The organism is Streptomyces hyderabadensis, from assembly GCF_020404845.1.
Classification (GTDB): Bacteria; Actinomycetota; Actinomycetes; order Streptomycetales; family Streptomycetaceae; genus Streptomyces; species Streptomyces hyderabadensis.
In genome coordinates this window covers 1-56,731 of the sequence record NZ_JAIOJZ010000035.1, presented here as the reverse complement: position 1 = coordinate 56,731, position 56,731 = coordinate 1, and the positions used below count along the sequence as shown (strand labels likewise).

The window sequence follows — 56,731 nt, the reverse complement described above, 5'->3', positions numbered from 1 at the left end:
CGGGGGCGTCCTCGTCCTCGTAGCCGTTCTCGTCGAGGCCGGGTCCGGTGCCCAGGAGCTTCTCGCGGCCGCGGCCGACGGAGCCGAGGGTCTTGGTGAGCACGACCTCGAAGTTGGCGAGCTTGGAGTCGACGTAGTCGTCGGCCTCGGCGCGGACCTCCTCGGCCTCCTGGCGGGCCTCGGCGAGGATCCGGTCGGCCTCGGCCTGGGAGCGGCGGGCGACCTCGGTGTCGGCGATCAGGGAGCCGCGTTCGGCGTGCGCGCTCTCGATGATCCGGTCGGCCTCCTGGCGGGCCTGCGCCACCATCTGCTCCCGGTCGCCGATCAGCTCCTGCGCCTGGGCGAGGGAACCGGGCAGCTCGGCGCGCAGCTCTTCCAGCATCGCGAGCAGTTCGGCGCGGTTGACCACGCACGAGGCCGACATGGGCATGGCGCGGGCGCCGGAGACCATCGCGGTGATCTCGTCGAGCTTGTTCTGCACGTCCACCGTGTGCTCGCCACTCTCTACAGCTGTGATGGAGACGGACGGGACGACTGTACGGCCCTGGGGCGTCCGGGGGACACCGGGTGACGGATTGTCAGGCTCCGGGGGTGCGGCACCGGCTGGACGACGGGGCGGTCAGCGGTTGCGCAGGCGTTCCGTGAGGGCTTCCAGGACCAGCGGCGGCACCAGGTGGGAGACGTCGCCGCCCCAGGTCGCGACCTCCTTGACCAGGGAGGACGACAGGAAGCTGTAGGTGGGGTTGGTGGGGATGAAGAGGGTCTCCACGCCGGAGAGGCCGTTGTTCATCTGGGCCATCTGCAGCTCGTAGTCGAAGTCGCTGACCGCGCGCAGGCCCTTGACGATGGCGGGGATCTCGCGCTGCTTGCAGAAGTCGACGAGCAGGCCGTGGAAGGACTCGACGCGGACGTTCCCGTACTCGGCGGTGACCTGGCGGATGAGGTCGATCCGCTCCTCGATCTCGAACAGGCCCTTCTTGGCCTGGTTGATCATCACCGCGACGTAGACCTCGTCGTAGAGGCTGGAGGCACGGGCGATGATGTCGAGATGTCCGTTGGTGATCGGGTCGAACGACCCGGGACAGACGGCGCGGCGCACTTGAGTTCCCTCGCTCTCCGGTCCGGTCATCGTGCGTCTTCGCACGTAGAGGCGGCGCGACCGTACCAAAACGTTCCCTCGCCGTAGCGACGGGCCCGGATCGCTTCGAAGCCGTGCGGCCAGCGGAATTCGCCGCCCCTGGTGCTGCGCTCCACGGTGACGAGCGCTTCCGTCCCGAGCCACCCCTCCGTGCGGAGTGTGAGCAGGATCTCCCGAAGATCGTCGTCCGAGACGGCGTACGGCGGGTCCAGGAAGACCACGTCGTACGGGTCCCCGGGGGCGGGGGTGCGGATGATCTGCTCCGCTTTGCCCGCCCTGACCTCGGCGCCGGGCAGGCCGAGGGACTTGACGTTCTCCCGGACCGTGCGGGCGGCCCGGGCGTCGGCCTCGACGAGCAGCACGTGCCCCGCGCCGCGCGAGAGCGCCTCCAGGCCGACGGCGCCGGAACCGGCGTACAGGTCGAGCACCCGCTCGCCGTCCAGCGGGCCGCCGAGCAGGGACTGCCAGGTGGAGAACAGGCCCTCGCGCGCGCGGTCGGACGTGGGGCGGGTACCGGTCCCCGGCGGGACGGCCAGGCGACGTCCGCCGGCCTTGCCGGCGATCACGCGGGTCATTTCTGGGTCCTTGTCGGTGCTCGGGTGGACGGACGGTGTCCGCTGCCAGTCTCTCAGCCCTTCTCCAGGTACTGCTCCCGCTCCTCGTCCAGCAGTGCCTCCAGGGCGGTGCGCAGCCCCGGCAGGCCGGTCAGCTCCGGGTCGGCGGCGACGACGGCCGCCGCCTCCTGTCTCGCCTCGGCGATGATCTCCTCGTCCTCGATGACGGCGAGGACCCGCAGCGAGGTGCGGGCGCCGGACTGGGCCTGGCCGAGGACGTCGCCCTCGCGGCGCTGTTCGAGGTCGATGCGGGAGAGCTCGAAGCCGTCGCGGGTGCTCGCGACGGCGTTCAGCCGCTGCCGGGCCGCACTGGCCTCGGGCATCTCGCTGACCAGCAGGCACAGGCCGGGGGCGGAGCCACGGCCGACCCGGCCGCGCAGCTGGTGGAGCTGGGAGACGCCGAAGCGGTCGGCGTCCATGATCACCATCGCGGTGGCGTTGGGGACGTTCACGCCGACCTCGATGACGGTGGTGGCGACCAGGACGTCGGTCTCCCCGGCGGCGAAGCGGCGCATGACCGCGTCCTTGTCGTCGGGCTGCATACGGCCGTGCAGCACCTCCACCTTGAGGCCCTGCAACGGGCCCTTGGCCAGCTGCTCGGCGACGTCGAGGACCGCGAGCGGGGGCCGCTTCTCGGCGTCGTCCTCGGGCGAGGTGCGCTGCGCGGCCTTCTTCTTCGGGTCGTCGTCCTCGTCGCCGATGCGCGGGCACACGACGTACGCCTGGTGGCCGTTCGAGACCTCCTCGCGAACCCGCTCCCAGGCCCGGGCGAGGAAGTGCGGCTTGTCCGCGGCCGGGACGACGTGGCTGGCGATCGGGGAACGGCCGGCCGGGAGCTGGTCCAGGACGGAGGTCTCCAGGTCGCCGAAGACGGTCATGGCGACGGTGCGCGGGATGGGTGTGGCGGTCATGACGAGCAGGTGCGGGGGCTGCTTGCCCTTGCCGCGCAGGGCGTCGCGCTGCTCCACGCCGAAGCGGTGCTGCTCGTCGACGACGACCAGGCCAAGGTCGTGGAACTGGACCTTGTCCTCGATCAGGGCGTGGGTGCCGATGACGATGCCGGCCTCGCCGGTGGCCAGGTCGAGCAGGGCCTGCCGGCGGGCGGCGGCGCCCATGGAGCCGGTGAGCAGCACCACCTTGGTGGCGTGCTCGGCGCCGCCCAGCATGCCTCCCTCGGCCAGCTCGCCCATCATCTCGACGACCGACCGGTGGTGCTGCTGGGCGAGCACCTCGGTGGGCGCCAGCATCACGGCCTGCCCGCCGGAGTCGACGACGGCGAGCATGGCGCGCAGCGCGACCAGGGTCTTGCCGCTGCCCACCTCACCCTGGAGCAGCCGGTGCATCGGGTGGTCGGTGGCGAGGTCGTCGAAGATCTCGCGGGAGACCGTCTGCTGGCCGTCGGTGAGGGTGAAGGGGAGGCGGTCGTCGAAGGCGGTGAGCAGGCCGTCCGGGCCGGGCTTCCTGGGCACGGCGGGGAGTTGGGTCTCGGCGTGGCGGCGGCGGGCGAGGGCGACCTGGAGGACGAAGGCCTCGTCCCACTTCAGCCGGGCGCGGGCGTCCTCGATGTCGGCCTTGGTGTGCGGGCGGTGGATCTTGAGGAGGGCTTCGGGCAGGGAGACCAGGCCCCGGCCCTCGCGCAGGGAGCCGGGGAGCGGGTCGACGGCCTCCTGGGCGCTGGGCAGCACCGTCTGGATCGCCTTGGCGAGCTTCCAGGACTCCAGCTTGGCGGTGGCCGGGTAGAGGGGGATGAGGGCGCCCGCCCAGGACTCGACGGTTTCCCCGCCCTCGGTGTCGCCGCGCAGCAACTCGTATGCCGGATGGGCCAGTTGAAGACGGCGGTTGAAGACGGAGACCTTGCCGGCGAACATCGCGCGGGTGCCCGGCAGGAGTTCCTTGTGGGGTTTGTGGACGCCGTTGCCGAAGAAGACCAGTTGGAGGCGGCCGCTGCCGTCCGTGATGGTCACTTCGAGGCGCTGTCCCTTGCCGCGCGGGGCCTTGGAGGAGGCGAAGGTGTGCAGCCGGGCGTCGGCGACCTGGGCGACCACGGTGACGTGCTCGTCCATGGGCAGGTCGGCGAGGTGGGTGAGCTGACCGCGCTCCTCGTATCTCCTGGGGTAGTGGTGGAGGAGGTCGCCGACGGTGTGCAGGCCGAGGTGCTCGGCCATCACCTTCGCGGTGGCGGGGCCGAGCACCTTCTTCAGGGGTTCTTGCAGTGCGGGCACGAGATCCATTCCACACCACGCCACTGACAACGGCCCGGGGGAACGCCGTACCGGCCCCGCGCTGCTCCCCCTACTCCACGCCGACCAGCAGCAGGGCGCCCTGCCGGCCGCCCCGGTAGACGACCGTGTCGACGGCGAGGTAGGCCTCCCGGACGCGGGCCCGGAGGTGGTCGGCGACGCTCTCGGGCGCCTCGTCGCCGAGGACCAGGGTGACCAGCTCGCCGCCGGCCGACAGCATGCGGTCCAGGACGGTCGCGGCGACCTGTGCGACGTCGGTGCCGATCACGGCCACGTCGCCGTCGATGAGGCCGAGCACGTCACCGGCCTGGCAGATGCCGGCCGTAGTCCAGGACTGGCGTTCGGCGACGGTGACCTCCGCGTGCCGGGTGGCGCCGGCCGCCGAGGTCATCGCCACCACGTCCTCGTCGAAGCGGCGCTCGGACTCGTGCACGGCGAGCGCGGCGATGCCCTGGACCGCGGAGCGGGTCGGGATGAGGGCGACCCGGATGCCCTCGGTGCGGGCCTGCTCGGCCGCCGCGGCGGCGGTGTGGCGCAGCTCGGCGTCGTTGGGCAGCAGCACCACCTCGCGCGCGTGCGCCCGCCGGACGGCCTGGACCAGCTCGCCGCTCGCGGGCGGCTCCCCGGGGCGCGCGAGCAGGGTGGTCGCGCCGGCCTCGGCGTACAGCGCCGCCAGCCCCTCCCCCGGTACGACGGCCACCACGGCGCGCTGGGTGCGCTCCCGGGGCGGGCGCTCGGCCTTGGTGGTGTGCGCGTCGCCGTGCCCGAAGTGGGTGATGCGGATCCGGTGCGGCCGTCCGGCCTCGACACCGGCCTCCACGGCGGCGCCCGCGTCGTCGACGTGCACGTGGACGTTCCACAGTCCGTCGCCGCCGACCACGACGAGCGAGTCCCCGAGGGCGTCGAGCCGCTGCCGCAGCCGGGCCACGGCCGCGTCCTCGGCCTCCAGGAGGTAGATCACCTCGAAGGCGGGACCGTTCTCGTCGGCCTCCGTCTCCGTGGCGCACCCCCCGGCCGCGGGCACTTCGCCGGGTTCCTCGCCGCCGTGGTGCACGCGCGCGTGCGGCACCGCGACCGGTCCCGGCGCCCGGCCCGTGAACGTCTCCACCAGGGCCGCCAGGACCGTCACCAGCCCGTGCCCGCCCGCGTCGACGACTCCGGCGCGCCCCAGGACGGCCAGCTGGCCCGGGGTCGCGGCGAGCGCCGCGCGGGCGCCCTCGTAGGCGGTGCGTGCCACCTCGGCACAGTCGTCCCCGGCACCGTCGGCCGCGTCCGCGGCGGCCGAGGCGACGGTCAGGACGGTGCCCTCGACCGGGTGGGCCACGGCCTGCCGGGCGGACGCGGCCGCGTGCCGCAGGGCCAGCCGCAGTCCGGTGCCCTCGGTGTGGGCGGAGTCACCCCGTGCGGCGAGCACCTGGGCCATGCCGCGCAGCAGCTGGGCGAGGATGGTGCCGGAGTTGCCCCGCGCGCCGATCAGCGCGCCGTGCGCCATGGCGCCCACGGCGTCGGCCAGCGAGGGCCCGTCGCCGGCGTCCCGGGGTGCCTCGCCCGCGTTCCGGGGCCCCTCGGCCACCTCGTGCGCGGCGAAGACGGCCTCCACGGCGGCGACGGCCGACTCGACCGTCAGGTAGAGGTTCGTACCGGTGTCGCCGTCGGCGACGGGATAGACGTTGATCGCGTCGATCTCCTCGCGTGCCCGGCCCAGCGCGCGCAGCGACAGACCGCACCAGGTGCGCACCGCCAGAGCGTCGAAGAACCTCTGCGGCACCTGCGCCACCTGCGCCTCCCTGTGCTGTGGACGTGGCTGGCAGCGTAGACCTTGGGCACCCGGTCACCGGAAGAGGGCCGGGACGGGCCCCTGAGCTGCCGTGGTAGTTTCGTTGTACGGGAGCAGCCGTTGTATGCTGCTCCGGTTGCCCGATCCCGATCGGGCCATCCCCCTGGCACCGCCACTCAGATCCCGGACCGTTCGCGAGTCCGAGAGCTTGATCCCGGCATGCCGGGATCAACCGTAAGTGCATCTGAAGTCTTTGGAGTGACCCGTGGCTGCCAACTGCGACGTCTGCGGCAAGGGGCCGGGCTTCGGCAACAACATCTCGCACTCGCACCGCCGTACGTCCCGTCGCTGGAACCCGAACATCCAGCGTGTGCGTACCGTGGTCGGCGGGACGCCGAAGCGCGTGAACGCTTGCACCTCGTGCATCAAGGCCGGCAAGGTCTCGCGCTGACGCATCAGCTGAGCGCGCGGCCACTGCCTGGTCCGCTGTACGGAGCCGGTCCACCTCGTGTGGGCCGGCTTTTTGCCGTGCCCGGATCCCCCGCCCCGCGGCCCCTCGCCGCCGTGCCGCAAACTCCCGTCGTGCCAGAATCCCGGGAATGCGCTTCGGGATTCTCGGCCCCCTGGACATCCGCACCGACGACGGCACCCCCGTCGACCCCGGCGGCCCCCGGCCCCGAGCGCTGCTGACCCTCCTGCTGCTCGACGCGGGCCGCACGGTCCCCGCGGCCCGGCTGATCGACGGCCTGTACGGCAGCGAGCCGCCCGCCGGTGCCGCGAACGCCCTCCAGTCGCAGATCTCGCGCCTTCGCGGGCGGCTGGCCCCGCACACGGCCGTCGAGGCGGGCGGTGCCGGGTACCGGCTGGTCGCGCCGCCCGAGTCCGTCGACGCGCACATATTCGAACGTCTGTGCAGAGACGGTCGTGCCGCCCTCGCCGCCGGTGACCACGCGCGCGCGGCGACCGCCTTGCGTGCGGCACTCGCGCTGTGGCGCGGCCCCGCGCTGCCCGACCTGCCGGAGGCGCCCGCCGAGGCGGCCCGGCTCACGGAGCTGCGGCTGACCGCCGTACAGGACCGGATCGAGGCGGAGCTGGCGCTCGGTGCCGGTTCCGAGCTGGTGCCCGAACTGCGGGCACTGCTGTCGGCGCATCCCCTGAGCGAGCGGCTGTACGGACAGCTGATGCGGGCGCTGCACGCGGGCGGGCGGCCCGCCGAGGCGCTGACGGTGTACGAGGAGGCGCGGCGAACGCTGGCCGAGCAGCTGGGCGCCGACCCGTCGCCCGAGCTGTCCGCCCTCCACGGTGAACTGCTCCGGGGACACACCGCCGCCCCGCGCCGACCTCGCCTGCCGGCCCAGCTGACCCGCTGCGTCGGCCGGGAGGCCGAGCTGGACCGCATCACCGCCCTGTTCGCCGAGGCGCGCCTGGTCACGCTCACCGGTCCCGGCGGCACCGGCAAGACCCGGCTCGCGATCGAGGCGGCTAGCCGGTACGAGACGTCGGTCTCCCCCGCGGACGTCTGCTTCGTCGAGCTGGCGCCGCTGACCGACGGCGGGCAGATCCCGTACGCCGTGCTCACCGCGCTCGGGGTGCGCGAGGGCTTCCGCACCGCGGGCGTCGACGCCACCGAGCGGTTGCTGACCGCCCTGGAGGACCGCGAGACGCTGCTCGTGCTGGACAACTGCGAGCACCTGGTCGACGCGGCCGCCGCACTGGCGGCGCTGCTGCTGGGTGCCTGCCGGGGCGTGCGGATCCTCGCCACCGGCCGGGAGAGCCTCCAGATCACCGGCGAGGCCCTGGTGCCGGTCCCGCCGCTGTCGCCGCTCCCGTCGGTCGAGCTGTTCCTGGAACGCGCCCGTGCGGTGCGCCCCGGTTTCGACGGCCACGCGCGCGTGCCGGAGATCTGCGCGGCCCTGGACGGGCTGCCCCTGGCCATCGAGCTTGCCGCGGCCCGGCTGCGCACCCTCGGCCCGGACGAGCTGGCCGACCGCCTGGACGACCGTTTCCGGCTGCTCAACCGGGGGGACCGGGCCAAGGCGCCCCGGCACCGCACACTGCGCGCCGTCGTGGAGTGGAGCTGGGAGCTGCTGGACGAGGAGGAGCGGGAGCTGGCGCGGCGGCTGACGGTCTTCACCGGGGGCGCCACGCTGGAGGCCGTGGCGGCGGTCTGCGGGGTGCCGCACCCGGAGGACGTGCTCGCCTCGCTGGTGGAGAAGTCGTTCCTGGAGCACCTGCCCGAGGGCCGCTACCGGATGCTGGAGACCCTCCGCGCGTTCGCGGCCGAGAGCCTGGCCGGACGGGACGCGCTGCGCGACGCGCACGCGGCCCACTTCCTGGACCTGGCCGAGCGGGCGGAACCGCACCTGCGCACCGGCGGCCAGCTGCCCTGGCTGGCCCGGCTCGCCGCCGAGCTGGGCAATCTGGACGCGGCCCAGCGGCACCTCACGGACACCGCACCGCGCGAGGCCCTGCGGCTCATGGCCGCGCTGACCTGGTTCCGCCGGCTGCGCGGCCTGCACGGCGAGCAGGTGCCCCGGGCCCGCGCGCTGCTGGCGGCCGTAGGCGACGAGCCGCCCGAGGGGCTGACCGAGGAGTACGCGCTGTGCGCGATGAACGCGGTCTCCTGGGACGGGGACGGGGACGGGGACGAGGACAAGGACGGGACCGGGGCCGGGGCCGGGGCCGGAAAGGAGACCGGCAACGGGGACGACGCGTCGGCCGGAACCGGGCGGGTCGCGCGGGTGTCGGCGCTGATGGAGTCGCTGGACCGGCCCCTGCGGCTGCCGTTCGCGGTCGTCCTGCACTCCCTCACCTGCGGGCCGATGCTCGTGGCGGACGCCGTGCCGCGGGTCCAGGTCGGGGAGGGCCCCTGGGGGCTGGCCCTGCTCGACATGGGGCTCGGCTACCAGGAGCTGTTCGCGGGCCGGGCGGCCGCCGCGGAGGCCGCCTTCGCCCGCTCCCTGGAGGGGTTCCGTGCCACCGGTGACCGCTGGGGCATGGCCAACTGCCTCGACCCGCTGGGCGGTTTCGCCAACCGGCGCGGCGACTACGACCGGGCGCTGGAACTGCTCGACGAGGGCCTGAAGCACGTCCGGGAGCTGGGCGCGCCCGAGGAGACCGCCGACCTGCTGCGCTCGCGCGCGCTCGTGCTGCTGCACCGGGGCGAGCCCGTGGAGGCCGCCAGGCACTTCACGCACTCCGCCGCCCTCGCCCGCACGGCCGGGGCCGGTGACAAGGTGGCGAGCGCCCGGCGGGGCCTCGGCGACGTGGCCCGGCTCTCCGGCGACCCGGCACGCGCGCGCGTGGAGTACGAGAACGCGCTGCGCTTGTGCGCCGACAACTGGTTCAGCACCGGCGAGTCGGTGCGCATCCTGGTGGGCCTGGGCCGCACGGCCGCCGCGGAGGGCGACGCGCAGACCGCCGCCGACTGGCTGGAGCAGGCCCAGGCGCTCGCGGTCGGCAGCCCCGACGTGCTCGCTCTGGCGGAGGTCGCCGAGGCCCTGGCCGTCCTCGCCCCGGTCCCGGAGCGCGCTGCCGAACTCCTCGGCGCCGCCACGGGTCTGCGCGGCGCGCCGGCCCCCGGCGACCCGGACGCCGCCCGTGCCGAGCGGGAGGTCCGCGCCCGGCTCACGCCCGAGGCGTACGACCGCGCCTTCGAGCGGGGACGGGGGCTGCGCGCGGCGGCGATGGGCGGCCGGTAGGAACCGGTACACCGGAGCGCGCCGCACACCGCCCGGGCCAGCGGCCCCCGTCACGCCCCCGTCGGCACACCCACGCACACCCACGCACACCCCCGGTCACCACCAAGGGCCCGCGGGGCCCGCGGGCCCCGTAGCCAGCCGCAGTCAGGGCGCCGTAAGCGGGCGGTGCGCGCGCGGTAAGCGGTGCCGCCGAGGCTCGTTGCCATGACGCACACACACCGCCTCGGCCACCTCACCGTCCTCGTCTCCGGCGCCGGGGTCGCCGGGCCCGCCCTCGCCCTCTGCCTCGCCCGGTACGGCGCCCGGGTCACCGTCGTCGAGAAGGCGCCCGCGCTGCGCGGCGACGGGTTCGCCGTCGACTTCCGGGGCCATGTGCACCGGAAGGTGCTCACCGCCATGGGCATCTGGGACGAGGTCCACGCCCGGCAGACCCACACGGGCCGGCAGACCGTCGTCGACGTCGACGGCACCCCGCGCGTGGACCTGCCCGCGGAGATGATGAGCGGCGACGTCGAGATCTTCCGCGGCGAACTGGCGAGGATCCTCCATGAGCGCACCGAGGACACCGTGGAGTACGTCTTCGGGGACTCGGTCGCCACGCTCACCGACACCGGGGACGGTGTGGACGTCACCTTCGAGCGCGGCGCGCCCCGCCGCTTCGACCTCGTCGTCGGCGCGGACGGCCTGCACTCGCGCACCCGCCGCCTGGTCTTCGGCGACGAGTCCCGGTTCCTGCGCTTCCAGGACCACTACGTGGCCGGCTTCGGCGTCCCCAACCACCTGGGCCTGGACCGCACCGGCCGCCTGTACAGCGAGCCCGGCCGTGCGGTCTGCATCGGCAACTACGACGGCGACCCGGAGCGGGCGGGCGCCCTCCTGGTGTTCCGCTCGGAGCGGCTGGCGTACGACCGCGGGGACGTGGCCGGGCAGAAGCGGATCCTGCGGGAGCGGTTCGCGGGGATGGGCTGGGAGGCGCCGAGGGTGCTGAAGGCGCTGGAGGAGGCCGACGACCTGTACTTCGACGCGATCGCGCAGATCCACGTCGACCGGCTCACCAAGGGCCGGGTGGCGCTGCTCGGCGACGCCGGGTACGGCGCCACCATGGGCGGCATGGGAACGGGCGTCGCGATCGTCGGCGCCTACGTCCTGGCCGGGGAACTCGCCCTGTCCGGGGGCGACCACCGCACCGCGTTCGCCGAGTACGAGACGCGGATCCGGGACTTCGCCAAGGGCTGCCAGAAGATCTCCGGCAACGCGGGCCCGTTCTTCGCCCCGCCCACCGAGCGCCGCATCCGCAGCCGGGACCGCATGTACCGGCTGCTCAGTCACCCCCTGATGGCGGGCTTCTTCAAGCGGCTCACGGAGAAGGCGGCCACCGGGATCGAACTCAGGGAGTATCCCGCCTGAGCGCCCAGCCGTGGTCCACCGGTCCGATGCCGCCGCCGAGCGGGAAGCCGGCCGCGATCGCCCCGGTGACGTACTCCTTGGCCGCGCTCACCGCCTCCGGCACCGACTGTCCCTTCGCCAGCCCGCAGGCCACGGCCGAGGCGAGGGTGCAGCCGGTGCCGTGCGTGTGCCGGTTGTCCAGGCGGGGGGCGCGCAGCCAGTGCTCCTCGGCGCCGTCGGTGAGCAGGTCGACGGCGTCACCGGCCAGATGGCCGCCCTTGATCAGCACCCAGCGCGGTCCGTACGCGAGGACGGCGTCCGCGGCCCGGCGCAGATCGGTGTCGGACTCGACGCGTACGCCGGTGAGTTGGGCGACCTCGTCGAGGTTGGGCGTGGCGACGGTGGCGACCGGGAGCAGCCGGGTGCGCACCGCGTCCAGCGCGGAGGCGGCGAGCAGCGCGTCCCCGTGCTTGGAGACGCCGACCGGGTCGACCACGGCGGGGGCGTCGGTGCCGGCGAGCAACTCGGCGACGGTCTCGACCAGTTCCGCCGAGGAGAGCATCCCGGTCTTGACCGCCTGCACGCCGATGTCGTCCACGACGCTGCGGTACTGGGCGCGCACCGCGTCGACGGGCAGTTCCCAGGCGCCCTGCACACCGCGGGAGTTCTGCGCGGTGACCGCGGTCAGGACGCTCATGCCGTGGGTGCCGAGCGCGAGCATCGTCTTCAGGTCGGCCTGGATGCCGGCGCCGCCGCCGGAGTCGGAGCCCGCCACGGTGAGGACCAGGGGCAGTGCCGTCACGACTCCACGTCCCCGCCGAAGTGGTCCCAGCCGCCCTTGCTGGTCCAGGGGGCGCCGTCCACGGTGACCTGGGGCAGCGCGGAGGGGTTGAGGACCTCGCCGATGACCTTCCAGCGGGCGGGCAGCTTCACGTCCGGCGGGAAGGTCGCCACGATCGCGTGGTCCTCGCCGCCGGTGAGCACCCACTGCATGGGGTCGACGCCGACGGCCTGCCCGATGTCGTTCATCTGGGAGGGGATGTCGATCTGCCCGGAGCGCACGTCGATCCTGACCTTGCTGGCCTCGGCGATGTGGCCGAGGTCGGCGATGAGTCCGTCGCTCACGTCGCACATGGCGGTGGCGCCCAGGCCGGCCGCGGCCGGACCCGCGTGGTACGGCGGCTCGGGGCGGCGGTGCGCCTCGACGAAGGCGCGCGGCGAGCGGAAGCCGCGGGACAGGACGGCGAACCCGGCGGCGGACCAGCCCAGCCAGCCGGTCACCGCGACGAGGTCACCGGGCTGGGCGCCGGCCCGGGTGACGGGCTCCTGGTTGCGCAGGTCGCCGAGGGCGGTGATGGACACGGTGATGGTGTCGCCGCGCACCACGTCGCCGCCGACCACGGAGGCGCCCGCGACCTGGCACTCGTCGCGCAGCCCGTCCATCAGCTCGGTCGGCCAGGTCACCGGCAGTTCGGCGGGCACGACCAGGCCGAGCAGCAGCGCGGTCGGCACGGCACCCATGGCGGCGATGTCGGCCAGGTTCTGCGCCGCCGCCTTGCGGCCCACGTCGTACGCGGTGGACCAGTCCCGGCGGAAGTGCCGCCCCTCGACGAGGATGTCGGTGCTGGCCACCACCCTGCGGTCGGGCGCGGCCACCACCGCGGCGTCGTCGCCGGGTCCGACCCGGACCGCGGGGGTGGTGGTGAGACGGGAGGTGAGCTCCCTGATGAGCCCGAACTCCCCCAGCTCACCAACAGTGCCCTTCATCGCCTTGGCTCCCCTTCCGTCCCTGTCCGTGTCCGTGCCCGGTCGCGCGTCATCTCTGTCCTCGTTACGGTCGAAAGGACCGTCGCCACGGTCGGCGTGATCGTCAACTCGTGTCCCTGGGGCACCCCGACGCGCGAGGTCCGCGGCCCGCGGGTCTCCCCTCGGAGAGCGGCTACGCGATACCGTGGCGTTCCTTTTCCCCACATGATCCTCGTGGCCGCTCTGGAGGTTCCGTGGTACAGGCGTACATCCTGATCCAGACGGAGGTCGGCAAGGCGTCGACCGTCGCCGAGACGATCAGCAAGCTCCCTGGGGTGATCCAGGCCGAGGACGTGACAGGACCTTACGACGTCATCGTCCGCGCCCAGTCCGACACCGTCGACGAACTGGGTCGCATGGTGGTCGCCAAGGTCCAGCAAGTGGACGGCATCACCCGCACCCTGACCTGTCCGGTCGTCCATCTCTAGCTCCGGCCCCCTCTGCACCGCTCGGTCCCGTCCTGTTGATCGCCGCCGCGGGCTGTTCCTCAGCAGACGACGGCGAGTCGGTGACGGTTCCCGGACCGGACAGGAAACCCGCTGATCATACTGCGAGAAGGCGACCCCCGAGGGAGTCGCCTTCTGAGCGGTCACGGCGCGGAACGCGTCAGCGCAGTCCCGTGGACCGCCGCAGCGCCGCCTGGACCAGCCGGTCCACCAGCTCCGGGTAGCTCACCCCGCTCGCCTGCCACATCTGCGGGTACATGGAGATCGGCGTGAAGCCGGGCATGGTGTTGATCTCGTTGATCACGAACTCGTCGTCCTCGGTGAGGAAGAAGTCCGCGCGCACCAGCCCCTCGCAGGAGGCCGCGTCGAACGCCGCCACGGCGAGGCGCTGCACCTCGGCGGTCTCCTCGGCCGTGAGCGGGGCGGGCACGATGCCGGGGGTGGAGTCGATGTACTTGGCCTCGAAGTCGTAGTACGCGTGCTCCGAGGGCGGCGGGATCTCGGCCGGGACGGAGGCCCGGGGGCCGTCCTCGAACTCCAGCACCCCGCACTCGATCTCCCGGCCCCGCAGCGCCGCCTCGACCAGGATCTTCGGGTCGTGGCGCCGGGCCTCCTCGATGGCCTCGTCGAGGCCGGAGAGGTCGTCGACCTTGGTGATGCCGATCGAGGAGCCCGCGCGCGCGGGCTTCACGAACAGCGGCCAGCCGTGCTCCCCGGCGAAGTCGACGATCTTCTTGCGGGCGCCGGACCGGTCCCGCTCCCACTCGCGGGGCCGGACCACCACGTACGGGCCGACCTTCAGCCCGTAGGAGGTGAAAACGGCCTTCATGTACTCCTTGTCCTGGCCGACGGCGGAGGCGAGCACGCCCGCGCCGACGTAGGGCACCCCGGACAGCTCCAGCAGACCCTGGAGGGTGCCGTCCTCGCCGTAGGGGCCGTGCAGCACGGGGAAGACGACGTCGACCTCGCCGAGCGCCTTGGGCACCGAGCCCGGTTCGCTGTAGACGACCTCGCGGTTGGCGGGGTCGACGGGCAGCAGCACGCCGCCCTCGGTCGACTCGGCCAGCTCCTCGACGTCGGGCGTACGGCGTTCGGTGATCGCCATGCGTTCCGGTTCGTCGGCGGTGAGGGCCCAGCGGCCGTCCCTGGTGATGCCGATCGGCAGGACGTCGTAGCGCGTCCGGTCGATGGCCGCGAGGACGGCGCCGGCGGTGACCACGGAGATCCCGTGTTCGGAGCTGCGCCCGCCGAACACGACGGCCACCCGCGGCTTGCGGGGCGGCCGCGCCGGGCTCTGCTCAGGGCTCTGGGGGAGGTTCTCGGTGCTCATATCGCGTTGAGAGTACCCGCCCGCGGTGTGGTGAGACAGCGTCGGCGGGGCCGCGTGGCGCGCGGGTTCCGGATCGCTTTGGGAGGGGTCGCTCAGCGTCGTTCGGGCTTCGCGCTGCGCGACATCAGTTCCTTCACGGCGACCACCGGGGACTTGCCCTCGTGCACGATGGCGACGACCGTCTCGGTGATCGGCATGTCGACGCCGTGCCTGCGGGCCAGGTCCAGCACCGACTCGCAGGACTTGACGCCCTCGGCGGTCTGCTTGGTGACCGCGATGGTCTCCTCCAGGGTCATGCCCTTGCCGAGGTTGGTGCCGAAGGTGTGGTTGCGGGACAGCGGCGAGGAGCAGGTCGCCACCAGGTCGCCGAGTCCGGCCAGGCCGGAGAAGGTCAGCGGGTCGGCGCCGAGGGCGACTCCGAGGCGGGTGGTCTCGGCGAGGCCGCGGGTGATGAGGGAGCCCTTGGCGTTGTCGCCGAGCCCCATGCCGTCCGCGATGCCGACGGCCAGCCCGATCACGTTCTTCACGGCGCCGCCCAGTTCGCAGCCGATCACGTCGGTGTTGGTGTAGGGGCGGAAGTACGGCGTGTGGCAGGCGGCCTGGAGGCGCCGGGCGACGGACTCGTCGGGGCAGGCGACCACGGCGGCGGCGGGCATCCGGGCGGCGATCTCCCGGGCCAGGTTGGGCCCGGTGACCACGGCGATGCGCTCGGGGCCGACCTTGGCGACGTCCCCGATCACCTCGCTCATCCGCATCGCGGAGCCCAGTTCGACGCCCTTCATCAGCGAAACCAGCACGGTGCCGGGCGCCAGCAGCGGCGCCCAGTCGGCGAGTCCCGCGCGCAGCGTCTGGGAGGGGACGGCGAGGACGGTGAAGTCGGCGTCCCGTGCGGCCGCGGCGGCGTCGGTGGTGGCCCGCAGGTTCTCGGGGAGTTCCACGCCGGGCAGGTAGTCCGGGTTGGTGCGGGTGGAGTTGACGGCGTCGGCGAGTGCCGCGCGGCGCCCCCACAGAGTGACCTCGCAGCCCGCGTCGGCGAGGACCGTGCCGAAGGCGGTGCCCCAGGATCCGGTGCCGAAGACGGCCGCCTTGACCGGCTTGCTCACGTGCTCTGCCCTTCTGCCTGCGGTCCGGGGGTGCGCGGCGGCGCCGACCGCGACTTCGCCTGCTGGGTACGGCGCCGCTGCTCGATCCGCTCGCGGCGCGGGTCGTAGGGGGTGTCGGGCGCCTTCTCGCCGCGGATGTCCTCCAGCTGGCGGGTGACGGCGGCCATGATGACCTCGGTGGCCTCCTTCAGCACCTCCGCGGTCATCTCCCGGTCGTAGAACCGCGACAGGTCGACCGGCGGACCGGCCAGCACCTGGTGGGTCTTGCGCGGCAGGAGGTTCGGCTTCTTGGCGTACGGCGGCAGCAGTTCGTTGCAGCCCCACTGGGCGACCGGGATCACCGGGCACTTGGTCTGCAGGGCGACGCGCGCGGCACCGGTCTTGGCGGTCATCGGCCAGCCGTCGGGGTCGCGGGTGAGGGTGCCCTCGGGGTAGAACGCGACGCACTCGCCGCGCTCCACGGCGTCGATCGCGGCCCGGAAGGCGCTCAGCGCGTCGGTGCTCTCGCGGTAGACGGGGATCTGTCCGGTCCCCCGCATCGCGGCGCCGACGAGGCCCTTCTTGAAAAGGCCGCTCTTGGCCAGGAATCGCGGGACCCGTCCGGTGTTGTACTGGTAGTGCGCGTACGCGAAGGGGTCGACGTGCGAATTGTGGTTCACGGCGGTGATAAATCCACCCTCGGCCGGAATGTTCTCCATTCCCCGCCAGTCCCGCTTGATCAGAACCACCAGCGGCGGTTTGCAGATCACCGCGGCCAAGCGGTACCAGAAGCCGATTCTGCGGCGGGGCACGCTGACACCTTTCCTCCAGGGCCTGGGGCCGGACAAGTGTCGCCCCGGGCCGCCCGTCTGTCGAGAACACCGTACGCCCCGAAGAGTGAACCGCCAGGTCTCGCAGGTGACAATGACGGCGACGAGAGAAGGGCGGAACGCTCGTGCAGTGGACCCTGGTCGTACCCGTGAAGCCCCTCGCCCGGGCCAAGAGCAGGCTGTCGGACACCGCGGACGAGGGGCTGCGGCCGGGGCTCGCGCTGGCGTTCGCACAGGACACCGTGGCAGCCGCGCTGGCCTGCCCGGCGGTCGCGGATGTGGCAGTCGTCACGGACGACGCGCGGGCCGGACGGGAGCTGGCGGCACTCGGCGCGGACATCGTCCGGGACGAGCCGGGCGGCGGTCTGAACGCCGCGCTGGCGCACGGGGCGGCCGTGGTACGGGCGCGCCGGCCGGAATGCCCGGTGGCCGCGCTCAACGCCGATCTCCCCGCACTGCGGCCGGCCGAATTGGCGCGGGTACTGGCCGCGGCCGCCCGATTTCCCCGCGCTTTTCTCCCGGACGCGGCCGGAATCGGCACCACCATGCTGGCCGCGGCGCCGGGCCGCGAATTGGCCCCGGCATTCGGCACGGATTCCCGGGCCCGCCACCGGGCGTCCGGTGCGGTGGAACTGTCTCTCGGCGCGGTGGATTCCGTACGGCAGGACGTCGACACCGGCGATGATCTGCGCTCCGCGCTGGCGCTCGGGGTGGGGCCCCGTACGGCCGCGGTGGCGGGGCGGCTGCTGATCGCCGGGCAGTAGGCTGCCGGCATGCAGGCGACCGCGTACACCTACGACCCCGAGAGCCGCAGCGGGCAGGTACTGCTCGACGACGGCACGCCCGTGCCCTTCGACGCGGCGGCGTTCGACGCCGGGGGCCTGCGACTGCTGCGGCCCGGGCAGCGGGTGCGGATCGAGACCGAGGACACGGGGACGGGCGCGGGGACCGGCGCGGAGGCGGGCGCGGGCCTGCGGATCACGCTGGTCACACTGCAGACGTTCTGACCGGCGGGCTTGCCTCCGGATCCCGGACACGCCGCGGGCCGGACTCCCGAGGGAGTCCGGCCCGGCGCGTGAGAGCCCTGTGCCCGTTCGCCCGCTGCCGCGGGGTGCCGCCTGCTACTTCTTGCGGGCGGTGGCCTTCTTGGCGGTGGTCTTGCGGGCCGTCGACTTCTTGGCCGGGGCCTTCTTGGCGGTGGCCTTCTTCGCGGGGGCCTTCTTGGCGGCGGTCTTCTTCGCGGCCGCCGTGGTGCTCTTGGCCGCCGACTTCTTGGCGGTGGTCTTCTTCGCCGTCGTCTTCGCCGCTCCGGTGGTCTTCTTCGCGGTCGTCTTCTTCGCCGCCGCGGACGTCTTCTTGGCCGCGCCCGTGGTCTTCTTCGCGGCGCCCGTGGCCTTCTTGGCGGCGGCCTTCTTGCCCGCGGCCTTGGAGATGGTGGGCGGCGGGCCGGACAGGCTGCCCTTGGGGGCCTTCTTGACCGCGATGTCGTTCTTCGGAAGCTTCTTCGAGCCGCTGACCAGGTCCTTGAAGCCCTGGCCCGCGCGGAAGCGCGGCACGGAGGTCTTCTTGACCCGAACCCGCTCGCCCGTCTGGGGGTTGCGGGCGTAACGGGCCGGGCGGTCGACCTTCTCGAAGGAACCGAAGCCGGTGACCGAGACCCGGTCGCCCGCGACGACGGCACGGACGAGGGCGTCCAGGACCGCGTCGACAGCGTCGGCGGCCTGCTGCCGACCGCCCAGCTTGTCGGCAATCGCTTCTACGAGCTGCGCCTTGTTCACGTCTTCCCCTTCGGAGACATCGCCAGAACGAATGTGTTCAAGCTTTTTCGCACGTTAGGCAGATATATACCGCAAATCAAACACGAAACGGGCTAATCACCCTTGTGCCGCAACGGACTCGGGCCGCACCGGCCGGTTCAGCCTTCCTCTTCGGGGAATCGACCCGCGTCGAGGTCGGCGGTGAACCGATCCAGGCGCCTTGCCGCACCGGCGAGATCGTGTTTGGCCGCGGCCGTAATGACCAGCAGCTTCCGGGTCAGCGCCATCCGTACGCCCTCCGGGACTTGCAGTGCGCGCACTCTTGTGTGCGCTTCCTTGAGCCGGACCGCGACCGCCGCATAGAGCTCGAGTTGGCCGTCGTGTTCCATGCACAGATTGTGCCATCTGGGGCGAGTTGTCGCCTGCGCAGGGGGCAACTGCCGCCCCGAACGGCCTTCCTGGCTCACTCGGAAACCGGTCCTCAGGAACCTGCGTACCCCGGCAACCACGCCTCTAACGTGGGAAGTTGTGCGTCACGTCCGTCACGGGCGGGTGCGGACGGAGCCAGAAACGGCCGTACCCCCGATCGGGCTGATCGGGGGTACGGCGGGGATGTCGGGTGGCCGAAACTCGACCTTGCGGAGCCCCGGACCGGCTCCTGCGGACTCCGGGTGATCAGACCTGGAGGGTCTGCGGCTTGAAGGACGGGCGCTCGGCCTCGTACGCGGCGATGTCCGCTTCGTTCTGGAGGGTGATCGAGATGTCGTCCAGCCCGTTCAGCAGCCGCCAGCGGGAGTTCTCGTCCAGCTCGAAGGAGGCGGTGACGCCCTCGGCGCGGACCTCGCGGGCCTCCAGGTCGACGGTGATCTCGGCCTGCGGGTCGTTCTCCGTCAGCTCCCACAGCGCGTCCACGATCTTCTGGTCGAGGACGACGGTGAGCAGGCCGTTCTTCAGCGAGTTGCCGCGGAAGATGTCGGCGAAGCGGGAGGAGATCACGGCCTTGAAGCCGTAGTTCTGCAGGGCCCACACGGCGTGCTCGCGGGAGGAGCCGGTGCCGAAGTCGGGGCCGGCGACCAGGACGGTGGCGCCCTGGCGCTCGGGCCGGTTGAGCACGAACTCCGGGTCCTTGCGCCAGGCCTCGAAGAGCCCGTCCTCGAACCCGTCCCGGGTCACCTTCTTGAGCCAGTGGGCGGGGATGATCTGGTCGGTGTCGACGTTGCTGCGGCGCAGCGGGACGGCCCGGCCGGTGTGCTTGGTGAACGCTTCCATGACTCTCAGACTCCAGCGGGCGTGGGGGCGTCGGCGGCGGACAGGTCGGCCGGGGAGGCCAGGTGGCCCAGGACCGCCGTCGCGGCCGCGACCTGCGGCGACACCAGGTGGGTGCGGCCGCCCTTGCCCTGGCGCCCCTCGAAGTTGCGGTTGGAGGTGGACGCGGAGCGCTCACCGGGGGCCAGCTGGTCCGGGTTCATGCCCAGGCACATCGAGCAGCCCGCGTGCCGCCATTCGGCGCCGGCCTCCTTGAAGACCACGTCCAGGCCCTCGGACACGGCCTGCAGACCGACCCGCGCGGAGCCCGGGACGACCAGCATCCGTACGCCGTCGGCGACTTTGCGGTCCCGGACGATCTCGGCGGCGGCGCGCAGGTCCTCGATGCGGCCGTTGGTGCAGGAACCTACGAAGACGGTGTCCACCTTGATGGAGCGCAGCGGCTGCCCCGCCTCCAAGCCCATGTACTCCAGGGCCTTTTCGGCGGCGAAGCGCTCCGAGGCGTCCTCGTACGAAGCCGGGTCGGGGACGGCGGCGGAAAGCGGCGCGCCCTGGCCGGGGTTGGTGCCCCAGGTGACGAACGGCGCCAGCTCGGCGGCCTCGATGACCACCTCGGCGTCGAACTCGGCGTCGTCGTCCGTGCGCAGCGTCTTCCAGTACTCCACCGCCGCGTCCCAGTCCGCGCCCTCGGGGGCGTGCGGGCGGCCCTGGAGGTAGGCGAAGGTGGTCTCGTCGGGGGCGATCATGCCCGCGCGGGCACCGGCCTCGATCGACATGTTGCAGATGGTCATGCGGGCCTCCATCGAGAGCTTCTCGATGGCCTCGCCGCGGTACTCCAGGATGTAGCCCTGGCCGCCGCCGGTGCCGATCTTCGCGATGATCGCCAGGATCAGGTCCTTGGCCGTGACGCCCTCGGGCAGTTCGCCGTTGACCGTGATCGCCATGGTCTTCGGGCGGGCCATGGGCAGCGTCTGGGTGGCCAGCACGTGCTCGACCTGGGAGGTGCCGATGCCGAACGCCAGCGCGCCGAAGGCGCCGTGCGTCGAGGTGTGCGAGTCGCCGCAGACCACGGTGGTGCCGGGCTGGGTCAGGCCCAGCTGGGGGCCGACCACGTGCACGACGCCCTGCTCGACGTCGCCCAGCGGGTGCAGCCGGACGCCGAACTCCGCGCAGTTCTTGCGCAGCGTCTCCAGCTGGGCCCGGGAGACCGGGTCCGCGATGGGCTTGTCGATGTCGAGCGTGGGGGTGTTGTGGTCCTCGGTGGCGATGGTCAGGTCGAGCCGCCGCACCGGGCGGCCGCTCTTGCGGAGGCCGTCGAAGGCCTGGGGGCTGGTCACCTCGTGCAGCAGGTGCAGATCGATGAAGAGGAGGTCGGGCTCGCCCTCGGCGCGCCGGACGACGTGGTCGTCCCAGACCTTCTCCGCGAGTGTCCTACCCATCGCTTTCCCTTCGGTCGGCGACGGAGCGCCGACCCAACTAGTGATCTTGGGGAAGCGGTGCCCGCACCCCTGTGTTTCCGGGCAACCGCCACCAGGCCCTTTCGTCACGGGCCGGTTGTGACTTCGTGCCATCCAGAGTGGCGGGTTCCACGGAAAATTGAACTTGCGTTTCACAGAGTGAGACGGGAGTATCGTTGCATGGACAACAGTAGCGGCGTCGGCGTTCTGGACAAGGCGGCCCTCGTCCTGAGCGCTCTGGAGTCCGGCCCGGCCACCCTCGCGGGGTTGGTCGGTGCGACCGGACTGGCACGACCCACGGCCCACCGCCTGGCCGTGGCGCTGGAACACCACCGTATGGTGGCGCGCGACATGCAGGGCCGTTTCATCCTCGGCCCGCGCCTGGCCGAACTGGCGGCGGCGGCCGGCGAGGACCGCCTGCTCGCCACGGCGGGCCCGGTCCTCACCCACCTCCGTGACGTCACCGGTGAGAGCGCCCAGCTCTACCGCCGCCAGGGCGACATGCGCATCTGCGTGGCCGCGGCCGAGCGCCTGTCGGGCCTCAGGGACACGGTCCCGGTCGGCTCCACGCTCACCATGAAGGCCGGTTCCTCGGCGCAGATCCTGATGGCCTGGGAGGAGCCGGAGCGCCTGCACCGCGGCCTCCAGGGCGCCCGCTTCACGGCGACGGCGCTGTCCGGTGTGCGCCGCCGGGGCTGGGCCCAGTCCATCGGCGAGCGGGAGCCCGGCGTCGCGTCCGTCTCCGCACCGGTGCGCGGCCCGTCCAACCGCGTGGTGGCCGCCGTCTCCGTCTCCGGGCCCATCGAGCGCCTCACCCGCCACCCCGGCCGGATGCACGCGCAGGCGATCATCGACGCCGCCGGCCGCCTCTCCGAGGCGCTGCGCCGCAACGGCTGACCGCCGTCCCCCGACACCTCTGACCGGTCACGGGCCCGCCTCAACGCCGCGGCGGGCCCCGCGCCGTCCGCAGATCCCGTCCGGGGAGCGGCAACGCCGAAGGGGGCTCCCGCCTCAGCGGAAGCCCCCTTGGGGCCATCGAGTACCCCCGACCGGATTCGAACCGGCGCTACCGCCTTGAGAGGGCGGCGTGCTAGGCCGCTACACAACGGGGGCGTGGATCTTGCGGGCGTTCATCCTGCTCCGCCGCAGATCCGAGCTGGTCTACCAGGACTCGAACCTAGACTAACTGAACCAGAATCAGTCGTGCTGCCAATTACACCATAGACCAATGTGGTTTAGACCAGTTCGTACCCCCGACCGGATTCGAACCGGCGCTACCGCCTTGAGAGGGCGGCGTGCTAGGCCGCTACACAACGGGGGCCCTAGCGATCCTGCATCGAGATCAGTGGGAGCGACCCGAACTGTCCTCGCGGGAAGGATCTGTACCCCCGACCGGATTCGAACCGGCGCTACTGCCTTGAGAGGGCAGCGTGCTAGGCCGCTACACAACGGGGGCTTTGCAGATATAGCTCTGCGAGCTGGCCTACCAGGACTCGAACCTAGACTAACTGAACCAGAATCAGTCGTGCTGCCAATTACACCATAGGCCACTGGAACGCAAGCCCCGGAGGGGTTCTTGTTCTAGCGTTGCGCTTCCGGTTCCCGGCCCTTCGGCCCGCTCTCCGGCGGCGCAGGAAGAACATTACCCGAAGGTGGACGGGGCTCCAAAACGGGTATCGGCGCCGAGGTGCGCCGGAAGTTCGGAGAGCGAGGCGATACGGCGCGGTCCGGACGGCGGGTCGACGGCCGCGTGGACGCCGCCGCGGTCGATCCACACGGAGAGCAGCCCGGCGTCGGCAGCGCCGCGCCCGTCGATCTCCGGGTGGTCGCCGACGTAGGCGACCTCGGCGGGGGCAAGGCCGAGGGCGTCGCAGGCCGCGAGGAAGGCGCCGGCCTCCGGTTTGGAGACGCCCAGCTCGGCGGCGCACAGGATGGCCTCGAAGCGGTCGTGGACGCCGAGGACGCGCAGCTTGCGGTCCTGGACGGTGAGGCTGGAGTTGGAGAGCACGGCGTGCCGGTGGCTGCCGGCCAGGGCGTCGAGCACGGGCAGCACGTCCGGGAAGAGGGACCAGGCGGCCTCGTAGTGGGTGACGTACCGCTGGAACCAGTTGTCGGCCTCGGCGTCCGTCAGCTCGGACCGGCCCAGGAAGACCCGGGTGCGGTCGCGCCGCTGTGTGACGAAGTCCACCTCCCCCGCCGCGAAGCGCGCCCACTGCTGGTCGGTGATCTCCCGCCAGCGCACGAGGGCCTCGTCGGCCGATCCGTACCCGGCGAGCAGTCCCTCGGCGACCAGATGGGCCCGCATGCCCTCGCGGTCGGCGGTGGTGTAGTCGAAGAGAGTGTCGTCGACGTCCCAGACGACGGCCCGAATGCTCATGATCCGACGGTATCGCCGGGACGGGCGGCATGGGCGCTCTTCGGCGGTTCGAGGGGCGGCGGATGCCGTAGCTTGGGAGGACCGACGAGCGAAAGACCGAGCCCGCCATGACCGAATATCGCGTTCAGTTCACCGTTGAGGCCCGCGCGACGTACGAGGCGCTGCCCGTCGAGCGCCGGGCCCATCTGGACCGGGCCGTGCGGATACTGGCCCGCGACCCGTTCCGGAAGAACGCGACCGCCCAGCTCGGCCCGGACGAGCATCTGCGCAAGGCATACGTCGCCCCCGGAGTGATGCTGGAGTACATGGTGGCCGGAGCGGTCATGGTCGTCGTCGTCCTGGAGATCTTCGACGAGAGCGCCTATCTCGTCGACGAGGCCGACGCGCAGTGACCTGGTGACAAGGGGGCGGCACCCGGAGTGTTCCGGATGCCGCCCCTTGCTCGTGCCCGTTGCCCGAACGCGATCCCTGCGCGCGTGGGCGTTACGCCGCGAGCCGGGCCAGCGCCGCGTCGATGCGTGCCAGGGCCTTCTCCTTGCCCAGGACCTCCAGGGACTCGAAGAGGGGCAGGCCGACCGTGCGGCCGGTGACGGCGACGCGGACGGGGGCCTGGGCCTTGCCGAGCTTGAGGCCGTGGGCCTCGCCGGCGGCCAGGACGGCCTCCTTGAGTGCCTCCGGGGAGGTCCAGTCGGCCGCGTCCAGCTTCTCGCGGGCCGTGGCCAGGAGCGCGTCCGAGCCCTCCTTCATGGCCTTGGTCCAGCTGGCCTCGTCGAAGACCGGCTCCGGCAGGAAGAGGAAGTCGACGTTGTCGGTGATCTCGGAGAGGACCTTCAGGCGGGTCTGCGCGTGCGGCGCGATCGCCTGCCACTTGGCCTCGTCGAAGTCCTCCGGCGCCCAGGGCGCGACGGGGGCCTTCAGCCAGGGGCGGCAGCGCTCGGTGAAGTCCTTGACCGCCAGCAGCCGGATGTGGTCGGCGTTGATCGCCTCGCACTTCTTGAGGTCGAAGCGGGCCGGGTTGGGCTGGACGTCGTTGACGTCGAAGGCCGCGACCATCTCCTCGATGGTGAAGATGTCCTGGTCGGCCGAGAGCGACCAGCCGAGGAGCGAGAGGTAGTTGAGCAGGCCCTCGGGGAGGAAGCCGCGCTCGCGGTAGAGGTTGAGGCTCGACTGCGGGTCGCGCTTGGACAGCTTCTTGTTGCCCTCGCCCATGACGTACGGCAGGTGGCCGAAGGCGGGGATCTCCTTGGCGAGGCCCAGCTCGATCAGCGCCTTGTACAGGGCGATCTGGCGCGGGGTGGAGGAGAGCAGGTCCTCGCCGCGCAGGACGTGGGTGATCTCCATCAGGGCGTCGTCGACCGGGTTGACCAGCGTGTACAGGGGCGCGCCGTTGGCGCGGACGATGCCGTAGTCCGGGACGTTCTCCGGGAGGTAGGTGATCTCGCCGCGGACCAGGTCCGTGAAGGTGATCGCCTCGTCGGGCATCCGGAAGCGGACGATGGGCTCGCGGCCCTGGGACACGTACTCCTCGACCTGGGCGGCGCTCAGCTCGCGGCAGTGGCCGTCGTAGCCGGAGGGCTTGCCGGCGGCGCGGGCGGCCTCGCGGCGGGTGTCCAGCTCCTCCTGGGAGCAGTAGCAGCGGTAGGCGTGGCCGGCGTCCAGGAGCTTCTGGGCGACGTCCCGGTAGAGGTCCATGCGCTGCGACTGGCGGTACGGCGCGTGCGGGCCTCCGACCTCGGGGCCCTCGTCCCAGTCGAAGCCCAGCCAGCGCATCGAGTCGAGCAGCTGGTTGTACGACTCCTCGGAGTCGCGGGCCGCGTCGGTGTCCTCGATGCGGAAGACCAGCGTGCCCTGGTGGTGGCGCGCGAAGGCCCAGTTGAACAGGGCGGTGCGGACCAGGCCCACGTGGGGGTTGCCGGTGGGGGACGGACAGAATCGGACGCGTACGGGGGAGCCGGGTGCGCTAGCCACGCTTGACAACCTTGTTGGTGAGAGTGCCGATGCCTTCGATGGTGACGGCGACCTCGTCGCCGACGTTGAGGGGGCCGACGCCGGCCGGGGTGCCCGTGAGGATCACGTCGCCGGGGAGCAGCGTCATCGCCTCGGAGATGTTGACGATCAGGTCCGCGATGGAGTGGATCATCTCGCTGGTGCGGCCGAGCTGTCGCTGGGCGCCGTTGACCGTGAGCTGGATGGTCAGGTCGGACGCGGCCGCGAGGTCGAGGTCCGTCTCCACCCAGGGGCCCAGCGGGCAGGAGGAGTCGAAGCCCTTGGCCCTGGCCCACTGCTTCTCACGGCGCTGCACGTCGCGGGCGGTGACGTCGTTGGCGCAGGTGTAGCCGAAGATCACGTCCTGGACGCGCTCGCGCGGGACCTCGCGGCACATGCGGCCGATGACGACGGCCAGTTCGGCCTCGTGGTGCAGTTCCTCGCTGAAGGAGGGGTACTGGATGGCGTCGCCGGGGCCGATCACCGAGGTGGACGGCTTGAAGAAGGCGAACGGGGCGTCGGGCACCTCGTTGCCGAGTTCGCGGGCGTGCTCGGTGTAGTTGCGGCCGAAGGCGACGACCTTGTTGGGGAGTACCGGCGGCAGCAGCCGCACCTTGCTCAGGGGCACCTTGGTGCCGGAGAGCTCGAAGTCCGCGAACGGGATGCCCTTGATGATGTCGAGGACGAGCTGGTCCGGCTGGTCGCCCTCGACCGCGCCGAAGGCGACGTTCCCGTCGATGGAGAACCTGGCGATGCGCACGGGTTGCTTGGCCCCTTGACTGAGCTGGCTGGAGTCTGACGCTCCAGGCTATCGCGGTGGGCCTGGACCGCCGGGCAGGGCTCAGCGCCGGGGCCGCCGCTGAACGTCCGGCGGCCGGGTGTCGTACTACTCTGCGACCGACGCCGTGGCCGGGGCCTCCATGAGGATGGTGCGCCGGGGGTTGGCGGTCTGGGTGGGCAGCTCGACGGCGTGCTCCGGCTGTTCCGGCGTCTGCAGGTCGTCGGCGTCCTTGAGGTGCGCCAGCGTCGTGCGTCGCGGGTTGGCGATCTTGTGGAACATCATCGTCGTCTTCACGGTTGTACGTGGCCCTGTCGTGTCCGGGCGCCCGAGGGCCGGCGAAAGCCCCTGCGAGGGCGCGGGTTGTCGGTTTTGCCTTCTCTGTAAAGCGTCAGGCTAGACACGCCATTCCCCGCCGACCGCGGGGGAGTCCACGATCCGGGTGTGAGTTTGCTCACTTATCAAGGGTCAAACCGGTCAATTGCGACGCCGACGTCACTCCGACCAATCCGACATTGCACACCTGAAGCCATCATTCCGCTGCTGATCATGTCGACTGGGACACCCGCCGCACCTCGACGACTCGCGTGCATACGTCCGGTTTACGGGTGATCATCTTCTACGGCTGGTGACCCGGCCCTCACGTGGTGTCACGTATCTCACGGCCTGTCCCACGGGCCTTGTTGGAGATCCTGCACTGTGCTGGAATTCCACGGACCGCCGCGGGATCGAGCCGGCGCACAGGGGGCGCACACCAGCGCCGAGCGGCGGCGAGAAGGGGGAACCAGCGCCGGTCACTCACGACCAACACAGGGGCGAATTCAGGGCGCCCCTTTGACGCCGACACCGTGCCCGGCCGTTCACGCGGAGGGGCGCCTGGTCCAGAGGTTGCGACGCTAGTGCAGGGACGTTTCAAGAGGGATGGCAGCGCTTCGGCGGAGCCGGAGCCGCAGGGCGGGACTGGCCCCAAGGCCGTCAGCTCCTCGCCCCAGCACGCCCAGAACCCGGGCCAGACCCAGCCCGGCGACGGCGGGGAGCGCGCCGGTCAGGCGGCGGGCCCGTCCGCTCCCGGCCAGCAGCCGCCCGCCAAGCCGGCCAAGGGCTCGACCGGCCCCGGCCCGCGAATAGCCCTGCGCAACTGGCGGATCTCCACCCGTCTGGTGTCGCTGCTTGCGCTTCCGGTGGTCGCGGCCACCTCGCTGGGCGCCCTGCGCATCAACCAGTCGATGGACGACATCCAGCAGCTCGAGAACATGAAGCTGCTGACCGAGATGACCAAGCAGGCCACGGAGCTGGCCGCCGCGCTCCAGGAGGAGCGCGACCAGTCCGCCGGTCCGCTGGCCCACGGCTCGAAGTCCAGCGCGATCGCCGTCAAGGGCGACCGCGAGCAGACCGACCGGGCCCTGAAGAACTTCCTCGACAAGTCCGAGCAGATCGACGCGGCGAGCAAGGACGGCAAGCTCGTCGGCGTCCGGGACAGCCTCGTCGGCATCGCCAGCGACCTGAACGACCTGACCAAGATCCGCAGCACGGCGTACACGGCGAACGACAACTCGACCCAGACGGTCGAGGCCTACCACCGCCTGATCACCCACCTGCTCGACCTCTCGCAGGACATGGCGGAGGCGACCAGCAACCCCGACATGATCCAGCGCACGCGCGCGCTGTCCGCCTTCTCCTCGGCCAAGGAGTACGCCTCCATCCAGCGCGCGGTGCTCGCCGCGGCGCTCCCGGCGAACAACAAGGACAAGGGCGACCTCGCCGAGAACGACCGGCTGTACGCCCAGTCCGCGCTGCAGAGCCAGACCTCCGAGCTGCGCAGCTTCACCAGCATCTACGGCGAGGGCGCCGAGGACCTGCTCAAGCCGATCTCCGAGGGCAACCCGGTGATCGAGACCTCCGACCAGTACGCCGGCCGCGCCCTGGGCCGGGTCAACGGCCTGGCGGGCCTGAAGCCGCGCTCCTACCAGGACTGGCTGGACGACAGCTCCACCAAGATCCAGCAGATGAAGAACATCGAGCTGAAGCTGCTGGAGGACATGGAGCAGCAGGCCCGCGAGCTGCGCAACGAGTCCGAGCAAGAGGCCATCATCTCCGGTGTCCTCATCCTGCTCGTGCTCGGCGTCTCGCTGGTCGGCGCGTTCGTCGTGGCGCGGTCCATGATCCGCTCGCTGCGCCGCCTGGAGGACACCGCGACCAAGGTCGCCCAGGACCGCCTGCCCGAGCTGGTCAAGCAGCTCTCCGAGACCGACCCGCAGGACGTCGACACCTCGGTGGAGTCGGTCGGCGTGCACTCCCGGGACGAGATCGGCCGAGTGGCCGCGGCCTTCGACGACGTGCACCGCGAGGCGGTCCGCCTCGCCGCCGAGCAGGCCCTGCTGCGGGGCAACGTCAACGCGATGTTCACCAACCTCTCGCGCCGCTCCCAGGGCCTCATCCAGCGTCAGCTCTCGCTCATCTCCGAACTGGAGTCCCGCGAGGCCGACCCGGACCAGCTGTCCTCGCTGTTCAAGCTCGACCACCTCGCGACGCGCATGCGCCGTAACGGTGAGAACCTCCTCGTCCTCGCCGGTGAGGAGCCGGGCCGGCGCTGGACCCGTCCGGTCCCGCTGGTCGACGTGCTCCGTGCCGCCGCCTCCGAGGTGGAGCAGTACGAGCGCATCGAGCTGGCCTCCGTGCCGAGCACCGAGGTCGCCGGCCGCGTGGTCAACGACCTCGTGCACCTGCTCGCCGAGCTGCTGGAGAACGCGACCTCGTTCTCCTCGCCGCAGACCAAGGTCAAGGTCACCGGTCACGCGCTGCCCGACGGCCGGGTGCTGATCGAGATCCACGACACCGGCATCGGCCTCTCCCCGGAGGACCTGGCCGCGATCAACGAGCGGCTCGCCTCGCCGCCCACCGTGGACGTCTCCGTCTCCCGCCGCATGGGTCTGTTCGTGGTCGGCCGCCTCTCGCAGCGCCACGGCATCCGCATCCAGCTGCGCCCGTCCGACTCCGGCGGCACGACCGCGCTGGTCATGCTGCCCGTCGACGTCGCCCAGGGCGGCCGCAAGCCGCAGCCCAAGCCCGGTCAGCCCGGCGCGGGCAACGGCGGTCCGGCCGCCGCGCAGGCGGCCGCCGGTGTCGCCGCGGCCCGCCGCGGCGGTCAGGGCGGCGGTGCCCTCGGTGGTGGCGGCGCCTTCGGCGGCGGCGGTGGCGGTGCTCTCGGGGCCGGTGCTCCGGGCGGCCGGCTCGGTGCCGGCCAGGGTCCGCGGGCCGCACTGCCCGGGCGCGACGCGGGCGGCCGCCCGGGTGCGCCGGGTGGCCCGCGCGGGCCCCAGTCCCCCGCGGCCCCGGGCCAGCAGAACCGTCCGGCTCCGGCCGGCGCGGGAGCCGGTGCCGGTCAGGTGCCCGGGGCCCCGCAGGGTCTGCAGGCCGCGGGCATGAACGCGCCGCAGGGCAACGCGCCGGCGAACAACGCCGCGCCGGGCCAGGACATGTTCGGCGGCACCCGCACTCCCGCGGCGCCCCCGCAGCGCGCCAAGCAGGGCGGCGACGCCGAGCAGGGCCGTCGTCCCCAGCTGCCGCCGCGCGGCGGTCCGCGGGCCGAGCTGCCCGGCGGCAACCCGCAGCCGCGGGTGCCCAGCTGGAGCGACGGCAGCGCACAGCCGCCGGTGCCGCGTGCCTCGCTGGACGCCCCGCGCGGCCACGACGAGCCGGACAGCTCCCGCACCGACCGCACGCCGCGCCCCGACGAGCGGCAGGGCCCCGGCTCGACCGCGGAGATGCCCGCCGTGCCCGCGTTCGGCGAGCCCCAGTCCCCCGCCGTCACGGCCGAGTTCGCCCGCCCGGACTTCGACGCCCCGGCGCCGCGCCGGGACGAGTCGCAGGACACCGGCCAGTTCGCCCAGCCCGGCCAGGACCAGTACGACGGCCGGAGCCAGTACGGGGACCAGTACGGGCAGGACCAGTACGGGCAGGACCAGTACGGCCAGGGTCAGTACGGTCAGGGCCGGCCGGACCAGGACCAGTACGACCGGGGCCGGTTCGGCCAGGACGCCGCGCAGAACGACCAGTTCGCGCGGCCCGAGCCGGCCGCGCCGCAGCAGGGCGGCGGTCCCTTCGTCCGCTCGGACGTCTTCGGCGGGCAGCCCGCCCAGGCGGCCCCGAACGGCTCCGCCCCGGCCGACCGGTTCGCCGGCGCCCAGGGCTACGACAACGGCTCGACCGGGCAGCAAGACCTGCCGGTCCGTCAGAACCCGGCGGCCACCGGTCAGTTCGAGCGCCCGCAGGTGGGCGGCACGCAGGGCGGCAACGACTTCGGCGCCCCGCGTCCGCCGGCCCCGCAGCGTCCGGCCGCGCCGGAGCCCGTGGGCCAGAACACCAACGGGACTCCCCCGCAGCGGCCCCAGGACGGCTGGGCCCTGCCCCCGGCCTCGGGTCCCGGTGACGGACGTACGCCGCTGTACGACACGCTGGAGACCAACTGGTTCCACGGCGACCGCGAGACGAGGGCGCCGCAGGCCGCCCCGGCCGCGTCCCCGGAACCGCAGGCCGCCCAGCCCCAGACCCCGGCGGCTCCCCAGCGGCCGGCCACCTCGGCCTGGCGCAGCTCGCCGAACGACGACCTCGTCCGGCAGGCGGAGCGCGTGAGGCAACCGGCCGCGGGCGGGGTCACCACCTCCGGCCTCCCGCGCCGGGTACCCCGGGCCAACCTCGTCCCGGGGACGGCTCAGCAGCAGTCGCACCAGAACGGTCCGCAGGTCTCGCGTGCGCCCGACGACGTGCGCGGCCGGCTGACCAATCTCCGTCGGGGAATCGCACAGGGCCGTCAGGCCGGGACCAACCAGACCGGCAGCTACCCGCGGCCCACTCACCAGCAGGAGCGTTAGTTGAGCCCGATGAGCCAGGCGGCACAGAACCTCAACTGGTTGATCACGAATTTCGTGGACAACACCCCAGGGGTGTCCCACACCGTCGTCGTGTCCGCCGACGGACTCCTCCTGGCGATGTCGGAGGGCTTCCCTCGCGACCGCGCCGACCAGCTCGCGGCCGTCGCCTCGGGACTGACCTCGCTGACCGCCGGGGCGTCCCGGATCTTCGAGGGCGGCAACGTGGCGCAGACGGTCGTGGAGATGGAGCGGGGATTCCTCTTCCTCATGTCCGTCTCGGACGGCTCGTCCCTGGCGGTCCTCGCTCACCCGGAGTGCGACATCGGCCTCGTCGGCTACGAGATGGCGCTCCTGGTCGACCGCGCGGGAGCGGTCCTCACACCCGACCTGCGCGCTGAACTACAAGGCAGTCTGCTCCACTGATCGGCCCCGGCACCACCCGTGTTACCAAATCACCGTCCGGCCGCCACAATCCCCCCACCGGCCTCGTCAGACGGCTTGACTGACCGACTTGCTGTCCCGCCCGGAGGATTCATGACCCCGCCCACCGCCTCTCATGATCCGTACGCGGAGCCGTACGAGGACGAGGGCGACCAGCCGCTGGTACGTCCCTACGCGATGACCGGTGGCCGGACCAGGCCGCGCTACCAGCTCGCCATCGAGGCGCTGATCAGCACGACGGCCGACCCGGCAGCGCTCATGGGGCTGCTCCCCGAGCACCAGCGGATCTGCCACTTGTGCCGCGAGGTGAAATCGGTGGCCGAGGTGTCGGCCCTGCTGGCGATGCCGCTCGGCGTGGCGCGGATCCTGGTCGCGGACCTCGCGGAGGCCGGGCTCGTCGCCATCCACCAGCCCGGCGGAGACGAGAACAACGGCGGTGCGCCTGACGTGACACTGCTCGAAAGGGTGCTCAGTGGACTTCGAAAGCTCTGACGGAGGGCGGGCGACCACCTCCGCGAAGATCGTGGTCGCCGGCGGCTTCGGCGTCGGCAAGACCACGTTCGTGGGCGCCGTCTCCGAGATCAACCCCCTGCGCACCGAGGCCGTGATGACCTCGGCCAGCGCCGGGATCGACGACCTCACGCACGCCGGGGACAAGACGACCACGACGGTCGCCATGGACTTCGGCCGCATCACGCTCGACCAGGACCTGATCCTGTACCTGTTCGGCACGCCGGGCCAGGACCGGTTCTGGTTCATGTGGGACGACCTGGTGCGCGGCGCCATCGGCGCGGTCGTGCTGTGCGACACCCGCCGGCTGGCCGACTGCTTCCCGGCCGTCGACTACTTCGAGAACAGCGGCCTGCCGTTCGTCGTCGCGCTCAACGGCTTCGACGGCCAGCAGCCCTACTCCCCCGACGAGGTGCGCGAGGCGCTGCAGATCGGACCGGACACCCCGATCATCACCACCGACGCCCGGCACCGCGCCGACGCGAAGTCGGCACTGATCACGCTGGTCGAGCACGCGCTGATGGCCCGCCTGCGGTAGGTCCCGCGGCGGATCCGCCGATCGCCGCAGCCAAGTCGGCAGGGTTCTACGGCACTTGTCGTAGACGGATCGGAGTCGGCTGTGTCCTTTGACACGGTCGGCTCCGCTGTTCATAACGTTTCGGCAGAGGAATCGGGTGGTACCGACACGCGACGCGGTCAACTGGTCTCGCTGCGCGCACGAACGCCCCGTCTTTTGACGGACCTCGCTCTGTATGACCGTTTTACGTGGGGCTTACATCACGTGTAACCCCCTCGTTCCACTGTTTGGAAGAGCGCTGGTCGCCGTGCTGGAATGCCAGAACTGCCCCATGGTCAAAGACGTACTCAGCAGTAGCGCGTACTCGATGACGACGGAGTGGGTTCTGAGACACCGCGGCACGACACAGGTGCCGACCGCCGAGAGGTTGTTGGTCGAGTGAGGCGAAGCAAGAACAGTCCCGAGCCATCGGCCCGGGGCAACTTCACCCCGCCGCCGCGCACAGCGGCGCCCGCCCCCGCACCCGCCGCGGAACCCAAGGCCGAGCCCGCGCCGAGCGGTGGCCGTTTCACGCCGCGCAACTGGCGGGTGACCACCCGGCTGAACGCGATCCTGCTCATTCCGGTGCTGGTCGGCCTCGTCATGGGCGGCTTCCAGGTGAAGAGCTCGATCGACACCTGGCAGGACGCCGAGGACGCCGAGAGCACCGCGCGCCTGGTGCGCGCCTCGCTCGGCTACGCCAACGCCCTCTACAACGAGCGCGACATCACGGCCGCCCCGCTGCTGCAGGGCAAGGGCGAGAAGGACGCCACCGTGGTCGAGGCCCGCCAGGCCACCGACAAGGCGGCCGACACGTTCGACGAGGCGGCCCGGGGCATGCCTGCCAAAGAGGGCCTGGAGCGCCGGCTGAAGGTGTTCCGCGAGCAGGAGCCGAAGCTCCAGACGCTGCGGGCGGCCGCGTACACCTCCAAGCTCAAGGGCGTGGAGACCGAGGAGGGCTACACCGGCGTCGCCCACCCGCTGATGGAGTTCGCCAACGAGCTGGGTCTGGGCACCGGCAACATCACCTCCTACGGCCGTACCGTCTACGCGATCTCGCTGACCAAGGCCGCGCTCTCGCTGGAGCGCTCCATCGGCATGCACATGCTGGTCAAGCCGGGCCCCGAGCCCAGCCACCTCGCCAGCCAGCGCGTCGCCCTCTCCTCGTACGCCTACCTGGAGCGCATCGCGATCGAGGAGTACATCGGCGGCGGCACCGAGGCGGACGCGCAGAAGCTGGAGGACGCCGAGGCGAAGCTCAAGGACGACGGCGCGGCCATGGCCAAGGAGGCCAAGGCCAAGGACCCGGACTACGTGCCGCCGCCGTCCGATCCGACGACGATGATCTCGGAGCTGGCCGGGCTCGCCTCCACGGACACCAGCGCTCGGGCGGAGCTGGCCCAGCAGGGCATCACGCCGGAAAACTGGTGGGCGGTCAACACCCTCAAGTTCGACGCGTACCAGAAGATCGAGTCGGACCTGGCCGACAAGGCGGTGTCCGAGGCGTCCACGATCGCCGACGACGCCGAGCGCGACGCCTACATCACGGGTGCCGCGGTGGTCATCGCGCTGCTCGCGGCGTTCATCCTGGCCGGCATGGTGGCGCGTGGGATGAGCCGCTCCATGCGCCAGCTGCGCAACGCCGCCTTCGGCATCGCCGAGCAGCGGCTGCCGATGCTGGTCGACCAGCTCTCCCGCACCGACCCGGGCCGGGTCGACACCCGGGTGCAGCCGATCCCGATCACCTCGACCGACGAGATCGGCGAAGTCGCCCGCGCCTTCGACCAGGTGCACCGCGAGGCCGTCCGGCTCGCCGCCGAGCAGGCCCTGCTGCGGGGCAACATCAACGCGATCTTCACCAACCTGTCGCGCCGCAACCAGTCGCTGATCGAGGGCCAGCTGAGCCTGATCACCGACCTGGAGAACAACGAGGCCGACCCCGACCAGCTGGAGAACCTCTTCCGGCTGGACCACCTCGCCACCCGTATGCGCCGCAACGGCGAGAACCTCCTGGTCCTCGCCGGCGAGGAGCCCGGCCGCCGCTGGGACCAGCCGGTTCCGCTGGTCGACGTGCTGCGTGCCGCCTCCTCCGAGGTGGAGCAGTACGAGCGCATCGAGCTGTCGGGTGTCCCCGAGGCCGAGATCCACGGCCGTGCCGTGACCGACCTGGTGCACCTGCTCGCCGAGCTGCTGGAGAACGCCACCACGTTCTCCTCGCCGCAGACCAAGGTCCGCGTCACCGCGACCCGGCTGCCCGACGGCCGCGTGATGGTCGAGATCCACGACAAGGGCATCGGCCTGACCGCCGAGGACTTCGCGGACATCAACCACAAGCTGGCCAACCCGCCGACCGTGGACGCCGCGATCTCGCAGCGCATGGGCCTGTTCGTGGTCGGCCGGCTGTCCGACCGGCACGGCATCCGCGTCCAGCTGCGCCCCTCCGGCGAGCAGGCGGGCACCACCTCGCTGGTCATGCTCCCGGACGCCATCACCCACGGTGGCGGCGGCGAGCAGCAGCCGCGCGACGAGTTCACCGTCTCGCAGATCATCCCGGAGCAGAACTTCCAGGGCGAGAGCTTCGCCCAGGTCGGCCAGCCCATGCGGACCGCCGCCGAGCTGGGCTTCGACGACAGCCGGTACGCCGAGATCCCCGACGACATACGCGAGCTGGACCCGGTCGGCCGCTCGCTGATGCGCGAGGAGCGCCGCGCGGCCCTGGAAGCGCAGTCGCAGCCCGAGCTGCCCGGTCCGGCGGACCGCGGCGAGGGCGGGAACACCGGGGCCACCGGCTTCCAGGACCAGTTCACCGGCCAGCAGCAGGGCTACGACCAGGCTCTCGACGGCTACCAGCAGCAGCCGAACGGGGCGTACCAGGAGTCGCCGAACGGCACGTACGAGGAGTCGCCCAACGGCGCGTACGACCAGCAGGCGGCGTACGCCGACCAGCAGCAGGCGTACCAGGAGCCGCAGCAGGCGTCGTACGACGAGCAGTACTACGCGCCGAACGGCGGTCTGCCGGAGAACGGGAACTACTCGCCCTTCGAGCAGCGGCGCCACCAGGACGACTGGCCGCAGCAGGACGGCTACCAGAACGGGTATCCGGACCAGTACCCCACCGGTGCCCCGCAGGCGCAATCCGCCGAGGCCGCTGACGTGACCGAGGCGGACCGCGTAGGCTTCGACCGTCCGGGGCCGGCCCCTTCCGCCGCCCACGAGCTGACCGACGCCGGTCTTCCCCGCCGCGGATCCACCGCGAGCGGCGCGGGCGATGCGGGGCGCGTGGGCCAGGAGACGCCGGCCGCCGCACCGGGGGCGGGCGGCGAGGACACCTGGCGGTCGGCCAACGACGACCGCTGGCAGCAGGCCTCGGCGCTGCGCAGGCCCAAGGCGGGCGGGGTGACCTCCTCGGGACTGCCGCGGCGGGTGCCCAAGGCCAACCTGGTCGAGGGCGCGGCCGAGACCACCCCTCAGGGAGGCCCCCAGGTCTCCCGCGCTCCGGAGGACGTCCGGGGCAGGCTGAGCAACCTGCGGCGCGGCGTCGAACGGGGCCGCAACGCAGGCAGTGAAACGAACGGCCAGGACACAAGGAATGAACACCGTGGTCCTGACAGCACCTACAACCAGGAGCGTTAGTGTGAGCCCGATGAGCCAGGCGGCGCAGAACCTGAACTGGTTGATCACCAACTTCGTGGACAACACCCCGGGGGTGTCCCACACGGTGGTGGTCTCCGCCGACGGACTCCTTCTGGCGATGTCCGAAGGGTTCCCTCGCGACCGAGCCGATCAGCTCGCGGCCGTCGCCTCCGGCCTGACCTCGCTGACCGCGGGTGCCTCGCGCATCTTCGAGGGCGGCAGCGTGAACCAGACGGTTGTGGAGATGGAGCGCGGATTCCTCTTCATCATGTCCATCTCCGACGGCTCGTCCCTCGCGGTTCTCGCACACCCGGAGGCGGACATCGGTCTCATTGGGTACGAGATGGCCCTTCTGGTGGACCGTGCGGGCACGGTCTTGACCCCCGATCTGCGGGCTGAGCTCCAAGGGAGCCTTCTCAACTAAAGGACAGACGGTGCGTTTTGGCGTCCCGTGGCCGTAAAGTTTCGGGACGCGGCTCCACAGTGATGGGTGCCAGGCACAGTCGGAGGAGGAACAAGTGGCAACACCCCCAGGCGGTCCGTCATCGGGCAACTGGTCGTACGGCCCTGGTCAGGGCCAAGGCGACGGCTCGGCGAACGGGTACGGCTACCCCTCCGTGCCGAGCCACCGGCAGCCGTACGCGCCGCAGGGCCCCGGCCCTTCGCCGTACGACCAGCCGCACGCTCCGCGCATCCAGCCCGTGCAGCCGCAGCGCCGCACCCCTGAGCCGGCGCCCGCCGGGGCGTCGAACAACCCCCTGGTGCGCCCGTACGCCATGACGGGCGGTCGCACCAGGCCCCGGTACCAGCTCGCCATCGAGGCGCTGGTGCACACCACCGCGCAGCCGCACCAGATGCAGGGCCAGCTGCCCGAGCATCAGCGGATCTGCAACCTCTGCCGGGAAATCAAGTCGGTGGCCGAGGTCTCGGCCCTCCTGACGATCCCTCTCGGCGTGGCCAGGATCCTCGTCGCCGACTTGGCGGAGGCGGGACTGGTCGCCATCCATCAGCCCGGCGGCGACGAGAGCGCCGGCGGCCAGCCAGACGTGACACTGCTCGAAAGGGTGCTCAGTGGACTTCGCAAGCTCTAGCGGCGGTCCTTCCCGCTCCACCACTTCCGCGAAGATCGTGGTGGCGGGCGGCTTCGGCGTGGGCAAGACCACGTTCGTCGGCGCTGTCTCGGAGATCAACCCGCTGCGCACCGAGGCCGTGATGACATCCGCGTCGGCGGGCATCGACGACCTCACCCACACGGGGGACAAGACGACCACGACGGTCGCCATGGACTTCGGACGCATCACGCTCGACCAGGACCTGATCCTGTACCTCTTCGGTACGCCCGGCCAGGACCGGTTCTGGTTCATGTGGGACGACCTGGTGCGCGGCGCCATCGGGGCGATCGTCCTGGTCGACACGAGGCGGCTCGCCGACTGCTTCCCCGCCGTCGACTACTTCGAGAACAGCGGCCTGCCGTTCGTCATCGCCCTCAACGGCTTCGACGGGCAGCAGCCGTACAACCCGGACGAGGTCCGGGAGGCGCTGCAGATCGGTCCGGACACGCCGATCATCACGACGGACGCGCGGCATCGGGCCGATGCGAAGTCTGCGCTCATCACGCTCGTGGAGCACGCGCTGATGGCGCGGCTGCGCTGACGCGCTGACGCGCTCAGCCTGCGGGCAGTCGTGCCGCTGGGGCGGCACGGGTGGGCGCAGGCGACACGCCCCCTGCGGCCACCGGGCTGCCGGGGGCGGTTTCGTTGCCGGGTGCGCGTAGTACGTGGCTGGTCGCGCAGTTCCCCGCGCCCCTGGGTGAGTTGCCCGGCCCGGCGTCGAGCAGAAACCCCGCACACAGGTCGAGGCCCCTCCGAAGTGGAGGGGCCTCGACCTGTGAGTGGGCTGAGGTCAGCGCCAGCTGTGCGGCGCCCTGAAGCCCGGCTCGCGTTCCAGGCGGCGCCAGCCCGCGCGGGCTCGGCCGCCGCCGTGGGCCGGGGCGATCTCGGCGGGGCGGGCGGCGGCACGGGCCAGGAGGAGCGCCGTGATGGCGGCGACTTCCTCGGGCTCGGCGTGGCCCTTCTCGACGCGGATGTCGGGAGTGGACATGGACGTGGCTCCTCGGGTCACTGCGGCGGGTTGCCGTGCTTGCGGGAGGGCAGGTCGGCGTGCTTGGTGTGGAGCATCGCCAGGGACTTGATGAGCACCTCACGGGTCTCCGCGGGGTCGATGACGTCGTCGACCAGGCCGCGTTCGGCCGCGTAGTAGGGGTGCATCAGCTCGGACTTGTACTCCTTGACCATGCGGGCCCGCATGGCCTCGGGGTCCTCGGCCCCGGCGATCTGCCGGCGGAAGATGACGTTGGCCGCACCCTCCGCGCCCATGACGGCGATCTCGTTGGTCGGCCAGGCGTAGGTGAGGTCGGCGCCGATCGACTGGCTGTCCATGACGATGTAAGCACCTCCGTACGCCTTGCGCAGGATGAGCGAGATCCGCGGCACGGTCGCGTTGCAGTAGGCGTAGAGGAGCTTGGCGCCGTGGCGGATGATGCCGCCGTGCTCCTGGTCGACGCCGGGCAGGAAGCCGGGTACGTCCAGAAGGGTGACGATCGGGATGTTGAAGGCGTCGCACATCTGCACGAAGCGGGCGGCCTTCTCCGAGGCCTCGATGTCCAGGACGCCGGCCAGGGCCTGCGGCTGGTTGGCGACGATGCCGACGACCTGGCCGTCGAGCCGGGCCAGGGCGCAGATGATGTTGCGGGCCCAGCGCTCGTGGACCTCCAGGTACTCGCCCTCGTCGACGATCTCCTCGATCACCTTGGCCATGTCGTACGGGCGGTTGCCGTCCGCCGGGACCAGGTCGAGGAGCACGTCCGAGCGCCGGTCCACGGGGTCCGAGGACTCGTGGCGCGGCGGGTTCTCCCGGTTGTTCTGCGGGAGCAGGGAGAGGAGGTAGCGGACCTCGGCGAGGCAGGTCTCCTCGTCGTCGTAGGCGAAGTGGCACACGCCGGAGGTCTCGGCGTGCACGTCCGCGCCGCCCAGGCCGTTCTGGGTGATCTCCTCGCCGGTGACCGCCTTGACGACGTCCGGGCCGGTGATGAACATCTGCGAGGTGTCGCGGACCATGAAGACGAAGTCGGTGAGTGCGGGGCTGTAGGCCGCGCCGCCCGCGCACGGGCCGAGCATCACGCTGATCTGCGGGATGACACCGGACGCCTTGGTGTTGCGCTGGAAGATGCCGCCGTAGCCGGCGAGGGCGCTGACGCCCTCCTGGATGCGGGCGCCGGCGCCGTCGTTGAGGGACACCAGCGGGGCACCGGCCGCGATGGCCATGTCCATGATCTTGTGGATCTTCGTGGCGTGGGCCTCGCCCAGCGCGCCGCCGAAGATGCGGAAGTCGTGGGCGTAGACGAAGACCGTGCGGCCCTCGACCGTGCCCCAGCCGGTGACGACACCGTCGGTGTGCGGCTTCTTGGTCTCCAGGCCGAACCCAGTCGCCCGGTGCCGGCGCAGCTGCTCGACCTCGCGGAAGGAGCCCGGGTCCAGGAGCAGCTCGATCCGCTCACGTGCCGTCAGCTTGCCCTTGGCGTGCTGCGCCGCCGTCGCCTTCTCGCTCGGTCCGGCCAGCGCCTGCGCACGGATCTCGTGCAGCTCGGCTACTCGCCCGCGCGCGTCCGTCGGCTCACCCGGCGCCTCATCCAAAACGGTCATGTAGCGACTCTACGAAGCAGACCCAGGATTGCGAGCCGTCGACTCCGTACAGTCTCCGGCCCGTTTTCCTGGTAGCACTGAACAGAACCCCTATTGCATGCAGCCATTTCGACTGCTCAGAGGGCCTTCGTCTTGTAGGGGTTGCACAAAGCCGTCAGCTGAGAGTCACCTCACATTCATGGGTGGTACATACCACCCCTGGGGTGACGCGGAGGTGCAGTCGGCGGCCCGTCGCGAGGATCTCGACCGTCTCGTCGGCCCGCTCCACCGCTCTCACCGGGTGGTCCCAGACGATCTCCAGGGGTTCTCCCGTGCGCGGCGGTTCGCTCACGCAGAGCGTAGCGGTACGGCCCCGGCGGCGGACCAGCACGCTCGCCCCGGCCGTGGCGGTGAGCGGGCCCGCCGTGCCGGCCTGCCAGAAGTTGGCGGCCGTGAGACCGAGGGAGGGGACGGTGAGGGCCTGGCGGCGGCCGTCGTTGGCGAGGATCCTCAGCCAGCGGTGGTCGGCGGCACGGCGGGCCACGGCCGACCGGGAGGCGCCCGGCATGACGGTGTAGACGTAGTCGGCGTCGACGGGGTCGGTGCCGTGGTCGAGCCAGAGAACCTGCCGGCGCCGGGTGCGGCGCTCGGTCGTGCTGGTGGTGTTGATGTCGGACCAGGCTCCGGTGCGGTCCTCGCGCAGGGCCCTGAGGCCGCCGCCGGGCACGATCCAGCCGCCGTGGCCCTCCAGGTGGGCCCAGTGCCGGCCGCGCACCAGCGCCTGGTCGCCGCCCTCCCCCAGGTTGCGGTTGTCCACGACCGTCTCGACCGGGACGCCGTCCGCGCAGGTGATGCCGGCGCCGAGGCAGACGACGGCGTCGTCGAGGAAGAACCAGGACTTGCGGGCGTCGAGGGTGGAGTCGAGCCCCTTGAGGTGCTGCCCCACGGCCGCGTACTCGCCGTCGGTGGTGCCGCCGACCCAGCGCACGTCGGGTTTGGGCGCGCCCCACTCGCCGCCCGCCCGGTCGGCCAGGCGCTTGGTCGAGACGGTGGTGCCGGGCAGCCGGTACCAGTCGACGGTGGGCCAGAACCAGTCCGTGTACTGATCCGAACTCGTGCCGTTCGCCCACCAGGTCAGCATGCCCGCGCCGGTGTGCCAGCCGCGCGGGTTCTCGCCGTTGCCGCACTCGTAGTGGGCGATGCGGTCGCTGGCCATGGCGAGGCCCGCAGTGAAGGCGGGGCGGCGGTGCACGGCGCGGTCCATGGCCGCGAAGAGGTGGTGCCCGGCGGGTTCGGGGGCCGCCTCGCCGGGGGCGTCGGCGATCGCGTGCAGCCGGGCCAGGTCGGCTACCGGGAACTGGGGCGCGGTGAGGATCGGGGTGACGGTGTCCCGTTCGATCCAGCCCTTGATCCGGGCGTACCAGCGCTCGCGCTCGGCGTCGCTCGCGCCGCCCGCGAGGACCGCCATGGCGGCGATGATCTGCTGGCCGTGGAAGTGGTCGCTGCGCATGACGTGCAGGTCGTCGCTGTTGAGGTAACCCCGGCTGATGGCCCGCCCGTTGACGATGTCCATGACGAGCCCGTCGTGGATCAGGGGCGCGTAGGCCCGCTCGACGCTGTCGAGGACGATCTGCCTGCCGGGGTCGGTCACCTCCCACTCGGAGCCGGCCAGCAGGGTGAACAGCCGGCCGAGGCCGTCCAGCATGACCTGGCCGTACGTCCCCGAGTAGGCGACCCAGGTGTGCTGGACGAAGGAGCCGTCGGCGTAGAGCCCGTCCCCCTTCGTGACGTACGGGAAGACCGGCGAGAGGGCGTCGCGGGCCAGGGCGAGCTTGGCGGGGGCCCGGCCCAGGACGCCGCGCAGGGCGACGGAGCGGCACAGGTCGACGCGGTTGGCGCCGGTGGAGGTGCCGGTGTAGTCGCCGAGCATCGTGTCGGGGACGAAGTGGTCGACGGCGGCGCAGGCGGCGGCCACGCGGTCGGTGCCGAGGTGGTCGTACAGGGCGGCCGTGATGTCCATCAGGAGCCGGGGGCTGCCGATCTGCCACTCCCACCAGTTGCCGTAGCGGGTGGTGGCGGGGTTGTAGACGGTGGCCGAGAGATGGTCGAGGCCGCGCAGGACGTCGGCGAGGAGGGCGGGGTCGCCGGTGGAGCCGGTGCCCTCCTGCACGTACGCCTGGGTCATCGTCCACAGGCGGCCGTAGGCGAAGGTGATGCCGGCGGGCGGGTCGAAGGGGTGGCCGGGCCACAGCGAGGTGGGGGCGGGGGCCATGGTGGCGCGGTGCTCGCGGGCGCGGGCGCCGGTCTCGGCGAGGCGGGCGGCGTAGGGCTCGGCGGTGGGGTCGTAACCGGTGCCGAGGGCGATGTCGAGCCAGCGGCGGCGGAGGGTGTCGTAGGGGTCGGCCGCGGCGGCCGCGGCGTGCGGGACGGAGGCGAGGGCGGCGGTCGCGGCCGCCGCGAGCAGGACCGCGCGGCGGGTGGGGGCGGTGGGGCGCTGTGGGGTCATGCTCATGCCGTCTATCACGCCGGGGGCGGGAGGGGAACGGGGCCGCAACACGTGCGGCGCGGATGGTTGATGGCGGCGCGGAATAGCTCTAGAGTCGAAGCCGTTGGACTGGTTGAACATTCAACTTCAAGGCCTTCCTCGGAGGACACCATGACCACCACCCCCGACCTCGCCACGCTGACCGGCGACTACACCGTCGACCCCGCCCACACGACGATCGGCTTCACCGCGCGCCACGCGATGGTCACCAACGTCAAGGGGAAGTTCCTCGACTTCACCGGCACGCTGCACCTGGACGGCACCGACCCGTCCCGCTCCACGGCGTCCCTGGACATCACGATGGACAGCATCGACACGGGTTCCCCGGACCGGGACGGCCACCTCAAGAGCTCGGACTTCTTCAACACGGGCGAGTACCCGACGATGACCTTCCGCTCCACCAAGGCGGAGTCCCTGGGCGGTGACGACTACCGCATCACCGGCGACCTGTCGATCCTCGGCACCACCAAACCGCTCACCATCGACCTGGAGTTCAACGGCGCCGCCAAGGACCCGTTCGGCAACGAGCGCGTCGGCTTCGAGGGCAAGGCGGAGATCAAGCGCTCGGAGTGGGGGCTGACCTGGAACGCGGCCCTGGAGACGGGCGGCGTGCTGGTCTCCGACAAGATCAAGCTCAACTTCGACATCTCGGCGATCAGGCAGGCCTGACGTCCCGCGCCCCCTCGGGGGCGCCGAAGTCCACGTCGGCGGCGGCCCGGGCCGGATGCGGCGACCGGGCCCGCCGATCACGCGGTGCGCCGCCCGCCGTCCTACGCGGTGCGCCGCCCGCCGTCCTACGCGGTGCGCCGCCCGCCGTCCTACGCGGTGCGCCGCCCGCCGTCCTACGCGGTGCGCCGCCCGCCGTCCTACGCGGTGCGCCGCCCGCCGCCTCACGCGGAGCGCCGCCCGCCGTCACCGGTGCAGCAGCTCCCGCACCTGGTCGAGGGCGGTGCCGAAGGGGTCGGGGACGACCCCCACTCCGTGGGCGACCAGGGCCCCTTCGTGCAGCAGCATCAGCGTCCGCGCCAGCCGGTCCGCGTCGCCCGCGTCGACCTCCCGGGCCAGGCCGGTGAACAGGTCGAGCATCCACCGCTTCTGGCCGGTGATGACCGGGTGGGCCGGGTGGGCCGGGTCGTCGATCTCCGCGTTCGCGTTGATCATGCTGCACCCCCTGGCACCGTACCGCGCCGACCACGCGCGCGAGGCCTCGAAGACCGCCACGACCCGGGCGGCCGCCCCCTCCCCCGCCGCCGCCAGCCGTCCGGCGAGCAGCTCCCGCCAGCGCTCGTCGCGTCCGACCAGGTACTCCACGACGATCTGCTCCTTCGAGCCGAACCGGTCGTACAGCGTCTTCTTGGTCACCCCGGCCTCGGCGGCGATGAGATCCACGCCGACGGCATGGATGCCGTGCTCGTAGAACAGCCGCTCGGCGGCCTCCAGCACCCGTCGCGCGCCGGGCGTCATCCGGACGCGGCGCGGTTTCTCCTCTGGCCCCATGACGCCAAGTATACCGGTCTGTATAGTGGGCACCCGAGACCAGTAAACCGATCTGTCTACCTGGACTCTGGATGTGGTCGACGTGAACGCCCTGCTCTCGGCCGCCTTCGTACTGTGCTGGAGCTCCGGCTTCATCGGCGCCAAGCTCGGTGCGGAGACCGCGGCCACGCCCACCCTCCTGATGTGGCGCTTCCTGCCGCTCGCCGTGCTGCTGGCCGCCGCCTCGGCCGTCTCCCGGACGGCCTGGCGGGGCCTGACGCTCCGCGGCGCCGGCCGGCAGGTCGCCGTCGGCGCACTGTCGCAGAGCGGCTACCTGCTCAGCGTCTACTACGCCATCGAACTGGGTGTCTCCAGCGGCACCACCGCCCTGATCGACGGCGTCCAGCCGCTCGTGGCGGGCGCGCTCGCCGGTCCCCTGCTGCGGCAGTACGTCTCCCGCAGGCAGTGGCTGGGACTGTGGCTCGGCCTGTCGGGCGTGGCCACCGTGACGCTCGCCGACGCCGCGGCGGCGGGGGCGGGAGTGGCCTGGTGGGCGTATTTCGTCCCGTTCCTCGGGATGCTGTCGCTGGTCGCGGCCACCTTCCTGGAGGGCCGCACGCCAGCGCCGGTCGCGCCCCGCGTCGCCCTGACGATCCACTGCGCGACCAGCGCCGTCCTCTTCTCCGGCCTGGCGCTGGTCACCGGGGCGGCGGCGCCGCCCGCCGGGTCCTCGTTCTGGCTGGCGACCGCCTGGCTGGTGGTGCTGCCGACCTTCGGCGGCTACGGGCTGTACTGGCTGATCCTGCGCCGCTCCGGCATCGCCGAGGTCAACACCCTCATGTTCCTCATGGCCCCGGTCACGGCGGTGTGGGGGGCCCTGATGTTCGGTGAGCCCTTCGGCGTGCAGACCGCCCTCGGACTGGCGGTCGGCCTCGCGGCCGTGGTCGTGGTCCGGCGCGGGGGCGGCCCGAAGCGGCGGCGGCCCGTGCGGACCGGCTCGGCGGCCGATGCGGACTGTACGGCGGCAGGGAGGACGGCGGCAGGGCCGACGGCCGCCAGGCGCTGACCCCCGCCGCGCGCCTCAGAAGCCGCCGCCGAAGTCCCCACCGCCGCCGAAACCGCCGCCCCCGCCGAAGTCGCCGCCGCCGAAACCGCCGCCGAAGTCACCGGGGTCGAAGTCGCCGCCCGAGACGTCGCCGCCCTCGTAGCCGCCGAAATCGCCGTACCCGGTGCCGTAACCGGCCCCGTAGGCGGGGCCCGCCATCATGCTGCCGAGCATGGTGCCGACCAGCAGGCCGGGCAGGATGCCGCCGCCGAAGTAGCCGCCCGCCCACGGGCCGTAGGCCGGGCCCGCGTCCCAGTAGGGGCGGCGGCCGTAGTCGGTGTCCACCTCGCGGATCATCGGGTCCCGCCCGTCGGACAGCCGGGCCTGGTCGGCGGCGCAGACCGGCACCTGCCGGGTCGTGCCGCCCGGCGGGGTCCAGGTGGCGTCGGCGACCGACGGACCGTGACGCGGGTCGAAGAAGCAGGGCGGTCGGCGTTCGGGCAATGGCCTGCCCTCGCGGCGGGCGGCGAGCTGGGCGAGCGAGAAGCGACCGTCCTCCACCGCCTGGGTGACGGCGCGCACGTCCTCCGGCTTGCGGGCGTCGGCCATGTACGTCTTCGCCTGCTCGTAGGCGTCGAGGGCGCGTTCGTAGTCCGCCCGCATGGCGTCGTCGGCGCCCGGTTCCGCCGGGTGGAAGTCCAGGCGGTCCAGTTCCTCGCCGAACGCCGTGATGTCCTCGTCGACCACCACCCGCAGCCGCTCCAGCGCCGCCCGCTGCTCCTGCTCGCGGCGGTGGCGGCTGCGCCGGGAGACCGCGTAGACGCCCGCGCCGCCGAGGACCACCACCGCGCCCGCGGTGATCAGGGCGCCCGTGGGCGCGGAGCCGCCGCCGGAGTCCCAGGACGAGGGGGCGGAGCCGCGCACGCTGCGCAGCGCGTCGTCGACGAAGTCGTTCAGCTGGGCCTTGGGGTCGCCCGCGTTCTGGACGGCGGTGACCAGGTTCTGCACGCCCTGGCGGCTGAGCACGCTGCTGTCGGCGCGGGCGTCGAAGCGGTCGCCGAGCCGGATGCCGTACAGACCGGTGATGCCGGTCTCGGTGCGCAGGTTCTGGAAGAGGTTCTCGGTCGGGTAGCCGGCCGGGAGGACCGCGATGAAGACGGGTTCGCCCGCGTCCTCGATCTTGTCGGCGAGCGCGTCCGCGTCGGATGCGGACAGCAGGTCGGAGGCGGCCGGGTCGACGTACACCGGACTCTCGCGCAGGGCCGCGCCGATCTCCGAGACGTCGGTCTGCGCCTGCGCACCGGGCGCACCGGCCAGCAGCACCGCCAGCGCGGCGACGACCGGCGCGACCAGGAGGCGTATGAGGAACCGAGCACGAACGCCCTTCATACGTTCGAACGTACCCGAACAGGCCTCAATCAGACATAAAGAGCGAGGGCATCATGTGCCGGGCTCACTCGGCGGGCGTGACCCCCGCCCGCAGCAGCCCGTAGGTGTAGGCGTCCTCCAGGGCCTGCCACGAGGCCGCGATGACGTTCTCCGCGACGCCCACCGTGGCCCACTCCCCCGTGCCGTCGCTCGTGGAGATCAGGACCCGGGTCGTGGACTGGGTGCCGTGCACGCCCTCCAGGATGCGGACCTTGTAGTCGACCAGGTCGAGCTTGGCCAGCTCCGGGTAGATCTTCTCCAGGGCGACGCGCAGCGAGCGGTCCAGGGCGTTGACCGGGCCGTTGCCCTCGGCGGTGGCGACGATGCGCTCGCCCTTGGCCCAGAGCTTGACGGTGGCCTCGTTGGCGTGGGAGCCGTCGGGGCGGTCCTCGGTGATCGCGCGCCAGGACTCGACCTCGAAGTACTTCAGCGGCCTGCCCTCCGCCTCGGCGCGCAGCAGCAGCTCGAAGCTGGCGTCGGCGGCCTCGTAGGTGTAGCCCGCCAGCTCGCGCTCCTTGACCCGCTCGACCACCCGGCCGACCAGCTCGCGGTCGCCGCCGAGGTCGATGCCGAGTTCCTTGCCCTTCAGCTCGATGGAGGCGCGGCCGGCCATGTCGGAGACCAGCATCCGCATGGTGTTGCCGACCAGCTCGGGGTCGATGTGCTGGTAGAGGTCGGGGTCGACCTTGATCGCGGAGGCGTGCAGCCCGGCCTTGTGCGCGAAGGCGGAGACACCCACGTAGGGCTGGTGGGTGGAGGGGGTGAGGTTGACGACCTCGGCGATGGCGTGGGAGATGCGGGTCGTCTCGCGCAGCCGGCCCTCGGGCAGGACCTTCTTGCCGTACTTCAGCTCCAGGGCGGCCACCACCGGGAACAGGTTGGCGTTGCCGACCCGCTCGCCGTAGCCGTTGGCCGTGCACTGGACGTGAGTCGCACCGGCGTCCACGGCGGCGAGGGTGTTGGCGACGGCGCAGCCGGTGTCGTCCTGGGCGTGGATGCCGAGCCGGGCGCCGGTGTCGGCCAGCACCGTGGCGACCACGGCCTGGATCTGCGCCGGGAGCATGCCGCCGTTGGTGTCGCAGAGCACGACCACGTCGGCGCCCGCCTCCGCGGCGGTGCGCACGACCGACTTCGCGTACTCGGGGTTGGCGCGGTAGCCGTCGAAGAAGTGCTCGCAGTCGACGAAGACCCTCCGGCCCTGCGCCTTGAGGTGGGAGACCGTGTCCGCGACCATGGCGAGGTTCTCGTCCAGCGTGGTGCGCAGCGCCAGTTCGACGTGCCGGTCGTGCGACTTGGCGACCAGGGTGATCACCTCGGCGCCGGACTCCAGCAGCGCCTTGACCTGGTGGTCCTCGGCCGCGGTGGCGCCCGCGCGACGGGTGGAGCCGAAGGCGACCAGCTGGGCGTGGCGGAAGTCGATCTCCTGGCGGGCGCGGGCGAAGAACTCGGTGTCCCGCGGGTTGGCGCCGGGCCAGCCGCCCTCGATGAAGCCCACACCGAAGTCGTCCAGGTGCCGTGCGATGGCCAGCTTGTCCGCGACCGTGAGGTTGATGCCCTCGCGCTGCGCGCCGTCGCGCAGGGTGGTGTCGAAGACGTGGAACGAATCGTCGAGTTCGCTGGGTGCGGTCATGATCTGAAGGCTCCTGTATGGGATCTCGGTCTACCGGAATGACCGGTTCCACCGTCCGTCTATGATCCCTCGCGCTCTCTTCCCGGCTCGGGGTGGGCCAGGAAAGCGAAAAACCTCTCGCGGGTGCGAGAGGTCTGCGCGCGGGTCGAGGACGACGGTGTCCACCCGTACCTGGTCGTACGTGGTGGTCACTGCGGACCGGCGCGCCTGTTGCCAATAATCATGGCGAACGAGAGCACGGGGGCAGTCTGGCACATTCCGCTCCCCTGTCCACCGCCCGTCTCAGGATGCGGGCGGCGGCCGTCCGGGACGCGGGCTCAGCGCTCCGCGAGGAGGCCGTCGGCCAGGAACTCCCGTACGTGGGCGAGCACCTGCGCCCGGCCCGTCCCGCGCAGGCCGATCGCCACGTGGATGGCGAAGCCGTCCAGCAGGGCCCGCAGCCGGGACGCGAAGCGGTCGGGGTCCACGGGGCGGAACTCGCCCCGCGAGATGCCCTCGGCGAGCAGGGCGACCAGGTCGCGGTGCCAGGCGCCCTCGATGGCGGCCTGCCGGTCGCGGGCCTCCTCGGGGGCGTTCTGTGAGCGGTTCCACACCTCCAGCCACAGCGTCCAGTGCGGGTCGCGGTGGCCGTCCGGGACGTACAGGTCGACGTAGGCGTCGAGGCGCGCACGGACGGTGCCGGGCCGGGTGAGCAGCCGGCCGCGCTCGGCGCCGAGGCGGCCCTCGCTCCACTCCAGGGTGCGCAGCAGCAGCTCGTCCTTGGAGCGGAAGTAGTAGAGGAGGTGGCCGCTGCTCATGCCGACCTCGCGGCCGAGCGCCGCCATGGTCAGCTTCTCCAGGCCGCGCTCGGCGATCATCTCCATGGCGGCGGCGAGCACGTCCTCGCGCGGCGGGGCCTGTCTGCGCCCACCACCGGCCATGTGCTGCTCCTAGATCCTCGGCTGCTGCTGCGTGACGCAGTGGATGCCCCCGCCACCCGCGAAGATCGTACGCGCGTCCACCAGGGTCACCGTCCGCTCGGGGAACAGACGGCGGAAGATGCCCGCCGCGCGTTCGTCGTTCGGGTCGCCGAAGGCGCACAGGACGACGCCGCCGTTGCACAGGTAGTGGTTGATGTACGAGTAGTCGACCCAGTCGCCGTCCTCGTCCTTCAGCACCGTCGGGGCGGGCACCTCGACGACCTCCAGGCGGCGGCCCTTGGCGTCGGTCTGGCCCCGGAGGATCTCCAGGTACAGCTGTGAGCGGGCGTGGTCGGGGTGGCCCGGGTCGCGCTGGCTGTGCACGACGACGGTGCCCGGCCGCGCGAAGGCCGCGACGATGTCCACGTGGCCCTGGGTGCCGTACCTGCCGTAGTCGCCGCTCAGGCCGTGCGGGAGCCAGATCGCCTTGCTGGTGCCGAGCTTGGCGTGGATCTCCGCCTCGACCTCCTGGCGGCTCCAGCCGGGGTTGCGGCCGGGGCCGAGCTGGACGGTGTCGGTCAGCAGGACCGTGCCCTCGCCGTCGACGTGGATCGCGCCGCCCTCGTTGACGAGCGGGCTGCTCAGCACGGGGGCGGCGGCGAGGTCCGCCACATGGCGGGCGATCTCGGCGTCGTGCTCCCAGCGGGCCCAGTCCTGGGCGCCCCAGCCGTTGAACACCCAGTCCACGGCGGCCAGCCCGCCCCGCCCGTCCGTGACGAAGGTCGGGCCGATGTCCCGCATCCAGGCGTCGTCCAGCTCCCGCTCCACCAGGTCGACGTCCGGGCCGAGCAGTTCGCGCGCGCCGTCGCCCTGGCCAGGTCCGTGCACCATCGTCACCGGCTCGAAACGGCGCACCGCCCGGGCGACCGAGGCCCAGGCGGTACGGGCCCGGGCCAGCTCCGCGGCGTCGGTGAACGTCGCGTTGGGGCCGGGCCAGGCCATCCAGGTGCGTTCGTGCGGGGCCCACTCGGGGGGCATGCGGAAGGTCATGGAGGTGTCCCAGGAGGTCGGAGGGGCGGGCGGAGCGGGGCTGAGGCGGGTCAGAGGAAGTAGAGACGGTTGAGGGAGACCGAATCGGCGGGTTCGGAGCGCAGCGGGTCGCCGTCGAGGGTGACCAGGCCGGTGCGCTGGTCGACGTCGACCGCACCGGTACGGGAGTTGCGGAGCAGGTCGGCCGGGCCGATGCCGCGGGTGCCGCGCACGGCGACCCGGCGGCGCCGGGTGGGCATGGTGTCGTGCCCCTGGTCGACGGCGGCCCGGGCGACGAATGCCACCGATATCTCGGCGGGCGTGGCGCCGTGTGCGCCGAACTGGGGCCCGAGGACCAGGGGTTCGCAGGTGTCGGTGGCCGCGTTCGGGTCGCCGACCACGCCGTACGCCGGGAAGCCGGACTTGAGCACCAGCTGCGGCTTGGCGCCGAAGTGGTCCGGGCGCCACAGCACGATGTCGGCGAGCTTGCCGACCTCGATGGAGCCGACCTCGTGGGCGAGGCCGTGGGCGATGGCGGGGTTGACGGTCAGCTTGGCGATGTAGCGCAGGACGCGTTCGTTGTCGTCGTCCCCGTCGGCGCCGAACTGGGCCTTCATCTTCCCGGCCATGGCGAAGGTGCGGCGGACGGTCTCGCCGGCCCGGCCCATGCCCTGTGCGTCGGAGGAGGTGATGCCGATGGCGCCCAGGTCGTGCAGCACGTCCTCGGCGCCCATGGTCCCGGCCCGGATGCGGTCGCGGGCCATGGCGGCGTCGCCCGGCAGGTCGGTCTTGAGGTCGTGGACGGAGACGATCATGCCGTAGTGCTCGGCGACCGCGTCCCGGCCGAAGGGCAGGGTGGGGTTGGTGGAGGAGCCGATGACGTTGGGCACACCGGCCATCTTCAGCACGTTCGGGACGTGTCCGCCGCCGCAGCCCTCGATGTGGAAGGCGTGGATGGTGCGGCCCTCCAGCACCCGCAGGGTGTCCTCCACGGAGAGGCATTCGTTGAGGCCGTCGCTGTGCAGGGCGACCTGGACGTCGTGCTCCTCGGCGACGCGCAGGGCGGTGTCGAGGGCGCGGGTGTGGGCGCCCATGTCCTCGTGCACCTTGAAGCCGGACGCCCCGCCCTCGGCCAGCGCCTCGACCAGCGGCGCCCCGTGGGAGGAGGAGCCCCGGCCCAGGAAGCCGATGTTGACCGGCCAGGCGTCGAAGGCGCCGAAGGCGTGCTTGAGCGCCCAGGGCGAGTTGACGCCGACGCCCCACACCGGGCCGAACTCCTGCCCGATGACCGTCGTCACGCCGGAGGCCAGCGAGGCCTCCATGATGCGCGGGGAGAGCAGGTGGACGTGGGTGTCCACGGCCCCGGCGGTGGCGATGAGACCCTCGCCGGACACGATCGAGGTGCCGGTGCCGACCACGACGTCGACGCCGTCCAGGGTGTCCGGGTTGCCGGCCCGCCCGATACCGCTGATCCGCCCCTCGCGGATGCCGATCGACACCTTCCGGATGCCCTGCACGGCGTCGATCACGACCACGTTGCTGATCACGACGTCGCAGGTCTCGCGGACGGCGGCGGCCTTGAGGTGCAGTCCGTCCCTGGCGGTCTTGCCGAAACCGGCGAGGAACTCGTCGCCGCTGCGCTGGGCGTCGGACTCGACGCGCACCACCAGCCCCGAGTCGCCCAGGCGCAGCCGGTCCCCGGCGCGCGGGCCGTGGGTGGCGGCGTACTCGTACGGGGAGAGGCGACGTGCCTCGGCGGGGTGTCCTGTGGGCCTGCTCATCGCCGCCCCTCCTCTTCCTCGGCGCCCAGGTATCCGCAGGCGGCGGCCCGTCTCAGCGCCTCCCGTTTCGCGCCCGGCGCGTCCAGGGGCCCGTCCACCAGCCCCGCGAACCCGATGGCGACGCGGGCGCCGCCGATCGGTACCAGCCCCACCTCGACGCGCTCGCCGGGGCCGAAGCGGACCGAGGATCCGGCGGGCACGGCGAGGCGCATGCCGTAGGCCCGCGCCCGGTCGAAGTCCAGGCGCGGGTTGGCCTCGAAGAAGTGGAAGTGGGAGGTCACGGAGACGGGCACGGTCGCGGTGTTGGTGACCGGGAGCCGCAGCGCCGCCACGGGCTCGGCGTGGTCGGGTCCGGGCAGCAGGGCGCCGGGGGCGTCGGCGCCGAGCCCGCCGCCCCCGACGGGGTCGGTGACGACCGCGAGCCGGGAGCCGTCGTCGAAGACGGCCTCCACGTGCACCTCGGTGACCACGTCCGCGACGCCGGGCAGCACGTCGTCGGGGCCGAGCACGGACCGGGCGCGCTCGACGGCCTCGGCGAGGCGGGCTCCGTCGCGGGCCGCCTCGCACACGGTGTCCGCGATCAGCGCGGTCGCCTCCGGCACGTTCAGCCTGAGCCCGCGGGCCCGGCGGGCGCGGGCCAGCTCGGCCGCCCCGAAGAGCAGCAGCCGGTCACGTTCCGTGGGGGTCAGTCTCACCTCGCGGCACCTCCTTGCCATCCCAAGATTAGAGCATCACTCTAAACAGCAATTCCATGCCGTGGAACCGTTGACGAGCAGGCAAGGCAGACGTCACATTGAACGTCGCTCTAAATCTCAGGCGGCCGTCGAAGGAGACCAGCCATGCCGATAGAACAGCGCGGAGTCGACACCATCCCCGAGGCGGAACGCACCAGCGGACCCCGGGACCTGGTCTCGATCCTGCTGGGGTCCAACCTCTGCCTGGGCGTGATCGTCTTCGGCTGGCTGCCGCCGTCCTTCGGCCTCGGCTGGTGGGCGTCGGTGAGCGCGGTGGTCGCGGGGACGGTCGTCGGAACGCTCTTCACGGCCCCGCTGGCGCTGATCTCCCTGCGCACCGGCACCAACCTGTCCACGTCCTCGGGCGCCCAGTTCGGGGTGCGCGGACGGCTGGTCGGCTCGGTGGTCGGGCTGCTCCTGGCCCTCGGCTACACCGCGCTGACCGTGTGGATCGGCGGGGACGTGATGGCGGGCGCGCTCGGCCGGCTCCTCGGCGTGCCGCAGGGCGGTGCGACGTACGCCGTCGTCTACGGCCTGCTGGCCGCCGCGACCGTCGCGGGCGCGGTCTACGGCTACCGGGTGCTGCTCGCCATGTCCCGGGTGCTGGCCTACGGCATGACCGCGCTGCTGGTGCTGGGCGTGATCGCCTACGCGCCCGACTTCACCACCGCCGCGCTGCCGGAGGCGGGCGGGTATCTGCTGGGCGGCTTCTGGCCGACGTGGCTGCTGGCGGCGGTGGCCGCGGGACTGTCCGGGCCGATCGCCTTCATCACGCTGCTCGGCGACTACACCCGCTACATCTCCCCGGCCCGCTTCTCCTCCCGCCGGGTGCTGCACGCCACCTGGCTGGGGCTGATGCTGGGTCTGCTGGTCCCGCAGCTCTTCGGCACCTTCACGGCGTACGCCGCCCGTGCCGCCCTGGACTACGCGGGGCCGCTGGTCGACGCCGCCCCCGCCTGGTACCTGGTCCCGCTGCTGCTCGCCGCCTCGGCCGGCTCGGTCGGCAACGCGGGGCTGATGCTGTACTCGATGGGCCTGGACCTGGACGCCATCCTGCCGCGCGCCTCCCGCGCCCGCGCCACCTGCGCCGTCGCCGTCGTCGCCACGGCCTGTGTCTTCGCCGGGCACTACGCCTGGGAGGCGCAGTCGGCGATGACGTCCTTCGTGCTGCTGCTGACGGCGATCGGCACCCCGTGGGCGGTCATCACGATGATCGGCGCGGTCCGCTGCGGCGGCGTCTACGACCCGGACGCCCTCCAGGTCTTCAACCGCCGGGCGCGGGGCGGGATCTACTGGTACCGGTCGGGCTGGAACGTCCCCGCCACGGCCGCCTGGGCGGTGGGTGCGGCGGTCGGCGTGCTCGCGGTCTCCCTGCCGTCGTACGAGGGCCCGCTGCTGTCCCTCACCGGCGGGGTGGACTGCAGCTTCCTGCTGTCGGGGCTGGTGGGCGGGGTGGCGTACGTGCTGTGCACGCCTGGAGCCGCTGGGGCGAAAGCCCCCGAGGAGGGGCTGCTCGCTTCTTGTCCGACCGAGTCGGGTGGTGGGCGGGCATAGGCCGGGTCCGGGGGCGGAGCCCCCGGCAAGGCCCGCCCCCGCGCCGGGGACGTCAGGCCAGCGTGTGCATCCACCCGTGCGTGTCCTCGACCGTCCCGCGCTGAATGTCGAGCAGCGCGTCCCGCAGCCGCTGCGTCACCTCGCCCGGCTCGCCCCCGCTCTGCTGCCACTGGGCGCCGGTCCGCTTGACCGTGCCGACCGGGGTGATCACGGCCGCGGTGCCGCAGGCGAAGACCTCGGTGAGGGTGCCGTTCTCCGAGTCGCGCTGCCACTGGTCCACGGAGACGCGGCCCTCCTCGGCCTCGTAGCCGAGGTCGCGGGCGACGGTGAGCAGGGAGTCGCGGGTGACGCCCTCCAGGATGGAACCGGTGAGGGTGGGCGTGATGATCTTGTTGCCGTACACGAAGTACAGATTCATGCCGCCCAGTTCCTCGACCCACGTGCGCTCGATGGCGTCGAGGTAGCAGACCTGGTCGCAGCCCTTGGCGGCGGCCTCGGCCTGGGCCAGCAGGGAAGCCGCGTAGTTGCCGCCGGTCTTGGCGTCGCCCATGCCGCCGGGGACGGCGCGGACCCGGTCCTCGGAGACCCAGATGGAGACCGGCTTGACGCCGCCCGGGAAGTAGGCGCCGGCCGGGGAGGCGATGACGAGGAAGAGGTACTCGTTGGCCGGCTTGACGCCCAGGCCGACCTCGGTGGCGATCATGAAGGGGCGCAGGTAGAGGGACTCCTCGCCGCCGTGCGCCGGGACCCACTTCTCGTCCTGCCGCACCAGCGCGTCACAGGCCTCGATGAAGGTCTCGACCGGTAGCTCGGGCATGCCTAGGCGGCGCGCGGACGCCTGGAAGCGGGCGCCGTTCTTCTCCGGGCGGAAGGTGGCGACGGAGCCGTCGGGCCGCCGGTAGGCCTTCAGTCCCTCAAAGATCTCCTGCGCGTAGTGCAGGACCATGGTGGCCGGGTCGAGGGAGAGCGGGGCGTACGGCACGAGCTGGCCGTCGTGCCAGCCGCGGCCCTCGGTCCACTTGATCGTCACCATGTGGTCGGTGAAGTGGCGGCCGAACCCGGGGTTGGCCAGAATCGCCGCGCGCTCGGAGTCCGAGAGCGGGCTGGCGGAGGGCTTGAGCTCGATCGTGGGCGTCGTCATGAGGTGAATGTCCTTCGCTTCCTGGCAGACGTGCGGGCGGCGTCCGTGTCCGGCCGGGGGTCCGGGGGTTGTCCCCCGGGAGATGCAGTACCGGTATTGGTTGTGACGGGCCGCGGTCACGCCCGTACGGCCGGTGGCCGGTGCTAGGACGTCCGAGCATTCCCTCAAATCGCGGCTTCGCGTTCGATTATCGCGCGCGGCCCACGACGGGTGAAACGGGGTGAATGCGGCCCAGGGTTCGATGGTCGCACCTGGCGGACGCAGGAGAAAGCCGCCGGGTGCCTTGTTTTTCGGACCCGGCGGCTTCGAAAGGTTGGTTTTCGAGTGCGCCGGGGTCAGCCGGCTACTCGTACGGCGAGCGCGTCGCCGATCTCGGAGGTGCTCCGGGCGGGCAGACCGCCGCGCTCGCCGAGGTCGGCGGAGACGGCTTCCTCGATCCGGGCGGCCTCGTCCTCGTAGCCGAGGTGGCGCAGCAGCAGGGCGACGGAGAGGACCGTGGCGGTGGGGTCGGCCTTGCCCTGGCCGGCGATGTCGGGCGCGGAGCCGTGCACCGGCTCGAACATCGAGGGGAAGTCGCCGGACGGGTTGATGTTCCCGCTGGCGGCGACGCCGATGCCGCCCGAGACGGCGGCGGCGAGGTCGGTGATGATGTCGCCGAAGAGGTTGTCGGTGACGATCACGTCGAACCGGGCCGGGTCGGTGACCAGGTAGATGGTCGCGGCGTCGACGTGGATGTAGTCGGTGGTGACCTCGGGGTACTCCGCGGCCACCTTGTTGAAGATGTTGGTCCACAGGTGGCCCGCGAAGGTCAGCACGTTGTTCTTGTGGACCAGCGTGAGCTTCTTGCGGGGGCGGGCCTGGGCGCGGGCGAAGGCGTCGCGGACGACGCGCTCGACGCCGTAGGCGGTGTTGACGGAGACCTCGGTGGCGACCTCGTGCTCGGTGCCCGTGCGGATGGTGCCGCCGTTGCCCGTGTACGGGCCCTCGGTGCCCTCGCGGACGACGACGAAGTCGATCTCGGGCTGGCCGGCGAGCGGGGTGGCGACGCCGGGCAGGAGCTTGCTCGGGCGCAGGTTGACGTGGTGGTCGAAGGCGAAGCGGAGCTTGAGCAGGAAGCCGCGCTCCAGCACGCCGGACGGCACCGACGGGTCGCCGATCGCGCCGAGCAGGATGGCGTCGTGCGCCTTGAGGGCGTCGAGGTCGGCGTCGGTGAGGGTCTCACCGGTGGCGTGGTAGCGCCGGGCGCCGAAGTCGAATTCCTTGGTCTCCAGCTTCACATCCTGCGGAAGGACGGCGGAGAGGACCTTGAGACCCTCGGCCACGACCTCCTGGCCGATGCCGTCACCGGGAATCACTGCGAGATTGAGGCTGCGAGACATGACGGCACCCTACCGCTCGTCCCAGGGGATGACATGAGGCGTCCGCCATGCGGACGCCTCCGCCGTCCACGAGGGCTCAGTGGCCGGTGGCGCCGCCGTTGTCCCGGCGGTCGAGGGAGCGCTGGAGGGCGGCCGCGGCGTTCTTGCGGTCGGAGTCGCTGGTGCGGGAGAGGTGGCGGACTCGGCGGCGGACGGTCGTCTCGGCCATGGGAATCGACTCCTTCGGCACTAAGGGAGCGCGGAAAGCGAAGCGAGTGGTACGGAGAGACGCCGGAAGGGGCGGGGAGCACGATGCCGCAGGGGTTGCCTGCACGGGCAGGGGCTCACGACCGCCATTCGCTCGATCGAGCGGGACGTTCGGCTCCTACAAAGCTAAGGGAGTGCCGGGCGTCTGTCTCCACAATTACTCGGACTTCCTACTATCTGAG

General features: G+C 72.1%; 50 protein-coding genes and 5 tRNA genes (1 of these 55 cut by a window edge). 19 read left to right on the top strand and 36 right to left on the bottom strand.

Going from position 1 to position 56,731, the window contains the following annotated elements; translation table 11 throughout:
* The 5 genes from K7854_RS24840 to K7854_RS24820 all read right to left on the bottom strand — a co-directional run.
* A protein-coding gene (locus tag K7854_RS24840) for a F0F1 ATP synthase subunit B family protein (protein WP_226028766.1) crosses the window boundary here: on the bottom strand, positions 1-487 show its 5' end (the start). Its footprint begins 641 nt before the window's first position; only the first 487 of its 1,128 coding nucleotides appear in the window; its start codon is at positions 485-487; its stop codon lies beyond the left edge, outside the window.
* Between the two features lie 132 nt (positions 488-619).
* A complete protein-coding gene (gene coaD / locus K7854_RS24835; RefSeq protein ID WP_226028765.1) occupies positions 620-1,099 on the bottom strand; it encodes a pantetheine-phosphate adenylyltransferase in 480 nt (159 codons plus the stop codon).
* 26 nt (positions 1,100-1,125) lie between these two features.
* Entirely contained in the window at positions 1,126-1,713 is a 588-nt protein-coding gene (gene rsmD, locus K7854_RS24830) for a 16S rRNA (guanine(966)-N(2))-methyltransferase RsmD (protein WP_226028764.1), read from the bottom strand.
* 53 nt (positions 1,714-1,766) lie between these two features.
* A complete protein-coding gene (gene recG / locus K7854_RS24825) occupies positions 1,767-3,983 on the bottom strand; it encodes an ATP-dependent DNA helicase RecG (RefSeq protein ID WP_226028763.1) in 2,217 nt (738 codons plus the stop codon).
* Between the two features lie 61 nt (positions 3,984-4,044).
* On the bottom strand, positions 4,045-5,769 hold the full coding sequence (locus K7854_RS24820) for a DAK2 domain-containing protein (protein ID WP_226028762.1): 1,725 nt from the start codon (positions 5,767-5,769) through the stop codon (positions 4,045-4,047).
* 265 nt (positions 5,770-6,034) lie between these two features.
* On the opposite strand from K7854_RS24820, the gene rpmB reads away from it, so the two are divergent.
* The 3 genes from rpmB (at position 6,035) to K7854_RS24805 (ending at position 10,877) form a co-directional block, all read left to right on the top strand.
* Positions 6,035-6,220, top strand: a complete 186-nt coding sequence (gene rpmB, locus K7854_RS24815) for a 50S ribosomal protein L28 (protein ID WP_003993230.1) — start codon at positions 6,035-6,037, stop codon at positions 6,218-6,220.
* A 148-nt stretch (positions 6,221-6,368) separates the two neighbouring features.
* Positions 6,369-9,470, top strand: coding sequence for an ATP-binding protein (locus K7854_RS24810; RefSeq protein WP_226028761.1), 3,102 nt, complete (start codon positions 6,369-6,371; stop codon positions 9,468-9,470).
* Positions 9,471-9,674: 204 nt separating this feature from the next.
* Positions 9,675-10,877, top strand: coding sequence for an FAD-dependent monooxygenase (locus K7854_RS24805; RefSeq protein WP_226028760.1), 1,203 nt, complete (start codon positions 9,675-9,677; stop codon positions 10,875-10,877).
* Here K7854_RS24805 and thiD read toward each other — a convergent pair.
* Positions 10,858-11,658, bottom strand: a complete 801-nt coding sequence (thiD, locus tag K7854_RS24800) for a bifunctional hydroxymethylpyrimidine kinase/phosphomethylpyrimidine kinase (protein ID WP_226028759.1) — start codon at positions 11,656-11,658, stop codon at positions 10,858-10,860. The genes K7854_RS24805 and thiD overlap by 20 nt on opposite strands.
* Positions 11,655-12,623, bottom strand: coding sequence for a thiamine-phosphate kinase (locus tag K7854_RS24795; RefSeq protein ID WP_003973432.1), 969 nt, complete (start codon positions 12,621-12,623; stop codon positions 11,655-11,657). Before K7854_RS24795 ends, thiD begins: the two co-directional genes overlap by 4 nt.
* Before the next feature lie 233 nt (positions 12,624-12,856).
* Here K7854_RS24795 and K7854_RS24790 point away from each other — a divergent pair, with 233 nt between their 5' ends.
* Positions 12,857-13,090 (top strand): Lrp/AsnC family transcriptional regulator, encoded by a 234-nt coding sequence (locus K7854_RS24790; protein WP_003973433.1) that lies wholly within the window; start codon positions 12,857-12,859, stop codon positions 13,088-13,090.
* 178 nt (positions 13,091-13,268) lie between these two features.
* Here the strand turns inward: K7854_RS24790 and K7854_RS24785 are convergent, their stop codons facing one another.
* From K7854_RS24785 to K7854_RS24775, 3 genes are all read right to left on the bottom strand, one after another.
* Positions 13,269-14,438 (bottom strand): D-alanine--D-alanine ligase family protein, encoded by a 1,170-nt coding sequence (locus tag K7854_RS24785; protein ID WP_226028758.1) that lies wholly within the window; start codon positions 14,436-14,438, stop codon positions 13,269-13,271.
* A 92-nt stretch (positions 14,439-14,530) separates the two neighbouring features.
* A complete protein-coding gene (locus tag K7854_RS24780; RefSeq protein ID WP_226028757.1) occupies positions 14,531-15,541 on the bottom strand; it encodes an NAD(P)H-dependent glycerol-3-phosphate dehydrogenase in 1,011 nt (336 codons plus the stop codon).
* Positions 15,538-16,332, bottom strand: a complete 795-nt coding sequence (locus K7854_RS24775) for a lysophospholipid acyltransferase family protein (protein WP_226028756.1) — start codon at positions 16,330-16,332, stop codon at positions 15,538-15,540. Before K7854_RS24775 ends, K7854_RS24780 begins: the two co-directional genes overlap by 4 nt.
* A gap of 143 nt (positions 16,333-16,475) precedes the next feature.
* On the opposite strand from K7854_RS24775, the gene cofC reads away from it, so the two are divergent.
* Both cofC and K7854_RS24765 read left to right on the top strand, forming a co-directional pair.
* Entirely contained in the window at positions 16,476-17,114 is a 639-nt protein-coding gene (gene cofC, locus K7854_RS24770; RefSeq protein ID WP_226028755.1) for a 2-phospho-L-lactate guanylyltransferase, read from the top strand.
* Between the two features lie 9 nt (positions 17,115-17,123).
* Positions 17,124-17,357: a hypothetical protein gene (locus tag K7854_RS24765; RefSeq protein WP_226028754.1), complete on the top strand. Its 234-nt coding sequence runs from the start codon at positions 17,124-17,126 to the stop codon at positions 17,355-17,357.
* Positions 17,358-17,471: 114 nt separating this feature from the next.
* Here K7854_RS24765 and K7854_RS24760 read toward each other — a convergent pair whose 3' ends face one another.
* From K7854_RS24760 to leuC, 4 genes are all read right to left on the bottom strand, one after another.
* Complete coding sequence (locus K7854_RS24760) at positions 17,472-18,128, bottom strand: HU family DNA-binding protein (protein WP_031086277.1); 657 nt, start codon at positions 18,126-18,128, stop codon at positions 17,472-17,474.
* Positions 18,129-18,265: 137 nt separating this feature from the next.
* Positions 18,266-18,496, bottom strand: coding sequence for an SCO5555 family protein (locus tag K7854_RS24755; RefSeq protein ID WP_226028753.1), 231 nt, complete (start codon positions 18,494-18,496; stop codon positions 18,266-18,268).
* Positions 18,497-18,782: 286 nt separating this feature from the next.
* Positions 18,783-19,376 carry a 3-isopropylmalate dehydratase small subunit gene (leuD, locus tag K7854_RS24750; protein WP_226028752.1) on the bottom strand — a complete coding sequence of 198 codons (594 nt, stop codon included), beginning with the start codon at positions 19,374-19,376 and terminating at the stop codon, positions 18,783-18,785.
* Between the two features lie 5 nt (positions 19,377-19,381).
* The gene (gene leuC, locus K7854_RS24745; RefSeq protein ID WP_164414449.1) at positions 19,382-20,812 is read right to left on the bottom strand and encodes a 3-isopropylmalate dehydratase large subunit; all 1,431 of its coding nucleotides are present in this window, start codon (positions 20,810-20,812) and stop codon (positions 19,382-19,384) included.
* Positions 20,813-21,010: 198 nt separating this feature from the next.
* On the opposite strand from leuC, the gene ndgR reads away from it, so the two are divergent.
* On the top strand, positions 21,011-21,727 hold the full coding sequence (gene ndgR, locus K7854_RS24740) for an IclR family transcriptional regulator NdgR (protein WP_011030305.1): 717 nt from the start codon (positions 21,011-21,013) through the stop codon (positions 21,725-21,727).
* Between the two features lie 143 nt (positions 21,728-21,870).
* Here ndgR and K7854_RS24735 read toward each other — a convergent pair.
* From K7854_RS24735 to K7854_RS24710, 6 genes are all read right to left on the bottom strand, one after another.
* Positions 21,871-21,943, bottom strand: a tRNA-Glu gene (locus K7854_RS24735).
* 43 nt (positions 21,944-21,986) lie between these two features.
* A tRNA-Gln gene (locus tag K7854_RS24730) sits at positions 21,987-22,058 on the bottom strand.
* Positions 22,059-22,078: 20 nt separating this feature from the next.
* A tRNA-Glu gene (locus K7854_RS24725) sits at positions 22,079-22,151 on the bottom strand.
* A 62-nt stretch (positions 22,152-22,213) separates the two neighbouring features.
* Positions 22,214-22,286 (bottom strand) — tRNA-Glu (locus K7854_RS24720).
* A 22-nt stretch (positions 22,287-22,308) separates the two neighbouring features.
* Positions 22,309-22,380, bottom strand: a tRNA-Gln gene (locus tag K7854_RS24715).
* A gap of 92 nt (positions 22,381-22,472) precedes the next feature.
* Positions 22,473-23,207, bottom strand: a complete 735-nt coding sequence (locus tag K7854_RS24710) for an HAD family hydrolase (protein WP_226028751.1) — start codon at positions 23,205-23,207, stop codon at positions 22,473-22,475.
* 107 nt (positions 23,208-23,314) lie between these two features.
* Between K7854_RS24710 and K7854_RS24705 the strand changes: the two genes are divergently transcribed.
* Entirely contained in the window at positions 23,315-23,599 is a 285-nt protein-coding gene (locus K7854_RS24705; RefSeq protein ID WP_037923539.1) for a hypothetical protein, read from the top strand.
* Between the two features lie 91 nt (positions 23,600-23,690).
* Here the strand turns inward: K7854_RS24705 and gltX are convergent, their stop codons facing one another.
* From gltX to K7854_RS24690, 3 genes are all read right to left on the bottom strand, one after another.
* Entirely contained in the window at positions 23,691-25,175 is a 1,485-nt protein-coding gene (gene gltX / locus K7854_RS24700) for a glutamate--tRNA ligase (protein ID WP_226028750.1), read from the bottom strand.
* The gene (locus tag K7854_RS24695) at positions 25,168-25,953 is read right to left on the bottom strand and encodes a fumarylacetoacetate hydrolase family protein (RefSeq protein WP_226028749.1); all 786 of its coding nucleotides are present in this window, start codon (positions 25,951-25,953) and stop codon (positions 25,168-25,170) included. The genes gltX and K7854_RS24695 overlap by 8 nt, the downstream gene beginning before the upstream one ends.
* Before the next feature lie 126 nt (positions 25,954-26,079).
* On the bottom strand, positions 26,080-26,268 hold the full coding sequence (locus K7854_RS24690; RefSeq protein WP_226028748.1) for a hypothetical protein: 189 nt from the start codon (positions 26,266-26,268) through the stop codon (positions 26,080-26,082).
* 602 nt (positions 26,269-26,870) lie between these two features.
* Here K7854_RS24690 and K7854_RS24685 point away from each other — a divergent pair.
* From K7854_RS24685 to K7854_RS24650, 8 genes are all read left to right on the top strand, one after another.
* Positions 26,871-30,842 carry a sensor histidine kinase gene (locus K7854_RS24685; RefSeq protein ID WP_226028747.1) on the top strand — a complete coding sequence of 1,324 codons (3,972 nt, stop codon included), beginning with the start codon at positions 26,871-26,873 and terminating at the stop codon, positions 30,840-30,842.
* 9 nt (positions 30,843-30,851) lie between these two features.
* Complete coding sequence (locus K7854_RS24680; RefSeq protein ID WP_003973453.1) at positions 30,852-31,265, top strand: roadblock/LC7 domain-containing protein; 414 nt, start codon at positions 30,852-30,854, stop codon at positions 31,263-31,265.
* A gap of 111 nt (positions 31,266-31,376) precedes the next feature.
* Positions 31,377-31,775, top strand: a complete 399-nt coding sequence (locus K7854_RS24675; RefSeq protein WP_003973454.1) for a DUF742 domain-containing protein — start codon at positions 31,377-31,379, stop codon at positions 31,773-31,775.
* Positions 31,756-32,331 carry a GTP-binding protein gene (locus K7854_RS24670; RefSeq protein ID WP_003973455.1) on the top strand — a complete coding sequence of 192 codons (576 nt, stop codon included), beginning with the start codon at positions 31,756-31,758 and terminating at the stop codon, positions 32,329-32,331. Before K7854_RS24675 ends, K7854_RS24670 begins: the two co-directional genes overlap by 20 nt.
* 417 nt (positions 32,332-32,748) lie before the next feature.
* Positions 32,749-35,982 (top strand): sensor histidine kinase, encoded by a 3,234-nt coding sequence (locus K7854_RS24665; protein ID WP_226028746.1) that lies wholly within the window; start codon positions 32,749-32,751, stop codon positions 35,980-35,982.
* 10 nt (positions 35,983-35,992) lie between these two features.
* On the top strand, positions 35,993-36,406 hold the full coding sequence (locus tag K7854_RS24660) for a roadblock/LC7 domain-containing protein (protein ID WP_004983065.1): 414 nt from the start codon (positions 35,993-35,995) through the stop codon (positions 36,404-36,406).
* Positions 36,407-36,500: 94 nt separating this feature from the next.
* On the top strand, positions 36,501-37,073 hold the full coding sequence (locus tag K7854_RS24655) for a DUF742 domain-containing protein (RefSeq protein ID WP_030188513.1): 573 nt from the start codon (positions 36,501-36,503) through the stop codon (positions 37,071-37,073).
* Positions 37,054-37,635 (top strand): GTP-binding protein, encoded by a 582-nt coding sequence (locus K7854_RS24650; protein ID WP_009314218.1) that lies wholly within the window; start codon positions 37,054-37,056, stop codon positions 37,633-37,635. The genes K7854_RS24655 and K7854_RS24650 overlap by 20 nt, the downstream gene beginning before the upstream one ends.
* A 249-nt stretch (positions 37,636-37,884) precedes the next feature.
* Here K7854_RS24650 and K7854_RS24645 read toward each other — a convergent pair whose 3' ends face one another.
* From K7854_RS24645 to K7854_RS24635, 3 genes are all read right to left on the bottom strand, one after another.
* Positions 37,885-38,082: an acyl-CoA carboxylase epsilon subunit gene (locus K7854_RS24645; RefSeq protein ID WP_007387733.1), complete on the bottom strand. Its 198-nt coding sequence runs from the start codon at positions 38,080-38,082 to the stop codon at positions 37,885-37,887.
* Positions 38,083-38,099: 17 nt separating this feature from the next.
* Positions 38,100-39,683: an acyl-CoA carboxylase subunit beta gene (locus K7854_RS24640; protein ID WP_226028745.1), complete on the bottom strand. Its 1,584-nt coding sequence runs from the start codon at positions 39,681-39,683 to the stop codon at positions 38,100-38,102.
* Positions 39,684-39,837: 154 nt separating this feature from the next.
* A complete protein-coding gene (locus K7854_RS24635) occupies positions 39,838-42,168 on the bottom strand; it encodes a polysaccharide lyase 8 family protein (RefSeq protein ID WP_226028781.1) in 2,331 nt (776 codons plus the stop codon).
* A 150-nt stretch (positions 42,169-42,318) separates the two neighbouring features.
* Between K7854_RS24635 and K7854_RS24630 the strand changes: the two genes are divergently transcribed.
* Positions 42,319-42,876 (top strand): YceI family protein, encoded by a 558-nt coding sequence (locus K7854_RS24630; protein ID WP_226028744.1) that lies wholly within the window; start codon positions 42,319-42,321, stop codon positions 42,874-42,876.
* 243 nt (positions 42,877-43,119) lie between these two features.
* On the opposite strand, the gene K7854_RS24625 is transcribed toward K7854_RS24630, so the two are convergent.
* Positions 43,120-43,704, bottom strand: a complete 585-nt coding sequence (locus tag K7854_RS24625; protein ID WP_226028743.1) for a TetR/AcrR family transcriptional regulator — start codon at positions 43,702-43,704, stop codon at positions 43,120-43,122.
* 82 nt (positions 43,705-43,786) lie between these two features.
* On the opposite strand from K7854_RS24625, the gene K7854_RS24620 reads away from it, so the two are divergent.
* Positions 43,787-44,749 (top strand): DMT family transporter, encoded by a 963-nt coding sequence (locus K7854_RS24620; protein ID WP_226028780.1) that lies wholly within the window; start codon positions 43,787-43,789, stop codon positions 44,747-44,749.
* 15 nt (positions 44,750-44,764) lie between these two features.
* Here K7854_RS24620 and K7854_RS24615 read toward each other — a convergent pair whose 3' ends face one another.
* From K7854_RS24615 to ureA, 6 genes are all read right to left on the bottom strand, one after another.
* Positions 44,765-46,117, bottom strand: a complete 1,353-nt coding sequence (locus tag K7854_RS24615; RefSeq protein WP_226028742.1) for a hypothetical protein — start codon at positions 46,115-46,117, stop codon at positions 44,765-44,767.
* Between the two features lie 64 nt (positions 46,118-46,181).
* On the bottom strand, positions 46,182-47,786 hold the full coding sequence (gene cimA / locus K7854_RS24610; protein WP_226028741.1) for a citramalate synthase: 1,605 nt from the start codon (positions 47,784-47,786) through the stop codon (positions 46,182-46,184).
* 317 nt (positions 47,787-48,103) lie between these two features.
* On the bottom strand, positions 48,104-48,706 hold the full coding sequence (locus K7854_RS24605) for a TetR/AcrR family transcriptional regulator (protein WP_226028740.1): 603 nt from the start codon (positions 48,704-48,706) through the stop codon (positions 48,104-48,106).
* A gap of 9 nt (positions 48,707-48,715) precedes the next feature.
* Complete coding sequence (locus tag K7854_RS24600; protein ID WP_226028739.1) at positions 48,716-49,735, bottom strand: agmatine deiminase family protein; 1,020 nt, start codon at positions 49,733-49,735, stop codon at positions 48,716-48,718.
* 50 nt (positions 49,736-49,785) lie between these two features.
* Positions 49,786-51,495, bottom strand: a complete 1,710-nt coding sequence (locus K7854_RS24595) for an urease subunit alpha (protein ID WP_226028738.1) — start codon at positions 51,493-51,495, stop codon at positions 49,786-49,788.
* Positions 51,492-52,190, bottom strand: a complete 699-nt coding sequence (ureA, locus tag K7854_RS24590; RefSeq protein WP_226028737.1) for an urease subunit gamma — start codon at positions 52,188-52,190, stop codon at positions 51,492-51,494. The genes K7854_RS24595 and ureA overlap by 4 nt, the downstream gene beginning before the upstream one ends.
* 144 nt (positions 52,191-52,334) lie before the next feature.
* Here ureA and K7854_RS24585 point away from each other — a divergent pair, with 144 nt between their 5' ends.
* A complete protein-coding gene (locus tag K7854_RS24585; protein ID WP_226028736.1) occupies positions 52,335-53,783 on the top strand; it encodes a cytosine permease in 1,449 nt (482 codons plus the stop codon).
* Positions 53,784-53,835: 52 nt separating this feature from the next.
* Here the strand turns inward: K7854_RS24585 and K7854_RS24580 are convergent, their stop codons facing one another.
* The 3 genes from K7854_RS24580 to K7854_RS37540 all read right to left on the bottom strand — a co-directional run bounded on the left by K7854_RS24580 (position 53,836) and on the right by K7854_RS37540 (position 56,511).
* Positions 53,836-54,924 (bottom strand): branched-chain amino acid aminotransferase, encoded by a 1,089-nt coding sequence (locus tag K7854_RS24580; RefSeq protein ID WP_226028735.1) that lies wholly within the window; start codon positions 54,922-54,924, stop codon positions 53,836-53,838.
* A 335-nt stretch (positions 54,925-55,259) separates the two neighbouring features.
* On the bottom strand, positions 55,260-56,303 hold the full coding sequence (locus K7854_RS24575) for a 3-isopropylmalate dehydrogenase (protein WP_226028734.1): 1,044 nt from the start codon (positions 56,301-56,303) through the stop codon (positions 55,260-55,262).
* 76 nt (positions 56,304-56,379) lie between these two features.
* Positions 56,380-56,511: a hypothetical protein gene (locus K7854_RS37540; RefSeq protein WP_011030289.1), complete on the bottom strand. Its 132-nt coding sequence runs from the start codon at positions 56,509-56,511 to the stop codon at positions 56,380-56,382.
* Between the last annotated feature and the right edge of the window lie 220 nt (positions 56,512-56,731).

Excerpts from the sequence above, each read along its gene's own strand:
- rsmD (WP_226028764.1), bottom strand. The coding sequence starts at position 1,713 with ATGACCCGCGTGATCGCCGGCAAGGCCGGCGGACGTCGCCTGGCCGTC.
- recG (WP_226028763.1), bottom strand. The coding sequence starts at position 3,983 with ATGGATCTCGTGCCCGCACTGCAAGAACCCCTGAAGAAGGTGCTCGGC.
- K7854_RS24810 (WP_226028761.1), top strand. The coding sequence starts at position 6,369 with ATGCGCTTCGGGATTCTCGGCCCCCTGGACATCCGCACCGACGACGGC.
- K7854_RS24805 (WP_226028760.1), top strand. The coding sequence starts at position 9,675 with ATGACGCACACACACCGCCTCGGCCACCTCACCGTCCTCGTCTCCGGC.
- K7854_RS24795 (WP_003973432.1), bottom strand. The coding sequence starts at position 12,623 with ATGAAGGGCACTGTTGGTGAGCTGGGGGAGTTCGGGCTCATCAGGGAG.
- K7854_RS24785 (WP_226028758.1), bottom strand. The coding sequence starts at position 14,438 with ATGAGCACCGAGAACCTCCCCCAGAGCCCTGAGCAGAGCCCGGCGCGG.
- K7854_RS24765 (WP_226028754.1), top strand. The coding sequence starts at position 17,124 with ATGCAGGCGACCGCGTACACCTACGACCCCGAGAGCCGCAGCGGGCAG.
- K7854_RS24755 (WP_226028753.1), bottom strand. The coding sequence starts at position 18,496 with ATGGAACACGACGGCCAACTCGAGCTCTATGCGGCGGTCGCGGTCCGG.
- leuD (WP_226028752.1), bottom strand. The coding sequence starts at position 19,376 with ATGGAAGCGTTCACCAAGCACACCGGCCGGGCCGTCCCGCTGCGCCGC.
- leuC (WP_164414449.1), bottom strand. The coding sequence starts at position 20,812 with ATGGGTAGGACACTCGCGGAGAAGGTCTGGGACGACCACGTCGTCCGG.
- ndgR (WP_011030305.1), top strand. The coding sequence starts at position 21,011 with ATGGACAACAGTAGCGGCGTCGGCGTTCTGGACAAGGCGGCCCTCGTC.
- K7854_RS24710 (WP_226028751.1), bottom strand. The coding sequence starts at position 23,207 with ATGAGCATTCGGGCCGTCGTCTGGGACGTCGACGACACTCTCTTCGAC.
- K7854_RS24705 (WP_037923539.1), top strand. The coding sequence starts at position 23,315 with ATGACCGAATATCGCGTTCAGTTCACCGTTGAGGCCCGCGCGACGTAC.
- K7854_RS24680 (WP_003973453.1), top strand. The coding sequence starts at position 30,852 with ATGAGCCAGGCGGCACAGAACCTCAACTGGTTGATCACGAATTTCGTG.
- K7854_RS24675 (WP_003973454.1), top strand. The coding sequence starts at position 31,377 with ATGACCCCGCCCACCGCCTCTCATGATCCGTACGCGGAGCCGTACGAG.
- K7854_RS24660 (WP_004983065.1), top strand. The coding sequence starts at position 35,993 with ATGAGCCAGGCGGCGCAGAACCTGAACTGGTTGATCACCAACTTCGTG.
- K7854_RS24645 (WP_007387733.1), bottom strand. The coding sequence starts at position 38,082 with ATGTCCACTCCCGACATCCGCGTCGAGAAGGGCCACGCCGAGCCCGAG.
- K7854_RS24640 (WP_226028745.1), bottom strand. The coding sequence starts at position 39,683 with ATGACCGTTTTGGATGAGGCGCCGGGTGAGCCGACGGACGCGCGCGGG.
- K7854_RS24635 (WP_226028781.1), bottom strand. The coding sequence starts at position 42,168 with ATGACCCCACAGCGCCCCACCGCCCCCACCCGCCGCGCGGTCCTGCTC.
- K7854_RS24630 (WP_226028744.1), top strand. The coding sequence starts at position 42,319 with ATGACCACCACCCCCGACCTCGCCACGCTGACCGGCGACTACACCGTC.
- K7854_RS24625 (WP_226028743.1), bottom strand. The coding sequence starts at position 43,704 with ATGGGGCCAGAGGAGAAACCGCGCCGCGTCCGGATGACGCCCGGCGCG.
- K7854_RS24615 (WP_226028742.1), bottom strand. The coding sequence starts at position 46,117 with ATGAAGGGCGTTCGTGCTCGGTTCCTCATACGCCTCCTGGTCGCGCCG.
- cimA (WP_226028741.1), bottom strand. The coding sequence starts at position 47,786 with ATGACCGCACCCAGCGAACTCGACGATTCGTTCCACGTCTTCGACACC.
- K7854_RS24605 (WP_226028740.1), bottom strand. The coding sequence starts at position 48,706 with ATGGCCGGTGGTGGGCGCAGACAGGCCCCGCCGCGCGAGGACGTGCTC.
- K7854_RS24600 (WP_226028739.1), bottom strand. The coding sequence starts at position 49,735 with ATGACCTTCCGCATGCCCCCCGAGTGGGCCCCGCACGAACGCACCTGG.
- K7854_RS24595 (WP_226028738.1), bottom strand. The coding sequence starts at position 51,495 with ATGAGCAGGCCCACAGGACACCCCGCCGAGGCACGTCGCCTCTCCCCG.
- K7854_RS24585 (WP_226028736.1), top strand. The coding sequence starts at position 52,335 with ATGCCGATAGAACAGCGCGGAGTCGACACCATCCCCGAGGCGGAACGC.
- K7854_RS24580 (WP_226028735.1), bottom strand. The coding sequence starts at position 54,924 with ATGACGACGCCCACGATCGAGCTCAAGCCCTCCGCCAGCCCGCTCTCG.
- K7854_RS24575 (WP_226028734.1), bottom strand. The coding sequence starts at position 56,303 with ATGTCTCGCAGCCTCAATCTCGCAGTGATTCCCGGTGACGGCATCGGC.
- K7854_RS37540 (WP_011030289.1), bottom strand. The coding sequence starts at position 56,511 with ATGGCCGAGACGACCGTCCGCCGCCGAGTCCGCCACCTCTCCCGCACC.